General features: G+C 55.3%; 31 protein-coding genes (1 of these 31 only partly in view). 11 read left to right on the top strand and 20 right to left on the bottom strand.

Annotated features, from left to right (window positions below; translation table 11 throughout):
• Window positions 1–94: 94 nt before the first annotated feature.
• On the bottom strand, window positions 95–1,036 hold the full coding sequence (locus tag OLTU_RS13755; RefSeq protein ID WP_176736606.1) for a nuclease-related domain-containing protein: 942 nt from the start codon (window positions 1,034–1,036) through the stop codon (window positions 95–97).
• Window positions 1,037–1,251: 215 nt separating this feature from the next.
• Between OLTU_RS13755 and OLTU_RS13750 the strand changes: the two genes are divergently transcribed.
• Genes OLTU_RS13750 through OLTU_RS13735 form a run of 4 tightly spaced genes read left to right on the top strand, consistent with a single transcriptional unit; the run spans window position 1,252 to window position 8,137 of the window.
• Window positions 1,252–2,361: a hypothetical protein gene (locus tag OLTU_RS13750; RefSeq protein ID WP_141733340.1), complete on the top strand. Its 1,110-nt coding sequence runs from the start codon at window positions 1,252–1,254 to the stop codon at window positions 2,359–2,361.
• Window positions 2,362–2,366: 5 nt separating this feature from the next.
• On the top strand, window positions 2,367–3,134 hold the full coding sequence (locus tag OLTU_RS13745; protein WP_141733339.1) for a MotA/TolQ/ExbB proton channel family protein: 768 nt from the start codon (window positions 2,367–2,369) through the stop codon (window positions 3,132–3,134).
• Window positions 3,112–3,768, top strand: coding sequence for an OmpA/MotB family protein (locus OLTU_RS13740; protein WP_141733338.1), 657 nt, complete (start codon window positions 3,112–3,114; stop codon window positions 3,766–3,768). The genes OLTU_RS13745 and OLTU_RS13740 overlap by 23 nt, the downstream gene beginning before the upstream one ends.
• A 22-nt stretch (window positions 3,769–3,790) precedes the next feature.
• A complete protein-coding gene (locus OLTU_RS13735) occupies window positions 3,791–8,137 on the top strand; it encodes an AAA domain-containing protein (RefSeq protein ID WP_141733337.1) in 4,347 nt (1,448 codons plus the stop codon).
• A gap of 44 nt (window positions 8,138–8,181) precedes the next feature.
• On the opposite strand, the gene OLTU_RS13730 is transcribed toward OLTU_RS13735, so the two are convergent.
• The 3 genes from OLTU_RS13730 to OLTU_RS13720 all read right to left on the bottom strand — a co-directional run bounded on the left by OLTU_RS13730 (window position 8,182) and on the right by OLTU_RS13720 (window position 10,753).
• Window positions 8,182–9,354, bottom strand: coding sequence for a hypothetical protein (locus OLTU_RS13730; RefSeq protein WP_141733336.1), 1,173 nt, complete (start codon window positions 9,352–9,354; stop codon window positions 8,182–8,184).
• 135 nt (window positions 9,355–9,489) lie between these two features.
• A complete protein-coding gene (locus OLTU_RS13725; RefSeq protein ID WP_218110027.1) occupies window positions 9,490–9,879 on the bottom strand; it encodes a TRASH domain-containing protein in 390 nt (129 codons plus the stop codon).
• Between the two features lie 163 nt (window positions 9,880–10,042).
• Window positions 10,043–10,753, bottom strand: coding sequence for a phosphatase PAP2 family protein (locus OLTU_RS13720; protein ID WP_218110026.1), 711 nt, complete (start codon window positions 10,751–10,753; stop codon window positions 10,043–10,045).
• A 100-nt stretch (window positions 10,754–10,853) separates the two neighbouring features.
• Here OLTU_RS13720 and OLTU_RS13715 point away from each other — a divergent pair, with 100 nt between their 5' ends.
• From OLTU_RS13715 to OLTU_RS13705, 3 genes are all read left to right on the top strand, one after another.
• Window positions 10,854–11,768 carry an MBL fold metallo-hydrolase gene (locus OLTU_RS13715; RefSeq protein ID WP_141733334.1) on the top strand — a complete coding sequence of 305 codons (915 nt, stop codon included), beginning with the start codon at window positions 10,854–10,856 and terminating at the stop codon, window positions 11,766–11,768.
• A gap of 129 nt (window positions 11,769–11,897) precedes the next feature.
• Window positions 11,898–12,767 carry a hypothetical protein gene (locus tag OLTU_RS13710; RefSeq protein WP_141733333.1) on the top strand — a complete coding sequence of 290 codons (870 nt, stop codon included), beginning with the start codon at window positions 11,898–11,900 and terminating at the stop codon, window positions 12,765–12,767.
• A gap of 135 nt (window positions 12,768–12,902) precedes the next feature.
• Window positions 12,903–14,789, top strand: a complete 1,887-nt coding sequence (locus OLTU_RS13705) for a sensor histidine kinase (protein ID WP_141733332.1) — start codon at window positions 12,903–12,905, stop codon at window positions 14,787–14,789.
• A 3-nt stretch (window positions 14,790–14,792) separates the two neighbouring features.
• Here OLTU_RS13705 and OLTU_RS13700 read toward each other — a convergent pair whose 3' ends face one another.
• From OLTU_RS13700 to OLTU_RS13660, 9 genes are all read right to left on the bottom strand, one after another.
• Window positions 14,793–15,155 carry a BON domain-containing protein gene (locus OLTU_RS13700; RefSeq protein ID WP_176736605.1) on the bottom strand — a complete coding sequence of 121 codons (363 nt, stop codon included), beginning with the start codon at window positions 15,153–15,155 and terminating at the stop codon, window positions 14,793–14,795.
• Between the two features lie 94 nt (window positions 15,156–15,249).
• Complete coding sequence (locus tag OLTU_RS13695) at window positions 15,250–16,716, bottom strand: protein-glutamate methylesterase/protein-glutamine glutaminase (protein WP_218110025.1); 1,467 nt, start codon at window positions 16,714–16,716, stop codon at window positions 15,250–15,252.
• Window positions 16,716–18,557, bottom strand: a complete 1,842-nt coding sequence (locus OLTU_RS13690; protein ID WP_141733330.1) for a CheR family methyltransferase — start codon at window positions 18,555–18,557, stop codon at window positions 16,716–16,718. Before OLTU_RS13690 ends, OLTU_RS13695 begins: the two co-directional genes overlap by 1 nt.
• 12 nt (window positions 18,558–18,569) lie before the next feature.
• Complete coding sequence (locus OLTU_RS13685; RefSeq protein WP_176736604.1) at window positions 18,570–20,351, bottom strand: HAMP domain-containing methyl-accepting chemotaxis protein; 1,782 nt, start codon at window positions 20,349–20,351, stop codon at window positions 18,570–18,572.
• Window positions 20,352–20,362: 11 nt separating this feature from the next.
• Complete coding sequence (locus OLTU_RS13680; protein ID WP_141733328.1) at window positions 20,363–20,866, bottom strand: chemotaxis protein CheW; 504 nt, start codon at window positions 20,864–20,866, stop codon at window positions 20,363–20,365.
• Window positions 20,863–22,644, bottom strand: a complete 1,782-nt coding sequence (locus tag OLTU_RS13675) for a chemotaxis protein CheA (RefSeq protein WP_141733327.1) — start codon at window positions 22,642–22,644, stop codon at window positions 20,863–20,865. Before OLTU_RS13675 ends, OLTU_RS13680 begins: the two co-directional genes overlap by 4 nt.
• Window positions 22,645–22,907: 263 nt before the next feature.
• Window positions 22,908–23,414 (bottom strand): response regulator, encoded by a 507-nt coding sequence (locus tag OLTU_RS13670; RefSeq protein ID WP_141733326.1) that lies wholly within the window; start codon window positions 23,412–23,414, stop codon window positions 22,908–22,910.
• Between the two features lie 179 nt (window positions 23,415–23,593).
• Window positions 23,594–23,980 (bottom strand): response regulator, encoded by a 387-nt coding sequence (locus OLTU_RS13665; RefSeq protein WP_141733325.1) that lies wholly within the window; start codon window positions 23,978–23,980, stop codon window positions 23,594–23,596.
• Window positions 23,981–24,139: 159 nt separating this feature from the next.
• A complete protein-coding gene (locus OLTU_RS13660) occupies window positions 24,140–24,985 on the bottom strand; it encodes a hypothetical protein (protein WP_141733324.1) in 846 nt (281 codons plus the stop codon).
• A gap of 150 nt (window positions 24,986–25,135) precedes the next feature.
• Between OLTU_RS13660 and OLTU_RS13655 the strand changes: the two genes are divergently transcribed.
• Window positions 25,136–25,450: a hypothetical protein gene (locus tag OLTU_RS13655; protein ID WP_141733323.1), complete on the top strand. Its 315-nt coding sequence runs from the start codon at window positions 25,136–25,138 to the stop codon at window positions 25,448–25,450.
• Window positions 25,451–25,585: 135 nt separating this feature from the next.
• Entirely contained in the window at window positions 25,586–26,683 is a 1,098-nt protein-coding gene (locus tag OLTU_RS13650; RefSeq protein ID WP_141733322.1) for an AI-2E family transporter, read from the top strand.
• A 27-nt stretch (window positions 26,684–26,710) separates the two neighbouring features.
• Here OLTU_RS13650 and OLTU_RS13645 read toward each other — a convergent pair whose 3' ends face one another.
• The 3 genes from OLTU_RS13645 to OLTU_RS32330 form a co-directional block, all read right to left on the bottom strand.
• Window positions 26,711–27,454 carry a hypothetical protein gene (locus tag OLTU_RS13645; RefSeq protein ID WP_141733321.1) on the bottom strand — a complete coding sequence of 248 codons (744 nt, stop codon included), beginning with the start codon at window positions 27,452–27,454 and terminating at the stop codon, window positions 26,711–26,713.
• Between the two features lie 136 nt (window positions 27,455–27,590).
• The gene (locus OLTU_RS13640) at window positions 27,591–28,007 is read right to left on the bottom strand and encodes an ABA4-like family protein (RefSeq protein WP_141733320.1); all 417 of its coding nucleotides are present in this window, start codon (window positions 28,005–28,007) and stop codon (window positions 27,591–27,593) included.
• Window positions 28,008–28,070: 63 nt separating this feature from the next.
• A complete protein-coding gene (locus OLTU_RS32330) occupies window positions 28,071–28,277 on the bottom strand; it encodes a hypothetical protein (RefSeq protein WP_218110024.1) in 207 nt (68 codons plus the stop codon).
• 8 nt (window positions 28,278–28,285) lie between these two features.
• On the opposite strand from OLTU_RS32330, the gene OLTU_RS13635 reads away from it, so the two are divergent.
• Both OLTU_RS13635 and OLTU_RS13630 read left to right on the top strand, forming a co-directional pair.
• The gene (locus OLTU_RS13635) at window positions 28,286–30,466 is read left to right on the top strand and encodes an amidohydrolase family protein (protein WP_141733319.1); all 2,181 of its coding nucleotides are present in this window, start codon (window positions 28,286–28,288) and stop codon (window positions 30,464–30,466) included.
• A gap of 229 nt (window positions 30,467–30,695) precedes the next feature.
• Window positions 30,696–33,464, top strand: coding sequence for a 7TM diverse intracellular signaling domain-containing protein (locus tag OLTU_RS13630; RefSeq protein ID WP_176736603.1), 2,769 nt, complete (start codon window positions 30,696–30,698; stop codon window positions 33,462–33,464).
• Window positions 33,465–33,468: 4 nt separating this feature from the next.
• On the opposite strand, the gene OLTU_RS13625 is transcribed toward OLTU_RS13630, so the two are convergent.
• The 4 genes from OLTU_RS13625 to OLTU_RS13610 all read right to left on the bottom strand — a co-directional run.
• Window positions 33,469–33,654, bottom strand: a complete 186-nt coding sequence (locus OLTU_RS13625; protein WP_141733317.1) for a hypothetical protein — start codon at window positions 33,652–33,654, stop codon at window positions 33,469–33,471.
• A 136-nt stretch (window positions 33,655–33,790) separates the two neighbouring features.
• Window positions 33,791–37,114, bottom strand: a complete 3,324-nt coding sequence (locus tag OLTU_RS13620) for a 7TM diverse intracellular signaling domain-containing protein (RefSeq protein WP_176736602.1) — start codon at window positions 37,112–37,114, stop codon at window positions 33,791–33,793.
• 10 nt (window positions 37,115–37,124) lie between these two features.
• Complete coding sequence (locus OLTU_RS13615) at window positions 37,125–40,397, bottom strand: ATP-binding protein (RefSeq protein ID WP_218110023.1); 3,273 nt, start codon at window positions 40,395–40,397, stop codon at window positions 37,125–37,127.
• 177 nt (window positions 40,398–40,574) lie between these two features.
• Window positions 40,575–41,282 carry the 3' portion of a M48 family metallopeptidase gene (locus OLTU_RS13610; protein ID WP_141733314.1) on the bottom strand. 117 nt of this gene lie beyond the right edge of the window, so only the last 708 of its 825 coding nucleotides appear in the window; the start codon falls outside the window, past its right edge — the gene reads right to left on this strand; its stop codon occupies window positions 40,575–40,577.

Genomic DNA, 41,282 nt, shown 5'->3' with positions numbered 1-41,282 from the left:
GACAAGGCGGGAGAGAGGCGAGCAGCGGAGTTGGCTTCAGGCCAATGAGTAGCGCAGGCGACCGACCAACGCAGCATCTTTCTTTATACGACCGTCAATAGCGTTCGTTGTAATAGGACTGATCCTTCCAGCCAAGCTGCAGCGATTCCACATGCAGCCAGGCCACCTCAGTCCTTTCATTCTGCCCCGCAGGACGGAAGACCAGCTTCGCCTCGGGGTGCAGGGGATAAACCCGCCGCTGCCCCGACCAATCCGTGACCTGCAGACGAGCCTTCAGAAAAATTCCCGGAAAGACCCTGCGGCAGATCCTCACCCGTGCGTGACATAAATACTTGCGTTGCAGGGCCGATGCCTTGACCTCGGGCACCGCCATATATTCGAGATCACCAGGAACGACCTGTCCCCCATGCAGGACCAGGCGGTCCCAGGTCGGCAGCTGTTCCAGCTCCCGAACCAGGGCAGCAAAATCAAAAGGAGCCTCGGGTTTTTTCTGCCAGAATCCACGCCGCGCCTGCCCACAACGCGCCAGCGCAAAGGCCTCGAAGGCAGCCGTATCCACCAGCTCCACACATTCCTTCAGCTCGGGACTCACATTCACCTGGGGATTGGTCAGGAGCACCACGGAATGGATGCTTTGCGGTGGCAGCACAATCTTCCGCGCGATCAGCCAGCGCTGCAAGGAGGCGACTTTCTCCGCATTCAATGGCACCGGATCGGTCAGAGTTTTTTTCTCCGGCCCACGCTCCTGGAGCCACTTTCCTTTCTGCCTGGAAAGACGGCCACCCCAGTGTTTCACTTCAATCGCCAGAAGGCCCCGTTCACTGACCAGCAGAAGATCGATCTCGAACTTGCCGTTGCCGCGATGCTTCGGAACCCTTAGCGAAGGGAACACCCGAGCCCTGCCGCCCAGTTTCTTCATGACCCGCTTGAGCTGCCCCATCGCCAGCTGCTCGCCCAGGCTGCCTGCCTGATCACTGGCGATCATTTGAAATTGGGTCTGGGCCAGACGGATCCACTTCAACTTTTGCGCCAGCATAGCGTTCCTTTCCAAACTTCTTCCGCAATTCATTTTATTCCCGCAGTCTTGCAAACGGAAGCCGCCACTCCATTTGGTTCGAATAAAAATTTCGACCGCGATCTCCATGATCCCGCCCGCCTGAATCCAAACCTCGGGAATGTCATGCCTTTTTGGTAAAGGTTGAGGCCCATCCTCCGATAGGCACTCAGATCAACCAGGGAAGGATGATGGCCTTGGCCTTTGGCGCAAAAAAAACCACAGAGCAGTTGATACTGGAAAGCGATCAGGCTGACCTTTCCAAGGCCGGCTATGCGCCTGATCTCAGTTACACCGCCCTGGACGAGGAAAGCGACACCTTCACGGTCACCGTCGACCGGGTGCATTTTCGTCAGCCCTTGGAAGTGGTACTCGCGGTTCTGGAAGCCAATGGTTATGCCGCGAACTTTGAAAACCTGCTGTCCTGCTTTGATACCATGGTCCACAGTGTGCGCATTCGGGCCAACGAACGGTCGAGCGGCGACCTTCTCTCCGCCCGCAGCTTTATTCCCTGCATCAGCTTTCAGCTTCCATCCAAAAACAAGGTGGGTTTCCTCCTTAAAAAATTCTATGCGGAAATCGAGGCCTATGAACTCGATATCGCCCGCCTGCGAGCCGGCGAACAGGACGAGGCCGGCAACAAAAAGCAAACCCGTGAGCAGATGAAGCGCGATCTGGAGCGTCTGCAGAATGAAAACGCGCGGCTTCAGGCCAATATCGCCCGGCTCACCGAGCAGCTGGCTCATGCCATGAAATCCCAGGCGCATGTGACCAAGGCTCTGGAATCCAACAATATCATCCCTCCGCAGCTGAAACCCGTGCTCGTGCGCGAGATCAGCCTGCAGGAGCGTACCATCACGCTGAAAGCCGGACGGACGAGCTATGTGCTGCCGATATTCTTTCTGCAGACCATGCCCAAAATCGGTGATCCCTGCTTCTTGAATATCAAGGACGATCAGATCATCGACGCCTATTTCTATGAAAACCCGGGTGTTGAATTTCAAAAGGATATGGCCGAGGTCCTGCACGTCGAGGGCGACAGCTGCAAACTGCGCGACAGCCAGCGTCAAATCCATATCTGGACAGTCAAGAACCCTCAGGAGGCCGAGGTCTTCACCCGGCTCCGGCGGGGATCAAAGGTCATCCTCTCCAGCATGGATGGAGTTCTGGTCAAGCTCAGCCTCGTGGTGGATCAGAGCACAGGCTATTGGACCCACATCGTGCAGGAAAAACAGACCACGTTTCAGCTCGAAATGGAACGCAAATCAGATCCGGACGCCTTGCCCAACTTTGATGGAAAGGACTAAAACTTATGGATGGACTCTCCTTCAAAAAGTATATGCAGACCACCCAAAAGCGCTTTGACCCCGCGGCGCTGATTCTGAGCCTTGCGGGCATTGTCGCCGTGCTCTATTCGATGGCCCAGCATAACAAGAGCTCGTCCTACTTCGATTTCCATAGCTTCATGATCGTACTGGGCGGAACGCTGGCCAGTCTCATCTTCCAGTTTGATCTGCGCAGCATGCTTTCGTCGGTGGTGCTGGTCAGCAAATCCTTTCTCGGCACTCCCGAAAAACCTGTCATGAATATCGTCAAGGAACTGGATGACGCCATCCTCAATCAGTCCCAGCTGGCTGATTTGCGGGAGGGCCTGGCCATTGACGGCGAACTGCTCAACGACATCGTTTTCATGCATCATCAGGGGCTGCTGTTCGAGGAAATCGATGAGTTCGTCACCTCCCGCGTGGCGGATCAGTACCTGGCGCGCAAGATCGCGGTCGAAGTGCTGCGCAAGGGCGTTATGATCGCCCCGGCCTTCGGTCTCTTCGGAACCGTCATGGGTCTGATCGGGGTTTTGAAAACGCTCAGCGATCCCAGCAACATCGGCAATTCCATGTCGCTGGCTCTGATGACCACAGCCTATGGCGCCGGACTCAGCTCGCTGGTCTTCACCCCGCTGGCCGGCCGCCTGGAACATCACAATATGATTTATCTGGATGTGCATCAGCAGATTCTGAGCAAGATCGGCATTCTGCTCAAACGTGAGGAGAGAACGCTTGAAGCTGCAGGAATTGAATAGCGGCGCGGAGGAAAACTCCACAACCGCCTTCTATATCGGTTTGAGCGACCTGATGGTCCTCCTGCTGGTCTTTTTCCTGATGTTGATCTCGATGAGCAAGATCGATAAAGGCTCCTTCGAGAAAATCAAGGCCGGCTTCACCGGCTCGACCAAAGGCACGTTGGTGGAACTCGCGAGTCAGCTCAAGGAAATCGTTGAAGGACAGCCCGGCATCCCGGGGGTGAAGGTTCACCTGGCCGAGGATGGCGTGCGGCTTGACCTTGACACGGGCGCCCTCTTTGATTCCGGCAGTGCCAAACTCAAGGACAATGCCATTGATCCTCTGATGCCGATACTGAATATCATTAAAAGCACCTCCTATACCATTGATGTGGAAGGGCACACGGACGATGCCCCCATGCATCGTATTTTTAAAATCGATGGCATACCGAACCTCGAAAACAACTGGTCGCTCAGCGGTCGTCGGGCCAGCAGTGTGATCAATGTGCTTTTGGAGGAGGGTTTCGATGGGAGCCGTCTGCGCATAGTCGGATACGCGGATACAAGGCCCATTCAAGAGGTGAGCGGCATCCAGGATGACGATCTGGAGGCCGCGCGGGCTTTGAACCGAAGGGTTTCCCTGCTGATCAAGTAAGCCAACGGGTGAGGATAAGATCTTGGCAGTATTGAATCGAATCACCAAACGGGATGCAGACAGCGGCTTGAGTTTCCGCTTGAGCAAGGACTTCAATTTCCTTCTGACCCGCGTGCCTCTGCCCGAGGGCTCGGAAGTTTACATTCTCGACAACAAGAGCAAAAACGAAAGGCTGATCATCCCGCGCGAACTTTTTGATCGCTTCCGTGCGGCCTTTCTGTTCTTTCAGCTGGAATTCGAAAGCTCCCAGGTCCCGCAGGATGTGGAAAAATCCCTCTACTTCCGTGACAAGGAAGTTTACAAGTTCCGCCCCGCCATCGGAGATACGAAGAAGATCATCATTCAGGACGGCATCAAAATGCAGGGATCCTCGGGTTTCCTGACGGTGCCCATCGAGGCCTTTGCCGGCCTCGCCCGCATCTTCTATCATCCCAGTCTGAAACACACCAGCGAGGTCTTTGAGCGCCTCGTTCGTTACCATAAGCTCTTTCAGTTTTCCTTTACCGCCGGCAGCGAAAGCATCACCAGCCAGCTCGCCCTGCGCCGTGATGTGCTTTCCCAGATCGACGAATATGTGCCGCTCATGCGTTCCAAGGCCGGGGAAAAGCGTCCGGATCTCAGTGGAGACAAGGACGGCACGTTGGAGCTGGTCCAGCCGCTGGGTTCCAGTGCCGATGCCAAAAAAAATCAGGCCGGTAAATTCAAGCCAAAACTGGGCCAGAAGGATGGCGAAAAATCCTATACGGTCGACTACGCCACCCTCTTTCAAAGCGGGGGCAGCGCCGAACCGGAAAAACTGCTGCGGGCCGCTGATGATCAAACCAAACGCGGGGCCAAGGCCAATGCGAAGACCTTTCCCCTGCCCCTCAGCGGATCCGATATCAAATCGCTCAGCCGGCTGCCCTTTGACTGTGAGCTGACCACCGAGGATGCCACCTTCCTGCGCGAATCCTTTCTGCAGGATCGGAATGCCGAGCTCTTTCTCGGCTTTGAGATGATCGACGCCATCTTCAAAACCGAAGGGAAAATGAAGACCTTTCGGTTTCCTCTCTACTACATGAAAGTCACGGTTGAGGAATCCGGACGTCTGATTCACATCCATCCCACGCGCCGGCCCGAGATCTATCTCAATCACCTGGCGCTGACCTCGCTGGTCGAAAGTTTCAGCACCGAGAATGCGAGCGGGATGGATCCCCTCGAACAGTTTTTTCAAACCCTGACCTCACAGAAAATCGAAATTCGTGGCCGCATGCTCGAGATCACCATTCATCGCCAGCTGCCGGTGTTGGAGGACGTCTTCCAGCGCACGCGCGATATCCTGCTGGGTCTGCCGGGCGAAAACGGCAAAGGCGGGATCCTCGGCGGTTTGAAATTGATCGGCATTGAATGCGATTTGGATTCCGTCGCCCTCTATAAATCCTCGCTGGCAGCCTCACCTCTTTTGCAGGCCCTGGAAGCCGATATCGACCGCATTCAGAGCGTCGCGGATGAATACCCCGAGCGTTTCTACCGCTCCCTGCTCGGCCGCTTTTTAACCCCGGAACTGAAGATCCTGGGACAGCAGGACTCGAGGCCGTTCTATCAAAGCATCTACTGTCCCGGCGCGCTGCCGCAGTCCACCCGGGAACTCTTTCATAAGCTCAATCAAAACGATATCGTCCTGCTCGAAGGCCCTCCCGGCACTGGGAAAACCTTTGCGATCATGAACCTTCTGATCCACTGCATCAACACCGGGCAACGCCTGCTGGTGGTCAGTGACCAGAAGGCGGCGATTCATGCCCTCGATGAAAAGCTCCGGGAATTCCTTCTGGGCCATGACCGCGAATCCGCCCTGTCGCGCAGCTATCTCACCCTCTTCCGCCAGGCGGTAAAGGTCGTGGATCGCGTGCCGGAAGGTTCCCAATCGCTGCAGCAGTGGATGACCGCGTTGACCGAATGTCTGGCCCTCGACAACAGCCGCGATATCCATGCGGACAAGGAAGAGGCCACCATTCAAAATGAAATCGCTGCCGTTGACCACGCGATGCACGCCGTGCTCAGCGAAATTCATCAGCGCATGCAGGAGCAGCTGACCCCGGCCGCCCATAGGCGCCTTGTGGCTCCCAAATACGCGCATCCAACGACGCAAGAGGATATCCGCGATTTCATCGCATTCCTCGACTTCGCCGGCGCCGGACGTCACGAGAAAAAGTCACCCACTCAAAAGTATACGCAGAACACTCAGATCATCCGCGATTTCATCATCGATCGCGCGCGACTTGCCGATGAAACCTTCCTGCGCTGCTATGAGTTCTTTGCCTTTGATGGCAAGGCCCTCGAGCAGGATATCCAAAGAAATCAGGATGCCTTGCGCCTCGTGGAGGAACTGCTTCAGAAAAAACCGCGCAATGAGGAAGGCCTGGAACACATTCTTTTCGAACATGAGGATTCCATCATTGCCCGAATCATCTGGGATCAATGGCGTGCTGAGTTCCCGGAGCAGGAATGGCCCGTGCTGGCCCTGGCCCGTCGACTCTGGAGTGTCGTCAGACACCCCTGCCGTGCTCTGTGGCAGGATCTCTGGCAGTTCCTCGATCATCAAAGAATTCTGCTCGAAGCTCTGCGCAAGGCTCCGGACAGCGAGCGCGTTTGTCGGCAGATGCAGAGCATGCATGAGACGATGCATCCGGAAAAGGCCGGCACGCCGTCTCTTGCGCTTGAAACCGGTATTTTCTCGCAGCTCATCCTGGAGGATCAGCTCACCTCGGTTCAAACGCATCTGCAAAGGATGCGGGAGCTGCAGGATACCCGCGACCGCTTCGTCAAGGAGCTGTTCCTGCTTCGCATGAGCCACATCGTCGAGGCCGGTCGGGCCAGCGATGCAAAACATGCGACCAGCGCCTGGACCAGCATCGAAACCTTGCTGCAGGGTCTGAAGGAATGTTCTTCCATAGAACACGGCGTGGGCGTCGTCCTCCTGCAGGATTTGCAGAAGGCTTTGGTGCAGGCTTTCCCGGTCTGGGTCTGCCGCAAACAGGCTGTATCCTTCCTGTTCCCGGCCAAGGAACAGCTGTTCGATCTGGTTATTATCGACGAGGCCGGTCAGTGTCGAGTGGATGATGCCATTCCCCTGCTCTACCGCGCGCGCAAGATCATGGTCGTGGGTGATGACAGGCAGACCGTACTGGACAAGAATTCACCCGTGGATGACTTTCTGTTCCAGGCCTTCAACCTGGAGGATCATCTGCGCCAGACGCAGGCCCGTGGCATGAAAGGCGGCGGTTCGCATATCTTCGGCCTCGTGAAATCCATCAAGCAGGCCGAGGTCATGCTGGATGAACACTTCCGTTGTCCGCCCCAGATCATCGACTACTCGAACAAGTATGTTTACGATTCACAGCTCAAGATCATGCAGTGGGCCCGGCGCGACATGCCGCCAGCCGTCGTGGTGGATTATAGTGAAAAGGACGCCACCTCGCACACCAAGCCGACCAGCGGCAAATTCAAGGATATTGAAACGGATCTGATCGATCGCTTCTTTGACTATATTGCCAGCACCATCAAGAAGATTGAAAAGGAGCTGGGCCGTCCTATCAATATCGAAACCGAAGTGGCGATCTGCTATTTCCTTTTGAAGAATGAACCCTATATCAAAGAGAAAAAGCCGCAGTTCCTGGCGAAAATGAATCGCGGCAAGGACGTTCTGGATGGAGCCGGTGCCGCGCTGCAGGGGAAGGAACGGAACTTCATCTTTTATCTTTGGGATATCAATCGCGGGAACATGCGAGCCTTCCGTCAGGGCGATGAACCTGATAAACGGCGCGGGGAGCTGAACGTTCTCATGAGTCGTCCCAAGATGCGGGCCTATCATTATCTGCATGCAAGCTTTGACAGCCTGAAGCAGGACTCGGCCACCATCGTCGATTACCTGTGGAATGTATACCAGAATCAGAAAACCCGGCAGTCCGCTGCGGAATATGAGCCGCGCCAGCGCCGACCCGGAGTGGAGCATGTGCCCTGGAAGCGGTCCAGCGGGGAACTGATGCGCGCCATGCTCAGCCAGGTCCTCACCAAAAAATACCGGGACAAGTACCAGGCTCTCCTCGATCAGGCCCAGGTCAGCGTTGTCGTGGGAAATCCCAAACGCAAGGTCGACCTGATGCTGCTCGGCAACAAGCCCTGGCATCCGTCTCTGGCCATTGTCGATCTCGCGACCTTTGAAACGGACAAGCATACGACGCTGGCCATCGCCGACTACTATTTCCAGCTGAAGCGTGCCACGCCTCCCCTGGAGCCGGTCTTCGTCTTTCTGCATGAGCTGGCGGATGAACGTTCGGAAAGTTTTGTGCTGTTGATTCGCAGGATGGATGAATTGCTGGCGCGGACCTGAGGGCAAGGCTCTTCAAGGGAAGAGCCCGGTCTGGAATCCTGGTTTTACAACTTCACCGCACTGTAGGAATACTCATTCCCCTGGCTGGTCTCATAGGTGCCCGTATGGGTCTCCCGTTTGAAGGCCTTCGCCCGGAAACCGCCATTCTCGTTGCTGGCGCTGGGTTCACCGATGGTCGTCGAAACGAGGAAGGTGCCGTCGGCATTCTCGCTGAAACCAAAGATCGGTCCCGAGGCCCAGGCCTTGGTGGCAGCACCGTCCGTGCCAGGTTCGGTCAAATCCACATCATTCACCGTGCCGCGATTGGGATAGCCTTCCAGCAGATATTGCTGCAGGCTGCCGCCCAGAGGAGTCGTGTCGTTATCAAAGTAGAGAGTCGCCAGTGAGGCTTCATTGATCATATAGCGCTCGCGGGTTGGAGCCGCTTCCTGGGTCGAAGCGGACACCACAAGGCGCTGGGTGCAGAGCGTCATTTCATTGTTGTTCATATCGCCGACACAGAAGCCACCCGGATGAGCGACAGGAGAAACCTTGGAGCTGTCCACGGCAAAGGCCGTATAAAGCGCATTAAAGTAAAGTTTGATGGTCAGCGGAACAGCTTCGACGGGCTCTTCCCCCATTTGTTCCGCCAGGACCAGCGGGCTTGGCAGATAACTCACGGAGCCACCGCCCATCGCCGTGTAGCTGGATTCCTCGGCCGGACCTGTGGTCGTCGGCGCGCCGGAACTCTTTGTATAATAGGTCTGACCACCCAGAGTGAACTCGGCCGTGATTTTACCTGTCCAGTTGTCCGTGCCTTCACCGAAGGAAACAGAAACCTGTTGGAAGGTGCCGGTTCCGGTCACCTGCACGGACTGATCGTCGAGCAGGTTGGTCAGTTCGGGCCCGAGCAGATCCACATCGCAGTCGGTATCACAGGAATAAAGAACCTGAGGGTTCTGTGTGCCCGAGTCGCCCGTGAATTCCGAGAGGACGATGGAACGGATGGGCAATTTCAATGATTTGATATCGATGTCGCTGGTCCAGGCATACCGATCGTTGTCCGGAACCAGACCCGCGCCCCTGGGCTTCGTCAGATTCAAGGACGTGTCGCTCATCCGGAGCAGTTCCGTTTTGATCAGATAACCCTGGTTGGATTTATCTTCTTTGGAACTGCAGGCGGGAAGCCATAGAAATGCGAAACCAAAAAACAGGAATTTTGCTGATTTGAAAGGCATGTCATCTCCTCAAAGCCATGAGTAAACTGGGCTGCATAAGGAAAGTCTAGCATGTTTCGCGATGAGAAAATGCAGGGGCAGGATTTGCCGGGAGCAGAGGCCTCGGCCCGGGGGGGCGAGGCTCACCCGGGCGATTCAGGATTTTTTGCGCAGCGCGATGAATTTTTCGAGGTTGGCGTCATTTTCAAAGTAGGCAACGGATCCATCCGGGCCTGCGCCAATGACCGCTGTGGCCTTGTCCACCTGCTTGCCGCTCACGGGATCCACCGCATAGCGGACCTTTTCATCCTTGCCGAGAGTGGCCTTGCAGTTTTCGCAGCAGCCATAATAGGTCTTTTTTCCGACCTGCACCGGGATCTGATCCCTTGGGAAAACCATATCGGTGACCATACAGACTTTCTTGTTATCCACCTTCTGCCAGCCCTGCTGCGCCTGGCTCATCGCCGGCTCGGCCGCCAGGGCCATCGTGGGCAGCGCCAGGGGAGCGAGGGTGGCGGCGGCAAAGACAAGGTCCAGAACCTTCATGAATAAACTCCTCGAAAAAGGGGGGTGTTTTTGAATTTCAACACGGCTTCAACCTGCATATACGCGCCGGCCCTCCCCCTTGTGACAGGCGCCCTGAATTTTAACATATCCCACGGATTTCGTTAAAAAAAGATAAGCATCCCTGGCCGCATTTTCGGCGCGATCAGATCTTCCCCCGCAAGCCCAGCCGTGACGTCAGCCAGATGCTGGCCATGGCCACAAACATCCCGCCGATCACATCCAACGCGTAATGCTGCTTCGTTGTCAGCGTGGACAGACAGATGGCGATCGCCCACAGGTAACCGGAGACGCGAACCCAGCGCTTCCATGGGTGGAGCGACGCCGCCCCGATCAAGGTGATCGACACATGCAGGGAAGGAAAGCAGTTGGTGGGCTGATCGAGAAAATGCAAGTAAAGAAAAACATCGGACCAGAAGGGCTCCATCGGTATCGATGGCCGCGGATAGACGGTTGGGAAAATAAGGAACACGCTGAAACTCATGATTGTGCCGGCAATGATCCGGTAGTACGCGGTGCTGAAATCCTCGGGGTTTTTGAGGGACAGAAGAATCCAAAGGAGAAACGGATAGTCCGACGCATAGATCAGCAGAGTCCACGGCAGAAGTGGAATCGCGCGGTCAACCGACGTCAAAGGCAGATACGAGGGTTGCCCTAAAGGACAGGCGCCCAACGCGCCATAAACCAGCAAAAAGGTCAGAAGGCCCCACACCATGGCGCGAATTCTGCCTTTGGCGGCGATCAATGGCAAAGCCGTGTTACGCAAACCCCACTCCAGCGGGCCGGACCACAGCGCCTCAGGGGACTGTGCGTGCAAATATCCGGACCGATTGCCGCTCTTATCGGCTTTTTCCACTCTTCTTTAAAAGACTTTGCCTTCCTTCCCGAAAGGTAGGTTTTCGCTGGCCCGCAACTTGCTGCGAGAGCAGGCAGGTTTAAGCCAAAGGAAAACAGCCATGCGAATTCATCACCTGAACTGTATCTCGAGCTGCCCGCTCGGAGGCCGCCTCATGGATGGGCTGACGCCTTCGATTCTGCAGCGGGGGCATCTGACCTGCCATTGCCTTCTGATTGAAACACGCGACAGCCTGGTGCTGGTCGACACGGGTTATGGTTTGAAGGATGTTCATGATCCGCACAGTCGTCTCAGCGAATTCTTTCTCAAGCAGCTGAAGCCGGACCTGCGTGACGAGATGACCGCACGCCGGCAGATCGAAAACCTCGGCTTTCGCGCCGACGATGTGCGGCATATCCTTCTTTCCCATCTCGACTTTGATCACGCCGGCGGCCTCGATGATTTTCCTTCAGCCAAAGTGCATATGATGCAAACAGAAATCCAAGGGGCCAGGGCGCAAAAAACCTGGCTCGATCGGCAGCGCTTCCGCCCCCAGCAATGGTCCACGGAACGCAACTGGCTCGCCTATCACGCAGAGTCCGGCGAAAGCTGGTATGGGTTCGCCAAGGTCCATGCGCTCGAAGGCCTGCCGCCTGAAATCCTGATGCTTCCCCTGATTGGCCATACATTAGGGCATGCAGGTGTCGCCATACAAAGAGCCGAAGGATGGCTGCTCTACGCGGGTGACGCTTATTTTTATGAAGGCGAAATGAATGTTGAAAAACCCCACTGCACGCCCGGGCTCACTCTGTATCAGATCATGATGGAAAAGGATCGTCGCAGTCGACTGTGGAATCAAAACCGCCTGCGCGAGCTGGTCAAACTCCACGGCCATGACATCGACATCTTCTGCGCTCACGACGTTGCGGAATTCACGCGTCTCGCGGGACGTTCTCCGGATGTTCCCGTCCGTCCGCTGCCAAAGGAAGAGACAACTCGGGATCGCGATTTTCCCCGCGAACAACCTCTTCACTAAAGCCGGCTGCCAAAGCCCGGGGGCGAACCCTGCCCCCGCGCGTTTCCCTCGCGCAGAAAAATATGGGTTGAAAAGATTGGGGAATGAAGGATAAAATCCTGTATTACTCCAATAAAAACAGGTATCCAAATGAGTTCTTCTTTGGGAAGCGTGGCCAGTCATGTCAAGAGCGTCCTCGATCGCGCCGAGGCCGCAGGGATCAGCATAGAACCTGTGTCTTCGCGGTTTAGCGAAAAACTCTGTTCCTCCCTTGATGTCGCGCCGGAAAACGCGGCCCCGGTTCAGCATATCGTGGGTGCCTTGGAAAGAACCTTGAATCGCAGCCACGACGATGCGCGGCTGGTCCTTTCTCTCTGTCTCTCGCTGCAGGAATATTCCGGTCTTGTCATGCCCGACCTTCTGAAGAAGATCGAGCGGGCCATCAAGTTTCTCGACAAGCCCGCACCAGCCACCGTGGTTCGCACCATTAAAACCTCAAGCGCCGCGGCCCTGCATCCCAAGGTTATCGAGCTGCACGATCTGGATGCCATCACCGCGCTCAGCAAGGCGCCCCAGGACAGCATCAGTCAGGTGGAAGGGGACCATGAACTGCTGCGCGTCGGGACCGAAGAGATCAATCTTGCCACCAGCAGCAAGCGTGAGATCGAAGCGGCCGTGCGCAAAGTCAAAGCCGAAGCGAAAAAATCAAACGGCACCGAACGAAAAAAATCCGCTCCACGGGAGCTTCCTCCTGACGAGGAAAGCCTTGAGATGGAAATGGCGCCTGCTGACATTCATGATGAGGAGGAGCTGACCATTCCCGAGGATCTGCCTGGCGAATTGGATGAAGCCGCTCTGGTTCTCTCCAAACTGCTGCGTTCCATGCCACGCAAAGGGCGGCTCAACAATCTTGCCGTTGTGATCGAGGAAGCCAGAAAGCTTCTGGAATTTACGCGTCGCGATCTCATTGTCACGCGTCAGCAGGTGAACGATGATCCTGTCTATGGGGATTTGAATTAACCAGGACTATGGGCCGTTTCTGCGGCACGGTCATAGTTCCTTCTCCTGGCATGCGCCTCCAGGCCACTTCCTCGTTGACAGGATGTTGGTGTCCGGAAAATAACGAAGGAGGGGCTGGATGATACGAGGGGATGGATGCAGAAAAACGCTAGGGCTTTGGGACACTCTGTCCTGGCCTGTCTGATATGGCTTGTGCTCACAACGCAGATTCTGGCCACAACACACCTCCTTCCCATCACCCTGGATGCAGACGGTTCGACAAGCGTCGGCACCGGCTTTCTCCTGTATACCGATCCCAACGGCCAACTCGGGATCGCTGATATTCTGCAAAAGGATCAACAGCAACAGTTCCAGCCGGTTCAATCCCAGCAATTGAACACCGGATACACCAGCGCCAGCTTCTGGCTGAAATTCGTTCTGCACAACGGCACTTCCGAAGAGGACTGGCATTTGGTTGGCGTTCTGCCCTATCTGAACGTCAAGGCCTGGCGTCTGACGTCCACGGGCGTCGTGCAGGAAGAGCCGACGGACCATAGACCGGTCATACCGATCGTTTTAAAAAGCGGTACTCTTAATACCTTTTTTGTGCGCGTGCAAACACCCTACCTCGCTGATCTGCATTTCAGAATTATGAACCGCAGGGTCCTGACAGACAGCATTCATCGACGCACGGTCTTTGTGTCAATTATCGCGGGCTGCTTTCTGTCCATGGTCGTTTACAATTTTTTTCTTCTGCTCAGTCTGCGCGATCGCAATTATTTTTATTATCTGCTGTTCGCTCTCATCAACATTCATCTGAACCTGATGGCCGCCCAGTTTCCCGCCAATATCATGACCTGGTTTGGCATCAACTGGTGGGCGCTTGAGCCGCTTTACGTACCCATGGCACCCATGGTCACTCTGGTCTTTGCACGTTCCTTTCTGCAAACCAAACAACACCTTCCCAGGCTGGACACAATACTGCGGCTTTACATGGTCGGCCTCGGCCTTCTGATGCTCGCTTACCTGGTCGTGCCACGCGCTCAACTCATGAACATCATCAACGCATATATGGTGGTGGCCATTGGTCTGCTGCTGCTGGCCGGTTTTCGTTCGCTGCAGACAGGTTTTAAGCCGGCCGCCTATTTTCTTGCAGGCCTCGGAACCTTTTTGATCGGCATGCTGATCCTGCTCATGAAATCCATGGGCATCCTGCAAAGCAATTACTTCACCAACAACATTTACCTCGTGGGTCATAGCGCGGAGATGCTGCTGATGTCGCTGGCGCTGGGCGGCCGCATCAAACTCCTCGAAGCCGCCAAAACCCGGGCCGAAGTCACAGTCCAGGTGAAAAGCCGTCTTCTGCGCATCATCTCGCATGATATCGTCACGCCGCTCACCGTGGTCAAGGCCACCGCGTATTACCTGAAGAAGGAAAGTCACGACATCGCCCGCGTGGAGCGCATTGTGCGTGCTGCCACCATTATCGAGGATATCGTCGGCTTTATTCGCAAAAAGGAGTCGATGGAAAGCGGTGAGGAACTGGAACTTGGACCGGTGCTCCTGCAACAGGTCTTTGATGAAATCGCCTTTCTCTTCCAGGATAAGGCTCTGGAAAAACGCATTGAGCTCAACTTCAGCCTGGAGCACCCAGGGCTTGCCATCCAAGCCGAGCCGGTGAGCTTCAGCAATGAGGTCATGGGCAACCTCGTATCCAATGCCATCAAGTATTCTTTTCCCGACAGTCGGGTGGACATTGACGCAAGCCTCAACCCGGACGGGAGGGTCATCATCACCATCAGCGACAGTGGTCTCGGCATGGATGCCGGCACCCTGGAAAGTTTCTTTGATCCTTCCAAAAAACAAAGGCGCCAAGGAACCAATGGGGAAAAAGGGATCGGCTTCGGCATGCCTTTGGCCAAAGCTTACATCGACGCTTATGGCGGCAAAATCGAGGTCGAGAGCCGGGCGCGTGAAGAGCATCCCCTGAACTCCGGGACCACCGTTCGCATTGTGCTCGATGCCGCCGCCCACCTTCCCTGAAAGCTAGGGAACGACCTGGAGTTCACTCTCCACATGCTCAGGACCGGCCACATCCAGAGCATATTGCTCCACCAGGGCCCTCTCCGCTTCCGTGCGGACGGGACCTTTCAAAACCACGTGGCCATCAATGGTGATGATTTTCACATTCTGGGCATAAAGCGAGAGCGTATCATCCTTCACCACGGCCTGACGGATCCTGCGAGTGATCGTGATATCCGCATCGGCATTGCTCTGGTGCTCGGCACTCAAAGCCGATCGGCCTTCCGGAGCGCTCGTCATGATGGTGACGAACTTGTTTTCAGCTTCGGCGATGGAAAGAGACAGACAAGCGACACCGGCCAGGACTATCGCTATTTTTCGTTTCATAGGGCCTCCAGCATGCATGAACTCCAGCTTTCTTCAGCCAGCTCATCCCATGCACGAGTCATGCCTGACGCAGGAAGGGAACTCTCTACCCCATTCAACTGGAGAATCGGGATCTCGGGTCCTGCCTCATCCATTCCAGAATGACCTTGGGAATCTCAAACAGGTGGGCGGTATGCTCGGCGGCTCCTATTCGCACAGCCTCACGCGGCATTCCAAAGACAACGCAGCTCTCTTCATTTTGCGCGATGGTATGGCATCCGGCCTGGCGCATTTTCAAGAGCCCCTGAGCTCCATCAGCCCCCATTCCCGTTAGGATGACACCGAAGGCTCGGCTGCCTGCCGTTTGAGCAACGGAATTGAACAGGACATCGACCGAAGGTTTATGACGATTCACCGGCATCTCGTCGGTTACTGACACTGAATAGAGGGGGCCTCGTGACTGAAGGCGCATCTGTTTTCCACCGGGTGCAATGAGAACGCGCCCCGGTCTTACGCTATCACCATCCATCGCCTCTTTGACTTCAAAGGGGCATATCTCGTTCAACCTTTTCGCGAAGGCCTCCGAGAAAACCGGCGGTATATGCTGAACGATCAGAATGGGCGGAATTTCTTCAGGGAGCCTGAGAAGGAGATCCTTGAGCGCCTCAGTTCCGCCTGTGGACGCGCCAATCGCAATGATGACGTTGCGGTTCATGCCGGCGGATAGCGCGGGCAGGCGATGGTAGGAGCTGAGCCTTGCTGCAGTCTGGACCCTGGCGGTGGCTGCCGTCTTGATTTTTTCGATGATGGTTGGGCCGAGGGCAGAAAGGCTTTGCAGCGAAGGCTTCTGAATGTAATCGATGGCCCCGGCTTCCAGGGCTTCCAAAACAAGAGAACCCTGATCCAGCCCAACCGAGGTGATCATGATGATGGGCAAAGGCTGTGTAGCCATAATTCGCTTCACCAGCTCAACCCCAGTGATCTGTGGCATGTGAATATCCACTGTGATGACGTCGGGAGCCAGGCGCTTGATGGCAGCTTCCACCTCACATGGATCTTCAAGGGCCGCCACGACTTCGATCGCAGCGTCAGCCGCCAACACCTTCGTCAGCAATTTGCGTATGGTCAGGGAATCGTCCACGAGAAGAACTTTGATTTTTTTCGGTGCTGGGTCGGGCCGGGGCGCCGCATTATCCCCCACGCAGGCCAGGCGCAAACGGTTGTTGCCTGGATAAAAGATGACGAGCAGGGCCTGCGCCGCTCTCCCCACCACTTTTGCCTGACGGAGTTGCGGAGGGGACAGCTCTCTGAGGTGAGCGAGAGCCTGGTCGGTCCCCAGAATTTTGGAGTTCCATGTGCCTGGATCACATTTGAGAAAGCCCTCAATCCGTCTCAGGGCCGATGTCAACTGCGAAGCTGTGAGCGTTGAAGCCTTGAGAGCCAGGGCACAGGACTTGCCGTCCACATCGACCACGATAAGAATATCGTCCTGGAGCTCGAAGGAAATGGCCTCGCCATCGAGCGCCGTCATGATGCAATCAGGCTTCGCTGGGACAAGCTTCTTTTCCGTCTCTCGCGTCATCAGCTCCTGCACAGGAAAAGGGTTGAGAGATAGGCGAAACTCGTCGCCGGAGAAACGTCCGACACACTGTGATGGATGGCTCCTTCACGCGTAAGATCCTCCAGGAGGACCTGTCCCGCGGGCCACGATTCGATCAGTTTAATCCTGGCCGGAGTCAGGTCGCCAAAGATGAGAATGCTGGTATGATCCGGTGCCCTGCCCTTGACGACCTGAGCCCCATGGGACGCAAGATCACCAACCAGGATTCGTTTGCCGTCAGCAACAAAGGCGGACGGCGGCACAGCCTCGATCTCCAGGCCTGTCGTGAGCGTACGAAGCTGCTGAACCAGGGCAGGCAGCGCTCCTCCCAGGCCTTCCGTAAGAACCACGATCGGGGCCTGACAGTTTTGCCGCAAATCACTCAGAGTTCGCGCCAGGGTCTTTTGCTCGCCAAAACCTGCGAGGACCAGGCAGAGAGCCTGCGGATGGGCCTTTTGCGACGGCTGGATGGAGGCCGTTTTCTCGAACTGCAGCGGGGTGGATGCTCGGAATTTCCTTCTCACAGCGCAGGCCAGCTTCATCCGGATTTCATCACCACGCTCTTGAAGATTGTTCAAAGCCGGTTTCTCGACATAATCCGCGGCCCCTGAGTTCAAGCATTCCACGGCCAGCGCAGCATCCTCCCTGACTACCGAAGACACCATGACGACGGGAGGATGCGCGGGTGACCAATGCTTTTTTAAATATTCGAGCCCACTCATCTCGGGCATGTGGATGTCGAGCGTGACCACATCCGGTTTGAGAATGGAGATTTTGCTGACCGCATCGAGTCCATTTTCAGCGGTACCGACCACCTTAAACCCCTCCTTTTCCTGCAGCACCTGCTTCAGGATTCTGAGCACACTCGGCGAATCATCCACACACAGGACGCGGATGAGCGGGGCTGGTGCAGGCTGGGATGGCTTTGCCGGTTCGCTGACTGGAGGTTTCGACGGGAGAGCTGGCACAGACTTCACTTGTCCTTCGCGGGCGTACACGGAGGTCCCCGCGGATCGGACCGGCAACCCAAGACCCGTCAGAGTTTCGGAAACGCCGATGACCAGGAACCCGGTCTCATGCAGCCTGGTCATAAGTTTGCCGGCGATTTTCGCAATCTGCTCGCTGGTAAAATAGATAAACACATTGCGGCAAAAAATTAAATCAAAGGGACCTTCCCTCTCCATGGCATCGGCATGCAGAAGGTTGAGCACCTTAAATTGGCAACGATCCCGCAGGGAGCGTTTCACCTTGACGAAATCAGCGATATCGCCAGTCCCTCTGGCCCAATGATCGGCAAGGTAGGCAAGGGGTATGGACTTGATTTCGCGGCGATGATACACGCCATTTTTCGCGATGGCAACCGACTCAGGGTCAACGTCGGTGCCAAGAATTTCAAAGTTCAGTCCCGCACCATAGGATGACAGGTGCTCCGCCAGGAACATGGCAAGGGAATAGACCTCCTGGCCGCGGCTGCAGGCGGCGGACCAAACCCGGAGGGTGGTTTGACCGCGTGCTCTCATGCCATCGACCAGCATTTTCAAGCCTCCCGTTTCAAGAAACCGAAAATGCTGCATTTCACGAAAGAAAAACGTGTGATGAGTCGTCAGGAGTCCGACCAGCGCTTCCGTTTCCTCGGTCGGGTGGGCGGCGAGATACCGAAGATAGGCGGCCTCGTCCAACAGTTTAAGTTCGGACATGCGCCGCCTTAATCTGTTTTCCACCATAACACGCTGGCGAGGGCCCAGCTGAATGCCGGTGATGCGTGTGACGAGTGCCGAAACTTCTTCCACGAGGGAGGCCCGTTTTGGAGCGGGGCGATTCATGAGGCCCCCGAATCAGACATCTTCAAAGCGTGGATCGTTCTCGGCTGGAACGGCCTCACTGCCGGAAGCCTTGCGTAGTGTTCCATGATACGATCCTTGAGGCGCGGCCGCGGACGCCTGCCGCTTTTTCTTTTGCAGGGAAAGAACCTGACCAGGCCTTTCGGCTGCTGCTCTTGGATTGTGAACTGGCGTCGTGGGAACCAGCATCGTCGCGGCATGGGACGAGCTTCCTGTGACGGTTGTTATCAATTTGTCCACCATGCCGCGCAGAATATCCGCCTGAGCCGTCAGTTCCTCGGCGGCACTGGCTGCCTGATCGGCCGCACCTGCATTTTGCTGGGTGACCTGGTCCATCTGTCCCATGGCTTTGGTGATCTCCTGTACACCCTGAGCCTGTTCCCGGCTCGCCGAAGCGATTTCGCTGATCATGGCATTCACTTCGTTGACGCTGGTCACCACCTCGTCAAAAACCTCACCGCAGCGACGCGCGGTTATCAAGCCGCCGTCGACCTTGTCCTTGCTGCGGGCAATCATGCGCTCGATTTTTGTTCGATTATCCACGACAGTGGCTTCAACCTTGCGGATGCTCTCCTCGAGCAGCTGCGAGATTTCCTTGGCCGCGTTGCCGCTCATCTGCGCGAGGCTGCCGACCTCTTCCGCCACAACCGCAAAGCCCTTGCCATGCTCACCGGCTCGTGCGGCTTCCACGGATGCATTGAACGAGAGCAGTTTGGTCTGAAACACGATATCATTGATGACTTTGGTTTTATTGCCGATTTCTGCGATGACTTTGACGACGTTGGCGATCTCCTGATTGCTCGCTTCACTTTGCACCATGATATCTGCATTGCTCTGGCTAATGTCCGTCATGGACTGCAGCATATCCGAAACGACCCGCTTTCCGTCTGTCACGGAGGCCACGCTGCGCTGAGCAATTTTCTGCGAATTCATGGCGTTCTCTGAGTTCCGGCTGACCATGGCGCTGACCTCATCGATGGACGAGACCGTTTCCTGAACGGCAGCGGCCTGTTCCGTCGCACTCGAGGAGAGTTCAGAACCGGCGTCGGAAATCTGCCGGGAGGCACTGGCCACCTCATTGGATCCATCACCGAGCTTTCTGGCAATATCACGCAATTGACTCGACAGTCGGCTTGAGAATACGATGCCAATGAGAAAGGAAATCGTGAAGGCCGCGAGCGTCATGATCAATGACAGGAAATTTCCACGCTTCGCTTCGGCCATCGCTTCCTCTGATCTGGTTTTCGTGAGAGCATCCTGCAGACGGACCATTTTTACAAGAGTTTCATTCAACTTTTCGTACGTCGTCCGCTCTTCAGTCGTCAGAAGTTCAACAAATTCTTGACGCGACGCGCCATCTTTCGCCGTCGCCAACCTTATCATCTTTCCAACCATGCCTTTGTAGGCTTCGAAGCCAGCGTCAACGGCGTGATGCAAGTCCTCTTCGTCCTGCATTTTGTAAAACTTATCGTATTTGTCTGCATCTGCCTTCCATTGCTCAAAGGAGCTTGAGATATTGCTCAATTGCCGTTCAACCATGTCTTTGCTCGCGCCTTCGATGGCCAGGCCACGCAGCGCAATTCGAATGTCCTTCAGAGCAGCCCTCTGTTCGAAGATAATGTCTGACTTCGGGATGTTGACATCGACGATGAATTGGTATTTTTCGACGATATCGCCCACAATCACGTAGGATATGCCGCCCATCATTGCTGAGAAAGCAGCCAGGAGCAGGCACAAGCAAAGCAGTTTGGAGCGAAGACTCAAAGAAAAGCTCATACTATCTCCTATCATGCCACTTTCGGCGAGGTTGATGTGTTCCTATTTAACGCCGTCAAATCCTCGACGCTAAGAGCCTTGCAAATATCAAGCAGGAGCACCAGGGACCTGGCGCTCTTGAATACGCCTGTGATGGATTCGGCGTTCGGATTGTTCTGAATTTCCGGTGTGTTTGAAATTGCATCGGCCCCCGGGGCCTCCACGCGATTGATCGAGTCAACGACAACACCGAGGCTCATGGATCCGAGGTCGCATATGATAATGGCCGTCTCGGATGATTGCGAGGGTTTGATGGCCAGTTTGAGTCGAAGGTCGAGAACGGAGATGACCTGGCCACGCAGATTCATGATTCCCAAAAAATAGGGCGGGCTGAAGGGAACAGGAGTAATTTCAGGAACGGCGATGACCTCCTTGACCACGAGAAGCGGTATCGCAAATTCCTCCCGGCCGAGCGAAAAGCAGAGGTACTTGGTACCCTGCCCTGCCTGACGCTGCTTCTCTGATTCCGCAGTCATGCAACTCTCCTCAAAGATTTGTTGGGCATATTTCGGGAACCTGACCGTTTCACAAGGTCCGCGGGTTCAAGGATCAGAGCCGCCTTGCCGTCACCAAGGATGGCGCTGCCGCTGACACCCGAAAGATTTCGATGTTCATTGCCGAGTTTCTTGATCACGATTTGGCTTTGGGTATGGATGTCATCCACAACCACGGCGAAGGGAATTTCGGAATCCCGCATGACGATGGCAATGGAATCCTGATCGGCGACCCGCTTCGCATCCATGCCGAGCAGCCGACTCATGGCATAGAGGGGTATATTTTCTCCACGAAGCATCAGAACGTCATGGAGCGGGGTTGAATGATGGACATCTCCAGGTTTGAGCCTCAAGGTTTCGTGAACGCTGGCGAGGGGCAGGACAAATCGTTGATCCGCGACCTGGACGATAAGCCCATCTATGATGGCCAGGGTTAAAGGCAGAATGATCGTAAAACACGAACCGCTCCCCTTGGTGGTGGTCAGCAACACCTCGCCGTGAAGATCCTCGATATTGGTCTTGACCACATCCATCCCAACGCCTCGACCCGAGACATCCGTGACGACGGTTTTGGTGGAAAACCCGGGCTTAAAGATCAAGGCGAGGGTCTCCTGCTCCGAGAGGACAGTGTCCTCCCGAATCAAACCTTTCTCAATGGCTTTCGCGCGCACGACTCCGGTATCGATCCCGCCGCCGTCATCCATAACCTCAATGACCAGTTTTCCGCCCTTATGGAAGGCATTGAGTTTGATGATCCCTTGTTCCCGCTTGCCTGCGGCCAGCCGCTTTTGAGGGACTTCAATGCCGTGATCCATCGAATTGCGGATCAGGTGCACCAAAGGATCGCTGATCTTTTCCAGAATGGTCTTGTCCACTTCCGTCTCTTCACCCTGCATGACAAGTATGACCTGCTTTTGGAGCTGAGCGGCGGTGTCGCGCACGATGCGCTGCATCTTCAAAAAATTTTGTTTGATGGGAACCATTCTCAGGTTCATGGAAATGTCCTGGATTTCCTTTGTCACTTTACCGATCTGCTGCACGGTTTTTCGCAGGAGAGGGTTCTCGACGCCGTGGGTCTGTTCCTTCAGGACTGTTTGCAGAATGACAGCTTCCCCGACGAAGTTGATCAGGGATTCGAGGCGGCTCAAACTGATGCGAATATTATCGTCCACGGCGGCGGACGATGCGGGAGCAACAGCGGAGGCAATACCCGGTGCGGGGGCAGCAGCCGGGGCGGGCTGCGCAACCGAAAGGGAGGACTTGGGCTGTGGCCGTGGGGCCGGCTCCTCCTTTTCAGGAGCTTCGTTCCAGAGGGTGAGCTGCGGCTCCGCTTCCTGATGCACGGGAACATCCGCCTGGTCCTGACGGTCCGTCGCAGCCGCGACATCGCCTTGCAGCTCGGCGACCAGATCCGAGCAGTCAAAGCGCAGGGAGAGATCCGCTCGCAGACTCTCCACCATTTTCACCAGCCTATCGTTACAGCGGAGCAGGAGACTGATGCACTCGTGTGAATTTTCAACGACGTGCGACTTTAATTTGTAAAGGAAGGATTCCAGTTCATGGGTAAATGTTCCGATATCTTCAAATCCGGCTGCCTTGGAGCTGCCTTTGAGGTTGTGGGCCAGGCGAAAGACCTTATCAAGCAGGGTTTGGTTGGAAGGATCCGTCTCGAACGCCAGGTAGCACTGTTCGGCTTCTGTCAGGATCTGAGCGGCTTCTCCGAGGAACACATACTTCAGTTCGAGCTCAAAGTCTTCCACGCGTTCTTCCCTACTTTTCTTATTTGACGAGGCACAGTGAGCGTCAATTCTATCGGTGAAGTAAGGCCTTCTTTAATTCATTGCAGGGATGTGGGAGATAACACAGCCCAGACCAAGGTTAATTTCTTTTCGGATTTGCAACAGAGTGCGAAGCTGGCGGAAGAGATCCACAGAGTGGAAACGAATCAACACCTTCGATTCACGAAAAAAAATCGCCCTGCTTTCCAGCACGGGCGAGCCGCAGTTTCGTTTGAGAGATGATCTTAACCCGCTTTACGTCGATTGCTGTTGACCAGGCGTAGCAGCGAAGCCACGCGGCGATCGCGCTCTATTTTATCCTGATTCACGACATCGCCATTCAGCTGCTTGGACTCCATTTTCGCATTGCGCAATCGGCGGCTGAACTCAGCCGCGCGATAGACGCATTTCAAAAGCTCGTCGAGCTTGATGGGCTTGTCGATAAAATCAAAGGCGCCCAACCGCAGCGCCTTGCGCACGATTTCCCCTTCTCCGAAACCAGTGACCATGAGGAATGGCGTCTCAATCCTATGCATGAGCGATCGAGCCAGAACTTCTGTTCCCTGCATTCCGGGCATCACCTCATCGCAGAGGATGACATCAAAAGGCTCTGCACGGAGAATCTCGATCGCGTCCTCACCATTCTCAACACATGAGACGACGAAGCCGTTAACGATCAAGTGGTGGCTGACCAGTTCAAGAATATCGGAATCATCGTCTATAAGCAGGATTCGCGCAGAATCATTAGTCATGCGGCTCCTCCTTTCTGGAGATTGACTCTCTATCGGCAGCCGATGGATCGACCATTAAACGAAGATTTAGATCCATAACATGCGGTATTCAATGAAAAATATCAAAACATAGGCGTGGGACCTGCGTTTTCTCGTGCCGGGGCCTGCCCGTTTACGCTAGCCGTTTTCCCAACGAATTTTCAAATCTTTACTTTAAGTGGTTTTTGCATCGCCAGCGATGCGACCCTCATCAGATGTTTGGCCTGGATAGGTTTCTCAACGAAATAGACGCCGACCAGGGCCTCCGCTTCGATGATGAAATCGTCGAGGTAACCCGATATGAAGACGATGCCCGTGTACTGATTCGGCCCCGCTTCACGACGGAGAAAACGGGTGAATTCCAAACCATTCATCACCGGCATTCTATAGTCAATGCAAATGAGATCAAAGGTGCTTTCTGCACACAAATGCAAGGCCTGGGCGCCGTTCGTGGCTTTCGTGATGTCAGGCCTCTGAAAGGCCTCGTCGAGTATGTCCACCATATAGTCGAGGAAATCCACTTCATCGTCGGCTATCAAAATCTTCATGCGTCATCCAAGGTTAAAGAACCATGCATAGTTTCGCCAGCAGGGTCCGGCTGGAAAGGCTCGGCCGGCTCCACCCCGGAGTTATTCGGCCGGATTACAATTCAAGATGAGCCGATGCTTCTTTTTTTTTGCGGGGGGTTCCTAGGCGGGGTTCGGCTATCACAAAGGCCATTGCGGTGTCGTATCATCCATCCCGAAGCGAAAGTCGATATATTCCACCTGCGCCTTGAATTTTTCCAGGGCCGGCTCCGTGGATTCGAGCGGGGAATCGCCGATGATCACACTCGCATGTTCCGCTTCCGTGGCTGCATCCAGGAGATCCCAGTCCATCGTATAGTGAATGCGATAAGGCGCGTCCAGGGCATCGAAGCCCTGCAGCGTTCCGCCCTGAAAACTGCGATGGTAACCGGAACCCTCCCAGCCAAATCCGGTCAGGGTTATGGGTTTGCCGTTCAGCTGCATGACGTCCTTGAGCGCGAGGCCTGGGCGCAGGCCCGTGGCAAAGTGCAGGTCGGGGCCGATAAAACGGAGAAGCCGCGGACTTCGCTTTTCGCGCCAGTTATGCCAGACGATTTGCAGCTCGCGGCCCGTACCTGGGAACATCACCGTTCCCCACTGGCACTGACCGGCGCCGTGATAAAACAAAAAGTCCGCAAAGACCGCTCCACATTGTGTTCGCAGACTTTCCAGGGATGAGTCGACACGGAAAGGCGCAGGCGCTGCGGCCCAGGGCAAAAGATCGGCCAGGCAGGACGGATGCTGCGGTGCGGAAGCGGTGTCCGGATTCGGGCTCTCGATCGCATCGTCCGTCTCCGGACATTCCACATAGCCCTGGTCCTCCGGACTGAGGCGGATTTCGATCGGGGCTTCGGCGGAAACTGTGCCCGCTTCCCCATTCGCAACAGCAGGCGCCTGATAGGGCAGAGCCTTGTAAGCGAGATAACCGAGGCCCCCAAGGGAAAGGGTCAACCCAGCCGCTAACAACAGGATATGGTTCCGTTTCACAGGCATGCTCCTCGCCTTCGAGCCCTGGTTGACATTTCCTTGAGTTTCTACGGAATCCCCTTATGATGGGGTCGGAAATGACATCGGCCTTGCGGCCAGCCGCTTTGCACTAAGTGATGTCAGTATAGCAATTTTGGAGAAGTGTTTTCTATGGACTCAAGCACACTGATCACTTTAAAGGCTGAAGTGGAAAACATCCTGCGACGCGATCGACTGTTCGGTTCACTCCATCGTATTGAAACCGGCGAACAGGATGAATTGATTCTGAGCTGGGACAATGCCGTCCTGCGCCCGAAAACCCGGGCTCATCCCGGCCCGTATTTAAGCTTTATGGAAGAAGTCGCCGACTGCCTCGCAGACTATGGCTACTGTCTGGAAGCGGATGAAGAGGCCAGTGAAAGGGAGCGCAATAACTATCTTTTGATCGTGCCCGAGGATGATACTCTCGAAAGCGATGAATATTGAAACTCAGCCCAGGCGCCGGCCGACCTCTGGTCCGGTCCGCGCCTTCCTCCCGCCCCCTTCCTTTCAAACCCCTGACACTTGGAGAACTTTTTGCTAGGGTGCCTGACAGGCCTTGTCGCCTGAAAGGAGTCGCCTGTGAAAGATCTCTATGGACCTCATCTCTGGCAGATCAGGATGGTGCGGGACATTTTCCTCATTGCAGTCATTGTGGCCTTCTTTGGCTTTGTCAAATGGCTGTGGCCGATCTTTATGCCTATCTTTGTCGCGCTAGTCCTGGCTTACCTATTCAACCCGACCCTGCACAAGGCCAAGGCCCGGTGGAACTGGTCCCGACCTTTGACGGCGGGAATGATTATCGCGGCCGCCACGCTTCTGCTGGTGGCCTTCTTTATCTGGCTCTGGCCCATCGCCGCGGAACAGACTCAAGCACTGGCGGAAAAGCTTCCGCAGTATATCAACACCCTGGCTGAACGCAGCAATATTCAGGATCTCAATGCCGAGTTCCAGAAATGGATCAGCAGCAAACAGGGTGAGTCAGGGGTCGATCTTGCGAAAGAGGTCCTCTCACGCACGGGCCGCGCCTATGAATGGATCAAAAAAATTATTGGAGCGACCAGCTATGCAGCTCTGCTCTTTCTTTTGATTCCGCTCTATTTCTTTTTCTTTGCCTGGCGCTTTGATGCGATGGTGGAGTATCTCGATCGCTTCATTCCGCAAAGTCGCAAGGAACGCGTGGAACACATCATCAAAAGGATGGACCAGGCGACGGCCACATTTTTCCGCGGACGGGTTCTGGTCTCGCTCATCGTTGCAGGACTTTATTCCGTCGGCTGGGCGCTGGCGGATGTCCCCTACTGGTTTATTCTGGGAATGCTGGCCGGTCTTTTGAATATTATTCCCTTCGCCTCGGGCGTTTTGTGGCCGGTGGCGGTGCTTGTGAAATATCTTGAGTCCCTGGGCGCTGGCGGCGACGCGAGCCTCGTGGCGATACTGGTCTGGCCGAGTGTGGTCTTCTTCGTCGTGCAGTTTTTGGAAGGCTGGGTTTTGAGTCCCTGGGTGCAAAGCGATCAGCTGGATATGAGCGCCGCTACGGTTTTGATCGTCGTCTTCATCGGCGGTGAAATTGCCGGCTTCTTTGGACTGCTCCTGGCGCTGCCCATCGCGGCCTGCCTGAAGATCTTTTATGAAGAGGTGATCGAACCGCAAATCCTGAGGTGGGCCAACAGCACCTGAGTGCTGCGGCCACGCATCGCGGTACTTTTATTCCTTGGGGAAATTCTCGGCAAAACCTTCAAAAACTTCCGCCAGCACGTCGCGGGTGCTGGGGGCTTCGGGGGTCGGATAGGTGGCATCATCGTCCTTGCCCTGGATGGCATTCACCACCGACAGAACGTTGCCCACCGTGTTGATGGTATAGTTTCGGCTGGTTTCCTTGGATTTCGACACCTGGCCCGAGAAAGCCACATCGCGATTCTTCAGATCATAGATATGCATCGAAGCGAGCACGGTCCGCTTGTGCGTCTTGGTCACCGAGGCTGGAGTTTTGATGACCTTGCCATCATCGTTCTTGGTTTCCGACGCGGCCTGACGATTCTCACCTTTTTCCGTGGTGTCGCCTTCTATTTTCGCCAAAGCCACAAAGCGAACGCCGGGAAGCTTTTCGGCGATCTGACCCAGAGTGTTTCCATCCAGACCAGACTTGCTGTATTGATTCAAAACGATGTTATACGTGCTGTCGCCAAGAGCCTGAATCAGGGTTTCCACGGGCTTGACGCTGACGTATTCGCGTTCATCCTTGATTTCACTCAGCATGAGCGCGCTGTAGGTGTTGGAATCCTCGCGCTTGACGCCGGCCTTGGTATCCACCACACCACCGGTGACCAGGGCGCCGCTCTTCAGGGTCGAGGGTTGAAAGCTATCGCTGACCTGGAGTCCATCCACTTTGGTGGCGCAGGCGCTGGTCAGAAGAAAAAGAGCGGTCACAAGAGAAAGCTGTCCTACCATGAAATATGTCCTTATCTTGACGGGGAATACCCGGCCTATTTTGATACAGGCCTAAGCGGATGCCTCATATGACGAGCCCGTCTTCGGAATATTGCATGAAAAATCCAATGCCTTTTGGGTATCCTTCGTCAAAGACTCAGGATCGGCGCGAGAAGAACAGCCGGGTCTTGTGCAGGAGCAGGCCGACGGGTCCCAGCATCAAGGTGAGAAAGAGTTCCAACCCCAGCATCACGCGCGATCCTCCATACTGCAGGTAATGATTCGCGATCGTGCTGCCTACATAAAGATCGAAGGCGAGATAATGCAGCCAGGCACCGAGCAGAATCCAATCATTCTGAAAAACCGACCGCACCCCTTCCAGCGTTCCAAATCCTGAAAGGTCCGCGCCGCTGCTTAATATAAAACAGAGGAGATAGCCGACGGCAATCACACAGCTGACCGCTCCACTGCGCACCAGACGAGCGGTCAAGGGATGGCGGGGCATCAGGCCCAGCATGAGCCAGAACGGAATAACAGCGGTGTTGGCAACTTGATAAAGCGGTCCAGGTTCCATCGATCGCCTCCCTGCAGGGTCTTTTCTCCACAGTAAGACTCTATCAAATTCAGCCGGCTGAAGTTACCAGAACATCCACCCAGCCAGGGAAAGCCCATAGGCAGCGACTTGTCCAATCAAAAGATTTAAAGTCCGCGGCCGACCTGCCTGTTGTTTAAGCTGGGGTTTTGCGCTATCAAACGAAAAGATTTTCACAAAATCCCAAACAGGTGGGCCACAACATGTTGATAATGCAAAAGTGCAGATGCGTTCTGTTTTTTCTTTTGTCATGGGGAATCATGAGTGCCTGTCAACCCGCTCAGGATGGGCCGCCAGCCTATGAGCTCGCGCAGGGTTGTTATGCGATCCAAAAACCTCTCAGCGAACAAAGGCTGGGAGCCACAGGCCGGAGCGGCTATCGTCTGTTGGCTGAGGCGGAAAGGGAGCAGGCCTCCGCATTTTTCCTAAAGCCCACGGGCCTCGGTCGCTTTCTTCTCTCCGATGCTGAAGGCGCTCTGCTGGGCGCGGATCAGTTGAATTTGCGAAGGCTTTGGCATGCGGATGCAAAAGCGGAATGGATCATCCGCAAACTCGAAATCGTTCACGACGGCCAGGCGGTGAATGGAGCCTATACGATGATCGCGGCCTCGAATGAAGCGCGACTCCTGATGCGTGATGGGTCCTTCGTTCTTCAGGCTCCCCCGATCGCCTCCCTGAAACCCGAGGAAACAGCTCTGGAATTTGTTGCTCTGGAACCTTCCGCCTGTCGGGCCTTTCCGGAAGCGGACCTGAACGCCGAGGTCAGCCCCGAATTTGATCAGCCTCAGGACACCGCGAACGGTGTCTTCGGCTTTGTCGACTATCATACTCATCTGGCGTTTCCGAAGGCTCTGGGCGCCGCTGCGATGTCCGGCCATATCTTCCATCCTTACGGCATCACCGAAGCCCTGGGGGAATGTTCCCAGCTGCACGGGAAAAATGGGGAATGGGATCTCCTGGAAGGTCAAACCTCAAGCGGGAATGGTTCCGGTCACGCCGTGCAGGGCTATCCGGATTTCCCTTATTGGCCCAATCGCACCACTACGACCCATATTCAGGCCTATTACCGCTGGATTGAACGGGCCTACCTTGCCGGTCTCAGGCTGATGGTCACCAATACCACCGGCAATCCCACGTTCTGTCAGCTGCTCCAGATCCTCCATCCCAAGGCAGCGGAAGGTGATTGCCGCAGCGATGCGGAAGTTGGTCAGCAGGTCCGTTACATTCATGAGCTGCAGAATTACATCGACGCCCAGGAAGGCGGGCCCGGCCAGGGCTGGTTCCGTGTCGTCAACTCCTCGCGGGAAGCGCGCGAGGTCATTGCGAACAATAAACTCGCCGTGGTCCTCGGCAGCGAATACGGAACGCTCTTTGATTGTACCGAATCTTCGGGGCAGTGTGATGAAGCCTATGTCGATCGGAAACTCGATGAACTTTATCAGATGGGTGTGCGTTCGGTTTTCCCCATTCACCGCTTCGATAATGCCTTTGGTGGAACAAAGCCCGCAGGCGGCACCAGCGGAGCCTGGATGCATCTAACCAGCAAGTTGAGCACAAGCCAGGTGGAGCATCTCGGGGATCTTTTGAATCCGGCAAAACTCCTCTTCAAACCCATCGGCGGCCATTACTGGGAACTCGAAAAATGTCCGGAGGGCGTTCACGGCACCCAGGGCGTGCTCAGCATGAAGAAGTTCATAGAAGAGGATTTCAGCTTCCTGATCGATACCGTGAAAAAGGTGCCCGTGATCGGTGAATTCGCCGCAAAGCTGCTCGGCTGGGTCTTTATCGATAAACTGAAACCCCTGCCCGAATACTCCGAATTCGCCGGTGGAGTTCCCGCCTGCAATAAGCGGCCGCTCCAGAATATCGGCCGCTATCTGATCCAGCGTCTGGCGGAAAAAGGCATGATCCTGGAAATCGACCACATGGCCTACCCCACTCTTTTGGATACTCTGGCCACGCTCGAGGAACTGAACTATCCCGGCTTTGTCTCGTCCCACGGCTGGATTGAAAATCGTCCCGACATTCGCGAGCGCATGTTCCGTCTCGGTGGACTCATGGCCTCGTCCAATGGGCGTCCGCGGGATGCGGCCCAGGCCATCCACCAATACAGTCGCGAGCGCGGGGTCTTCTTCCCACAGTCCGGCGTCGGCATCGGCAGTGACATTCAGGGTGTCAGCTCGCAGGCCATGGGCGAGGACGATATCACCATCACCTATCCCTTCACGTCGGTCGACGGCAAGGTGCAGTTTCTCCAGCCACAGACCGGCAATCGCATCTTCCACTATGATCGCGAGGGTGTGGCCCACTATGGTCTGCTCGCGGAATGGGTGGAGGAATTGAGACAGGTCGATGCGCAGGCCGTCCATTCCCTCATGCAATCGGCCGAGGCCTATCTGCAGATGTGGGAAGCGGCCGAGGAGCGCGCCGCAGCGCTCTAAACAGCCTCAGACAAGCCATGGCCCGGAGCCCCATCGCGCGGCTCCGGGTGACCTGCCCCCCCATCCCCCACTGGCCCGCCTCATTCCTTCTTACACGTAAGTAAGTTTTCTTCTGCTGAAAAACCATTCACGTCAAGGTGGATTTTGTCGATAGAACAAGGACGGACAATAGGAAGGGTGATTTATGGGTCTCAAAAGAATAATACTATCAAAGATGTGGCTCCTCTTGATGTTGTTATCAAGCCAGAATCTGTCAGCCTTGACCGCCCCTTCGGTGATCCTTACGGAAGAATTTCTCCGGAAACAGGAAGCCATCGGTGCCTATATGCTGACCGCCTCCGACAAGGAAGGCGTCATGACCCCCGACCGGATCATGTCGGGGGAATTCGACCAGGCTTTTGAATCCCATGGGGATAAGAAAACCATTTCCTATGGATACAACCGTCGCTGGCCACACTGGGGGTACTTCAGTATCACCAATCCGGAAGACAGTCCCCGGAAGGTCTATATGGAAGCAGGCTACAGTGCGATCGACTTCCTGACTGTGATGAAAATCACGGACAGCGGTGAAGTGATTTCCAAGCAGCTGCTCGGTGACAAGCTGCCCTTCTCGGACCGTCCCATCCAGTACCGCCACCCCATTTACGAATTGAAACTGGATCCAGGGGTCAACCACTTCCTCGTGAAGATGGAGACGACATCCGGTGTTATCTTTGACTTCACGCTCTATACGGAAACATCGCTGAAGAACACCAAACTGCAGGAGCTGATCATCGTCGGCCTCCTGCTCGGCGGTATTCTGACCATTTTCCTCTACAACCTTTTCCTTTATGTCACAACCGGCGATCGCAATTACGGTCTCTATATCATCTATGTGGCCTCCTACTTCTGCTTTGCGATGGCGTACTTCGGTATTTTCCCTTATATCGCCTTTAATACCTGGGCTGATGCGCCTTTGACCGGCTGGGACCTCTATCTCATGATCGACGGCATCTCGATCGGTGGCTGTCTCTTCACCATTGGCTTTTTGAATTTGAAGAAGGAAGCTCCGGTCTTCTATTGGATACTTCTGAGCTTTTGCAGCCTTTGCACCCTGAACTTCGCCAGCAATCTCCTGTTCCTCCATGGCCGCATTCCTCAGCTGCTGAGCCTGTCCATCGCCAGTTCATTCTTTTGCGGTGTGATCCTGCTGGCCGCTGGTATTCGCATGATCATCAAAGGCTATAAGCCTGCTGTCTATTACACTGCGGCCTGGACTTTCGTTATTATCGGGAACAGTCTCGTGATTCTGGCCGGCATCGGCGCGATCGAACGCAACTTCATCACGACCTGGAGCCAGCTGATCGGCGCCAACCTGGAAATGATCTCCCTCTCCTTTGCTCTGGGTGCCCGCATCAACCTCATCAAGTATCAAAAGCTCCAGGCGGAGCGGCAGATGCTGAAGGAAGCGGAAGAGAAGAAGAAGCTGCAGGCGGAATTGATCTCCACGCAGGAAGAAAACATCCGCACTCTCGATGGCAAGGTCAAGGAAAGAACCCGCGATATCCGCGAGATCCTGGCCAACATCCATCAGGGTATCTTCACCTTCCGGGCGGATATGAACCTGGGCGCTGAAGTTTCTGATTATCTTGTGAAGATGATCGGCCGCAATGATTTGGTCGGCCAGAGTCTGCAGAACGCGATCCTGTCGCGCACGAACCTTTCGGCCAACCAGATCTCACAGGTCATGACCGCGTTGTCCTTCTCGTTTGGCCAGGACATTGACTTCGGTTGGGAAACCAACAAGGGCAGTCTGGTCCGTGAATTCCAGATTCAGGAGGAAGGCAAAACCCTGCATGTGGAAGCGGAATGGGGTGCCATCACCAATGACGACGGCGAAGTGGAAAAAGTTCTGGTGGCCCTGCGGGACATCACCGAACTGAAGGAATTGCGGGCCAAGGCGCAGCGCAAAGAGCTCGAAGCGGCCATGCTGCTCGAAATCCTGGCCAACGATATCGAAAAAACGCAGAAGTTCATCAACCGGACCATCAATGCCTGGCGCGAAGTCGATGTCAACCTGCGGCGTCTGGCCGATGACAAGGATACCGCCTATCCGATTCTGTTCCGGACCTGGCATACCATCAAAGGCAACGCCCGCTCCCTGGGTTTCGCTCGGATCGCCGACGCCGTTCACGATGTGGAAGGCCTGCTCAAGGACTACGGTTCGGATTCACGCACGGAGAAACTGGAAAAGCTCTATGTTGCGGCCTATGCGTGCTTTGACTTCATCAAGTCCTATGATACGGTCTTCAATGATAAATTCGCGCGATTCTTCAACCAGCAGAAGGCCAAACAGGGCCGTCTTCTGGAAGAGTTCTTCCACGATTTGATCACGCCGTCCCTGGAAAAGGTGGCGAAGGATACCGGCAAGCTGGTGCCTCAGGTCAACATCCAGAATCCGAATAGACTGATGATCCTCAGTGATGAGATCGAGGATATCGCTCAGAATATCTTCCATCATCTGATCCGCAACTCGGTCGATCATGGCATCGAAACAGCCGAGGAACGGAAACGCGCGGGCAAGAAGGTGTTCGGCGAAATCTCGCTGGAAGTCAGCATCAGCCCGACCAAGGACGCCACCTTCATCTACCGTGATGACGGTCGCGGCCTGAACCTGTCCCGTGTTTATCAGATTGGTCTCGAAAAGGACTTTTTAACGGAATCGGCGACGGTCGAGGATATGGTCGAGGCCATCTTCGAGCTCGGCTTTTCAACCGCAGAAAAAACCACCTTGATATCCGGTCGTGGTATTGGCATGGACGCAGTTCGCCACTATTGTCGATCCCTCGGCGGCACCTTCAAGGTTGTTCTGGATCAGGAAGTGGATGAGGTCATGGTCAAACGCATCAAAACCAAGGGTGCGCCGCATGTCCTCATCGGGTTCTCATTCCACTACCAGATCAACCTGCGGAATAACAATGTTACGGGTGGCAAGAGCCCGGTCGCCAAGCTCGCTTGATCCGTCACCTGGCCCTGAAAATGGCGTTGTCCACACAGCCGATGCTGGTGTGGACGCCCCCTGCCCTCTCGCAGACCTTGCGATCGTGATAGCTTACGATACCTTCAAAAACGGCCAGCATCACAATCATGACCCCGAGCAAAATCAGCAGCCTGGTCCCGGTTGAACGATTGAACATATGATCAAACATGCGAACGGCCCCTCCCGAGGCGACGCCCTATGGGCTCAAAAGATTTTGGGTAGAATCGGGTGCCCCCATTTTTCCAGGCCGAAAGGCAAGGGGCAAGCTGGAAATCAAAAAATTCCGAAAAAATGCGCCCTTGCAGCTATTTTGAAGGATCGGCCACGTGGAAACCGAGTGATAGGTCCTGTGGTTTGTCCACGGAGGCCTGGGCTCGTTCGTAGAAATACCTGGCGACAGGATCCGTGGGATCGACCTTCAGGATCGATTCGAGCAGCAAAAGGGCTTCGACCACGCGATTTTCAATCAGCTGCTGGACGGCGGTTTCAAAGTCGATCTGCGTGATCCGGCGTTGGGCCATCTGGGGTTCGGCATCCAGGAGCTCGTAAAGGGTCACGGGAATGCTGCGGCCGCGCAGCTGGAAGGGTCCCAGGTAACGCCAGTTCCATTGATTGGGATTGATCAACGAGCCTCGCAGCTCTTCGGACACGATCACCCGCACTTCCAAGGCCTTGCTGATCGATTCAATTCGTGCGGCGACATTCACCGCATCGGACAGCACGGTGGCTTCAAAGCGTTCCGGTTCCCCCAGAGTGCCGATCATCGTGGGTCCTATATGAATTCCCATCCCGAGCCAATAATCGTTGTTGACCGCCAGACCACGCTGCATGGCAATGGCGGCCTCCACCGCTCCTTCCGCGCCTTGCGGAAATAGAGCCAGGATCGCATCACCGATGTACTTATCCACAAAACCCTGGGCCCGACGTATTTCCGGTCCTAGGATGGAATAACAACGATTCAACCAATTGAAGGTGTCCGCCGGCGGCATGGTTTCCATGGCGCTGGTAAAGCCGCGGATATCCGCAAAGGTGATGGCGAGGCGCCGCTCCACCGCATCACCGAGCTTCACATCCGCAAGGTCCTGGTAGCCCAGGAGCGCGATAATATCCTCCGGCACGAAGCGTTTCATCGCCAGCGACCGCTTGGAAACCTTCAGGTGGGTGTTCATGCGGGCGAACAGTTCATCGCGATGGATCGGCTTCAGGAGATAGTCATTCGCTCCGGATTCAAAACCGGCAACGATGTCCTGGGCCTGCTGTTTGGCGGTCAGCATGATCACCGGCAGCAGCGAAATATCATGCGTCCGGCGCAAATGGCGACAGACTTCATAGCCAGTCATTCCTGGCATCATCACATCCAGCAGCACCGCATCAAAATGGTTTTCCGCATAAAAGATTTCGAGAGCCTCTGGCCCGGTGGCGGCTTCCGTGATGAGATAAGGCTGTCCTTCCAGAAAGTTCCGGAGCACCGCTCGATTCATGGCATCATCATCGACCACCAGAACCCGATAAAGGCGCGGATGCGCGGGAGTTTCTGCGGCGTTCTCCTGCTGCGGGGCCAGAGCCAGGGCACGGCGGCCAGCCGACGAACCTCGGTTTTTATCGACCGTCGCAGGGGTCCGCACCAGGCCATCACCGGCCGCTGCCAGCAATCGTGCCGGTTCCTGCTGCTCCGTGACATCATCGAGAACCTCATGCTGCGCTTTGAGGAACTGCAGGACCACCGTGGTTCCCACGCCGACCTGCGAATGGATTTCCATTTTTCCCTGAAGCTTTCGCACCAGACCATAAGCCAGAGCGAGGCCGAGCCCGGTGCCGCCCTGCCCGCGACCTGCTCCTCCATCCGCCTGGACAAAGTGAGCTTCAAGGTTTTTGAGCCGTTCCGGAGGAATGCCGATGCCGGTATCGCGGATGGCGAGCTGAATCATCTGATCCCTTTCCTGACAGATGATGGCGATCTCACCCTGCGTCGTAAACTTGATGGCATTGGAAACGATGCCATGAATCACCGTCGCCACATGGGAGGGATCCCCCTGGATACCGAGCGGACCAGCTTGAATGCCACTGATGTCGCAACCGAGTTTTTTGAACGCCAGATCATCGGCAAGCTGCTGCAGGACCCTCCGGATGATGGGCTTCAGGTTAATGTCGCTCAGCTCCACCGTCAGCATATCCTTCTGCAGGGCGGAGAAATCCAGAATATTGCTGACCAGTTGATAAAGACGCTTGGAGGCTGTCCAGATATGCTGCACATCCTCCCGATTGCGTGGATCCATCTCGCGATGGGCCAGCATGTTTTCCGACAGACCGATCATGCTGTTGAGCGGCGTGCGCAGCTCATGTGAAGTATTGGCCAGGAACTGATCCTTCAGGGCCACAAGGTGTTTTTGTTCCTTGAGTGCGACCTGGCTGGCCGCAAGAGCCCTTTGATCCGCTTCCCGTGCCATGCGCTCGGATTCGAGGGCGCGCATACTCTCTGCCTGGACCTTCTCCTGCAATGTTTTGATCCGATCCGCCAGGGCCATGGAAAAGAGGATGAATTCAATCGCCGAACCGACCTGCTGGGCACCCTGAGTGAACACATTATTGGGAATGAGACTGCCGGAGCGCAGCAGAGAAATCATGGAACCCACGATAAAAAAGAGCCAGGCCATCACATACCAGTAGGCCACCCGCTCCCGCCTCTGAATACCGACCACGCCGGTCCAAATCAAAAACAGAATCCAGGGTGCAATGGCAAAGATCATCACGCCCCAGTAGGAATAGCGGCGAAAGTCGAGCAGGGCCAGAAGAAAGATCGGAACGGAAACGGCGGCGAGATAACCCATGAACCAGCGCGGCACGCGCCCCTGGATATCGAGCAGACGCGTGGCGAAGAGGCTGGAACAAAGCTCGCCGATCAAAACTCCAGCGATCATGATGGGGCCGGTCGCTTCCAGGAACTCGGGCCAAAGGATAACGTAGCCGACGCCGCTATAGGCGAGCTGAAACATGGCGAAACAGGCGAGAAAACCCACATAGTAGCCGTAGATACGCAGTCCCGTGAACGTCCAGACCAGAAAATTGTAAAGGGCGATGGCCACGAAAGCGCCATAGTACAGCGACTGCAGCGCGACGTCCCAGAGCCTTTGTTTTTCGAAACCGGCGGCATCACGCAAGGCCAAGGGCACCTGCAACGCAGCCTGCGATTGCATACGCATCAAATAAAAACCCTGGGGTGAAGGCTTCAGAATAAAACTGGGAAAGTGCGTATTCATCGGCCAGTCGGCTCTGGGAATGCGAATGCCGGCCGTCTGTTCCTGCCATTGTTGATCCACAAACTGATAGACATGAAACTCATCCATGAGCGTATGCCGCATTTCCAGGAACAGGGGTCCCCTGGTCATCAGTTCCGGAGGGAGACGCAGCTTGAGCCAGATCGAACCATTGTAATAGCCGAAGTTGGGGGCCAGATTCTTATGGACTTTCCAGGGCAGAGACCCCATCTCAGCCACAATTTTATCCGGCGTGAGGTCATGGCCAGGATCATGCAGCGACTGCAGTTCGACCCCAGGTTCCTCCAGCAGCGAGGCAAACCCTAGCGCGGGGTGCAGGCCGATCAGAATCAATATGGTCCATAAAACCTGCATGAGACTCCTGTCAGGCGGCACGCATGGAAATGGTAAAGGACGCGCCGCCATAGTTTTCGCTATCCGTGATCTGCAGTTCGGCATCCAGCCTTTGGGTGATGGACTTCACCACGGCCAGTCCGAGACCGGTTCCCTGTCCCAGGTCCTTCGTCGTATAGAAGGGTTCAAAGATTTTTTCACGCATCATGGTCGGGATGCCGGCACCACTGTCCTCGACTTTCAGGATCAGCTTCTGGTCTGACTGCCGAATCGTCAGATGAATCCGATCATCCTTCCGCCCTTTGACGGCATCCGCGGCATTGCTCAGGAGATTCATGAGCACCTGCACCAGATCGCTGCGCCGGCCTTTGAACCAAAGCCCGGGCTCCACGTCCTTGCTGAAATGAAAGTATTTGAGTTTATGATGCAGAATGTTGACCACATCCTCGACGATCCGATCCACCTCGTACCGCGCGGCGTCCTGCGGTTGATGGCGCATGACCGCTTTGATGGATTCGGTCATGCCGAGCATGGTTTGCACCGTCCGATCCGCAAGATCGCAGTAACCCAGAATTTTGGCCTGCGGCTCGGCTGCGTTCATGGATGATTCGATACCCTGACGGAGCCACTCCATCAGCGTTTTAAAATGCAGAAGCGGATTGCTCAATTCATGCGCAATGCCGGCTGTTGCCGCGCCCATAGAAGCGAGGCGTTCGGCATGCTGCAGCTGTTCCTCCACGGATTTTAAAGCGTCGCGGAGCTGCAAGCTTTCGTTTTGAATGTGTAGATTTTTTTCGATCGCCGCCTTGAGTCGAGCCTGATGATGCAGACGCGCATCCACCTCGGTGGCCGAGAAAGGCTTGAGGATATAGTCGCTGGCGCCCAACGCATAAGCGGCGAGGAGATCCTTTTCCAAAGCCTTGGCGGAGAGCACGATCACCGGCAACTCCGCTTCGTTATATTCCTGCCTGAGGTGCCGCAGCACATCGTAGCCGCTCATCTCCGGCATCATGATATCGAGCAGGATGACATCAAATTTGCTCTTGTTGCGAATCAGATCGAGGGCTGTCGGTCCGTCGCCAACGCCCTGAGTCCGATGACCGCTCATGCGGAGGATTTCCTCCAGCACCTGCCGGTTCATCGGCTCATCATCCACAATCAAAATATCGAGGCTGGCATGCAGTTGATCCTGATCCGCCCAGCCCGAAATTTTTGTTATCGGTGCCAGCCCGGAATTTCCACGCCGCGCGGATTCCAGTTGCGACTCAAAACTGACCTTGCGATCAACCATAAGCTTCTGATCGGGGCGTGACAGGGAGGGCTCAGGCGCCTGATTCAGACTCAGCGTGAACCAGAACGTGCTACCGAAGTTGGGAACGGATTGCACACCCACGACCCCGCCATGGGCCTCCACGATCTGCTTGACGATGGCCAGACCCAGGCCAAGCCCTCCGTGACGTCGAGCGATGCCGCCATCGGCCTGCGTGAAGGCGGTAAAGATGCGTTCATGGTCCGCCGCATCGATTCCGTTGCCGGAATCACTCACACGCACGGTCACGATATCCCCTTGAACCAGGGCGGAAACCTTGATTTTCCCCTTGGAGGTGAACTTGATCGCGTTGCTGACGAGGTTGAAAAGGATCTGCTGCAGGCGATCGGGATCAGCGTGAACAATCACATCGTCGGCGCCCACGAGGTTGACCAGCTCGATGGGATCCTCGCCCAGTGTGGGGCGGAGGATATCAAAGACCAGATTGATTTGATCGTTCAGGCTGGTGGGGGCCGGATAAAGGGACATCACCTGGCGTTCGCCGCGCGAGAAATCCAGAAGGTCACCCAGGAGTGCGGCCAGTCTTTGGCCGCTGCGTATGATGCCATCCAGACTCCGCAGGGAATCGGGAGTAAGGTTGCCCTGTTCGCGCCTTTGAATGGCCTGAGCCAGTCCCATCATACCGTTGAGAGGCGTCCGCAGTTCATGACTGGTGTTGGCCACCAGCTGATCCCTCTGTTCATTCAAGCGCTTCTGTTCATCAAGACTCCGCTGCGTGGCTTCCCGTGAACTTTTTTCAGCCTCAAAGGCGATCGCCTGCAGACGCTGCTGTTCCTGCAGACTGGCTTCCCTTTCCGCCTGAAGCAGGGCGAATTTCTCCCCCAAAGCCAGCGACAGAAGCACGAGTTCCGCTGCCGCACCCAAGGGCTGCAGCCAGGGCACCCAGCCGGTCGACGGAATCGCCGCGTTATTGGCCAAAAGCGTCACGATATTGCCCAGCATGATGAAGGTCCAGGCCAGGACATAAAACCGCGCGGGTCGGAAACGGAACATGCGGTAAAAGCCCACACCGATCAGGATGCAGGAGAGGCCAAAGCTCATGGCCAGGGTAAATTGCAGGGCAAAAAACGAGGAGCTGAAGAGGAGCCAGTTGGCGATATTCACAAGGCAGAGGCCCTGGAGGATTCGGTAGAAGCGGAAGATCCTTTTATGAGTATCCTTCAGATTCAAAAAGGCGATGGAAAAGGCCACCGCCGTTAAGGAGATGCAGTCAATGACAACGTAAATGCCATCGCGCATCCACCAGGAGCCCACCGCATCCGGTGCGACGTAAATCGACGCCAGCCCATTATAGAGAGCGAAGAAACAGAGATACGAGAAGATATAGGAGCAATAGAACAGATAGGCTCGCTGGGAGAACTTGAAATAGACAAAAAGATTATAGAAAAACATGACAATGCAGATGCCCAGAATGCTGCCATAAAACAACTGTTCCGCCAGTTCAGAGTCGACAAAGGCCTTGGGCGTCCAGGCTTCCAGCGCGAAGATCACCGCACTGGTCGTTTCCATTTTGAAATAGTAGTGATGCAGCCCCGGCTCGATCTCGAGAGGAAAGATGGGCAACCGGTGTTGTATGGGTCTCTCACTTGCCCGGACCAGATCCCCGAGGACCCAGAGTGTAATGGGTTCAAAGGACTCCTTCACTTCATAAAGAGACAGCTTATCAAGGGTTGCATAGCGGGAAACGATGTGCAGAGGCAAAGGCGCCTCGCTCGTATTCCGAATGCTGAGCCGGGCCCAGAATACGCCCTTCGCCATATAGCCCTTGGAAATGATGCCGCGCGTCTGCGGCATGAAGGCGTCCGCATAGGGCGCTTGGGTCAGTTGCTCCAGGGAAAGCTGCGCGGTCGGGTCGTGATAAAGGCTGAGCCAGGTTCCCAGCTGCAGCTGCTCGATCCGGTCGCCGTTCAGCTCCAGGACGGGAGCAGCGAACACCTGACTCCAGCCGCAAAGCCAAAGGCAGCTGATCAGCATTCGCGCGACAGCTGAAGGGAATCTTTGAAGTTTTTTCATTCCTCGAGCCAAGATCAAACACCTCTGTTGAAGAGACTGAGGGTTGTCTGGGCTTTCGGTGTTTTGAAAAAAAGGTATCGAGGAAGAATTTACCGGGCGGGCCTGGTATTAAGGTCAAAATACGCGGAAATTGTCTTCCTACTGAAGATATTGATTCAGTCGTGATTGAAAATCCTTAAGGTCAAAGACCTGGGGTTTCAACCTTTGTTTTTGCTCACTCGTGAGAGCCGCCATGCGTTCCTGCACCTGGCGAATGCGTTCCTCTGTCAAAGGATGCGTACTCAAGAAAACACTCATGCGCTGGAGTTGTTTGCTGTCTTCCGTGCTGGTGGAGCGTTTCTTTTCAAGCCTTTGGAAGAAATGCGTCATGCCCTGGGGATGGATTCCGGCTGTCACCAGGTAATCAAAGCCGATGCGATCCGCCTCAGCCTCCTGCGTTCGGGTGAAACCATTTTGCAAAAGCACCTGGCTTTGCTGCAGAATATAGGCACCCAGTTCGGACACATCGCCCAGGAAATAGGTGACGATGGCCGCCAAGCTCAGGCTTTGAATCATGGATTTCAGCACATGCTTTTCGGTAACATGCGCCAGCTCATGCGCGGCCACGCCCAGGATTTCCTCGGGACTGCCCGCAGCCATCAGCATGCCCGCATTGAAAATCAAAATGCCGCCGGGCAGGGCAAAGGCATTCAGTTCCTTGTCGCGGCTGATGTAAATCTTGATGGAAGGTTCCTTGATCTTATTGCGGGTCACGAGCGGATTCAGCAGGTTTTGCAAGCGCCTCTGCAGCAAGGAATCCTGCAGAACAGCTTCGGGCGGCAGGACGGTCGGCAGAATCTGTTGTCC

Source organism: Oligoflexus tunisiensis (assembly GCF_001748245.1).
GTDB classification, from domain to species: domain Bacteria; phylum Bdellovibrionota_B; class Oligoflexia; order Oligoflexales; family Oligoflexaceae; genus Oligoflexus; species Oligoflexus tunisiensis.
The sequence above is the reverse complement of the archived record's forward strand: the minus strand, read 5'-3'. Positions and strand labels throughout refer to the sequence as shown.

What these genes read in the sequence shown, in the direction of transcription:
- OLTU_RS13755 (WP_176736606.1), bottom strand. Translation starts at nt 1,036, where the DNA reads ATGCTGGCGCAAAAGTTGAAGTGGATCCGTCTGGCCCAGACCCAATTT.
- OLTU_RS13745 (WP_141733339.1), top strand. Translation starts at nt 2,367, where the DNA reads ATGGATGGACTCTCCTTCAAAAAGTATATGCAGACCACCCAAAAGCGC.
- OLTU_RS13730 (WP_141733336.1), bottom strand. Translation starts at nt 9,354, where the DNA reads ATGCCTTTCAAATCAGCAAAATTCCTGTTTTTTGGTTTCGCATTTCTA.
- OLTU_RS13725 (WP_218110027.1), bottom strand. Translation starts at nt 9,879, where the DNA reads ATGAAGGTTCTGGACCTTGTCTTTGCCGCCGCCACCCTCGCTCCCCTG.
- OLTU_RS13715 (WP_141733334.1), top strand. Translation starts at nt 10,854, where the DNA reads ATGCGAATTCATCACCTGAACTGTATCTCGAGCTGCCCGCTCGGAGGC.
- OLTU_RS13710 (WP_141733333.1), top strand. Translation starts at nt 11,898, where the DNA reads ATGAGTTCTTCTTTGGGAAGCGTGGCCAGTCATGTCAAGAGCGTCCTC.
- OLTU_RS13705 (WP_141733332.1), top strand. Translation starts at nt 12,903, where the DNA reads ATGCAGAAAAACGCTAGGGCTTTGGGACACTCTGTCCTGGCCTGTCTG.
- OLTU_RS13700 (WP_176736605.1), bottom strand. Translation starts at nt 15,155, where the DNA reads ATGAAACGAAAAATAGCGATAGTCCTGGCCGGTGTCGCTTGTCTGTCT.
- OLTU_RS13695 (WP_218110025.1), bottom strand. Translation starts at nt 16,716, where the DNA reads ATGACGCGAGAGACGGAAAAGAAGCTTGTCCCAGCGAAGCCTGATTGC.
- OLTU_RS13690 (WP_141733330.1), bottom strand. Translation starts at nt 18,557, where the DNA reads ATGAATCGCCCCGCTCCAAAACGGGCCTCCCTCGTGGAAGAAGTTTCG.
- OLTU_RS13685 (WP_176736604.1), bottom strand. Translation starts at nt 20,351, where the DNA reads ATGAGCTTTTCTTTGAGTCTTCGCTCCAAACTGCTTTGCTTGTGCCTG.
- OLTU_RS13680 (WP_141733328.1), bottom strand. Translation starts at nt 20,866, where the DNA reads ATGACTGCGGAATCAGAGAAGCAGCGTCAGGCAGGGCAGGGTACCAAG.
- OLTU_RS13670 (WP_141733326.1), bottom strand. Translation starts at nt 23,414, where the DNA reads ATGACTAATGATTCTGCGCGAATCCTGCTTATAGACGATGATTCCGAT.
- OLTU_RS13665 (WP_141733325.1), bottom strand. Translation starts at nt 23,980, where the DNA reads ATGAAGATTTTGATAGCCGACGATGAAGTGGATTTCCTCGACTATATG.
- OLTU_RS13655 (WP_141733323.1), top strand. Translation starts at nt 25,136, where the DNA reads ATGGACTCAAGCACACTGATCACTTTAAAGGCTGAAGTGGAAAACATC.
- OLTU_RS13645 (WP_141733321.1), bottom strand. Translation starts at nt 27,454, where the DNA reads ATGGTAGGACAGCTTTCTCTTGTGACCGCTCTTTTTCTTCTGACCAGC.
- OLTU_RS13640 (WP_141733320.1), bottom strand. Translation starts at nt 28,007, where the DNA reads ATGGAACCTGGACCGCTTTATCAAGTTGCCAACACCGCTGTTATTCCG.
- OLTU_RS32330 (WP_218110024.1), bottom strand. Translation starts at nt 28,277, where the DNA reads ATGACAAAAGAAAAAACAGAACGCATCTGCACTTTTGCATTATCAACA.
- OLTU_RS13635 (WP_141733319.1), top strand. Translation starts at nt 28,286, where the DNA reads ATGAGTGCCTGTCAACCCGCTCAGGATGGGCCGCCAGCCTATGAGCTC.
- OLTU_RS13630 (WP_176736603.1), top strand. Translation starts at nt 30,696, where the DNA reads ATGTTGTTATCAAGCCAGAATCTGTCAGCCTTGACCGCCCCTTCGGTG.
- OLTU_RS13625 (WP_141733317.1), bottom strand. Translation starts at nt 33,654, where the DNA reads ATGTTTGATCATATGTTCAATCGTTCAACCGGGACCAGGCTGCTGATT.
- OLTU_RS13620 (WP_176736602.1), bottom strand. Translation starts at nt 37,114, where the DNA reads ATGCAGGTTTTATGGACCATATTGATTCTGATCGGCCTGCACCCCGCG.
- OLTU_RS13615 (WP_218110023.1), bottom strand. Translation starts at nt 40,397, where the DNA reads ATGCTGATCAGCTGCCTTTGGCTTTGCGGCTGGAGTCAGGTGTTCGCT.